Origin of the sequence: Clostridium psychrophilum (assembly GCF_018861705.1) — a bacterium.
Classification (GTDB): Bacteria; Bacillota; Clostridia; order Clostridiales; family Clostridiaceae; genus Clostridium_AD; species Clostridium_AD psychrophilum.
Genome location: NZ_JAHLEC010000014.1, coordinates 1 through 57400, shown reverse-complemented (window position 1 = coordinate 57400; position 57400 = coordinate 1). Strand labels below are relative to the sequence as shown.

The window sequence follows — 57400 nt, the reverse complement described above, 5'->3', positions numbered from 1 at the left end:
ATTTTGTTAGAAGAATAGCAAAAATAAACGTTTTTTTATTGAAAAACTTTTTCAACTCTTTTTACGGTGGAAGTTAACTCTGCAAAGTGGAAGTTACTTTTTCAATTCACCAAATAATTTCTCAACCTTTAAACATAACTTTGTATAATACTTGTTTTATACAAAATTGCTCTTAATTTATTAGTATATAAAAAATAACTAGTATATAATCTAGTTATCTTTTAAGTCATTCTATATCTTTAGTTTTATCAATAATCACTTACTCATTAAGCATAATTTGCTTTTGGAATAAACCACCTTGCTTAACATAATGCAAAATGTATTCATTCTCATAAACATTATGTATTTCTAATTTTCTAATACCTTTTGTTTTTAAAACTAATTTTATTTTATTAAACTCATCAAGTTCAGCTTTATCAGTTAGCATAGTATGCATAAGCTTTTGTGAATACTTAGACCAATCCTTTAAAAGTCCATCAAGTGGTGTGTTAACATCTATATCCATTTATCTTCCTCCTTGTATAATATAATTAAGATTCTATATTCTTGTATAGATTTTTACGTTGTACACTCTATTATATATAATTAATTATATATAATCAACTTACAATACAAATACAATTTATATATTGTACTCTATTTTTATTATATATTAATTTATACACATATTATAGTCCCTTATAATTATTACCTCTTTATACAAATTAAAACAATTATTATCTATATTGCTTTAAAAATAATATCTAATACCCTTTAGATATTATTTAATGCAGTATTATACAAAACATAAATAAATATACAAATCTTATATAAGATTTGTATATTTTAACAATGCCCCCTAGCCTAGTTATTTTAGCATAGTTGTACCTATTTATCGTTGAATTCATAATTTCTATATGGTAATATTATATATACCTTGTTATGTTTTAAGTTACATAATTTAGTTATGAAATTAGACATAATAACTTAGAGGATGTGATGATTTTATGAGAAAATACATATATATTGCTATAGGTGGAATGCTGGGCGCAGTACTCAGATATATAATTAAAAATATACATATTATTAATTATAAAGAAATTATACCGATAAATACTTTGTTTGTTAATATTTCAGGAAGCTTACTTTTAGCACTTACACTAACTATTGCCTTCGAAGTATTTACTTTTGATGCTGATATAAGACTAGGAATTGCTACTGGATTTTTGGGAGCTTTCACAACTTTCTCAACTCTTTGCAAAGAAACCGTAAATCTTATGAGACAAGGTGACTATTATTCTTCTATATCTTATATTGGATTTTCAGTAATGCTTGGACTTTGTGCCTCTTACTTTGGAGTCGTAATCGCAAGGGAAGTGATTGTAAGATTCAAAAATCAGCAAGACATCTCTTAAATCATTAAATTATGAAATTAAAAGACAAATTGGAGGTTAAACAATGACATATATGCTTGTTGCGGTTGGTGGTGCCGCCGGAAGTTTGGTTCGCTATAGCCTTGGTAAATTTATAAGTGAAAAGTCTAAGACTACTTTCCCAATAGGAACTTTTATTATAAATATTACAGGTGCTCTTTTACTTGGTATTGTGAGTACTATTGGAGTTAGTACTAGTATGATGTTACTACTCGGTGATGGCTTTCTCGGCGCATATACGACGTTTTCGACCTTTATGTATGAGGGTTTTAATCTATTTCAAGAAAAAGAAAAACTAAATGCCTTTATATATATATTATCTTCAGTAATACTCGGTTTAATAGGATATTTTATAGGAAGTAAAATAGGGAATTTATAAAAAGGAGGATAAAAATGAAACCAAGTGATAATTGCAAAGTTCTAAAAATCTATGTTAGCGAAGATTCTAAGTATAAGGGTCATAATTTATACCATGCATTAGTTATAAAGTTAAAAGAACTAGGAATGGCGGGAGTAACTGTAACGCGAGGTCTTGAGAGTTATGGTAAATCAAGGGCAATCCATAATATGAAAATACTTGATTTAAGCTCAAGCCTTCCTATAATTGTTGAAGTAATTGATAAATCAGAAATGGTTGAAAAAGCATTGCCAATAATTAATGAAATGGTAAAAGAAGGGCTTGTTTTAACTTCTGATGTTAATGTTATAAAATATGGTAAGGGATAAAAATAAAAGCCCTGAATTTAGCATGTATTAGCTAAATTCAGGGCTTGTCCGTCATCTATTCTTTCCAAACTTTATTTCAAGTTTTTAAAAGTTAATTATAAGATGTGGATTTTTATTATTGGTAAGCAAAATAATTTTATTTGTTCATTGCTTCTTCCACTGCAACAGCAACTGCAACAGTAGCGCCGACCATAGGATTATTTCCCATACCTATTAGTCCCATCATTTCAACATGAGCTGGAACAGAAGACGAACCTGCGAATTGTGCATCTGAATGCATTCTTCCCATTGTATCAGTCATTCCGTATGAAGCAGGACCGGCTGCCATGTTATCTGGATGAAGTGTTCTTCCTGTACCACCACCTGATGCTACTGAGAAGAATTTCTTACCTGCTGCTAATCTTTCTTTTTTATAAATACCAGCAACTGGATGTTGGAATCTTGTTGGGTTTGTAGAGTTTCCTGTAATTGATACATCTACATCCTCTGAGTGCATTATTGCAACACCTTCACGAACATCATCTGCTCCATAACATCTAACATCAGCTTTTTGTCCATCTGAAAATGCTGTTTCTTTAACTGTAGTTAATTTGCTAGTATAATAATCAAATTGTGTTTGAACATAAGTAAATCCATTAACTCTTGATATTATATATGCTGCATCTTTTCCAAGACCGTTTAATATTACTCTTAATGGTTTAGTTCTTACTTTATTAGCGGCTCTTGCAAGACCAATTGCTCCTTCAGCAGCTGCAAAAGATTCATGTCCAGCTAAAAATGCAAAGCATTTAGTTTCTTCGCGAAGTAATCTAGCTGCTAAGTTACCATGTCCAAGTCCAACTTTTCTGTCGTCAGCAACAGAACCTGGTATACAAAATGATTGAAGTCCTTCGCCAAGATATATTGCAGCATCTGCTGCTTTGTTGCTACCATTTTTAATTGCGATGGCTGCTCCAACTGTATATGCCCAACAAGCATTTTCAAATGCTATTGGTTGAATTCCTTTAACTATTGCAAAAACGTCGATACCTTTATCTTCACAAATTTTTCTTGCTTCTTCTAGTGAATTTATTCCGTGCTTACTTAGTACGGGTAGTATCTGATCTATTCTTCTTTCATAACTCTCAAATAAAGCCATTTAATTATTCCTCCTTTTTATATTATTCTTGTCTTGGGTCGATTACTTTTACTGCTTCGTCAAATCTACCATAAGTTCCAGTAGCTTTTTCCATAGCTTCATTAGCATCTATACCTTTTTTAACCATATCCATCATTTTTCCTAGTTGAATAAATTTATATCCTATTATTTCACTATTTTTATCAAGTGCAATTTTAGATACATAACCTTCAGCCATTTCTAAGTATCTTGAACCCTTAGCTAGTGTTCCATACATTGTACCAACTTGACTTCTAAGGCCTTTGCCTAAGTCTTCAAGTCCAGCACCTATAGGTAATCCACCTTCTGAAAATGCAGTTTGAGTTCTTCCGTAAACAATTTGAAGGAATAACTCTCTCATAGCTGTGTTTATTGCATCACAAACTAAATCTGTATTTAATGCTTCTAAAATAGTTTTTCCTGGAAGTATTTCAGATGCCATTGCAGCTGAATGAGTACTACCTGAGCATCCTATTACCTCAACTAATGCTTCTTGTATTATTCCTGCTTTTACGTTTAATGTAAGCTTACATGCACCTTGTTGAGGAGCACACCAGCCAATCCCGTGTGTTAAACCTGAGATATCTTTAATCTCTTTACTTTGTACCCATTTTCCTTCTTCAGGAATTGGTGCTGAACCATGATTAGGTCCTTTAGCAACACAAATCATATCTGAAACTTCTGTTGAATAAATCATAATATTATCTCCTTTCTTATGTAGATGGTAATTTTATAAACATTATACCTAGTGGGTATTAATATGTCCCGCTGGGTCAATAATTGATATGTCTTCAATCTATTTTAACAAATATTATACAACTTATCAATAGTATTACATGATACAATGTCATATGATAGATGTTTATTCTTATATTATACTTTATTTTAAGCTATTGTTGATGGTAAAGCCTCAAGTATATTAAAAGAAAAATAAATTAATTATTATATCAGGATGTAAAATATAGTATAATAGTTATAGGAAGAAAACTAAAAGCCAATATTTTATACCATATGATGTATAAATTTTATATAGAAAGGATATTACTATGGAAAATGAAGATAATACTGAAAATGATAATGATAGTTCGGACTCTGAGAAACTCGTACGAGAGATAATTGACCAAGGGGAAAGTTTTAACTCTATTGAAGAAGATTTATTACATGAATTAATGGGTAATAGGATATCTGCAGATGTTACAATTGAAACTTCCCAATCTCGTAAATTCGGAAATAAGATGGCTGATAGCATAGCAGCTTCAGTCGGAAGTTGGGCTTTTATAATAATTGCATTGGCAACTATTGCAATATGGATAATATCTAATACTATTTTCAAAAATTTATTTGATCCAGCTCCATTTATATTACTTAATCTAGTTCTATCTTGCACTGCAGCTATACAAGCTCCTGTAATAATGATGAGCCAGAATAGACAAGAAGAAAAAGATAGAATAAAATCAAAGAATGATTATAAGATAAATTTTAAATCAGAGTTAATCACTCAAGATTTACATAAGAAAATGGATATATTAATAGATAATCAAAAAATATTAGTTAAAACCCAAGCTAAAATAGTAGAATATATTGATAAACTGCAAGCACAAAAATAGTTAATTATAAACAAATTAAAGGCCTTATTTTTACATAACATTAATTTTAAATGGGGGCAAAATATGAATAGCTACGAAGACAATGCACTTAAAGAAATGTTTATCTGGCAAAAAAAAATGTTAAAGAAACCGTCTTTTTCAAGTAACATGGCTAAAGAATTACAAACCAAGATGAACAACTTAATTCCAAGTAAAGTTCAGAATGTTATTAATTCTTCTATTGAGAATATGGCAAAACTAGTTCTTGCTGGTTCTAAATTTACATCAAAACCCCCACTAACAAATATGTCCCTTGAAGAACGTGAAATTCTTGCAAAAAATAAAATTGATTTTTATAGAAGTACCGCTACTGTAAGTGGCGCTGGAACAGGATACGCCGGAATTTTAGTTGGGCTTTCCGATTTCCCTATTCTTTTAAGTTTGAAAGTTAAATTTTTATTTGAAATGGCTAGTATTTATGGTTTTGATACACATAATTATAAAGAAAGGCTATATATTCTATATGTATTTCAATTAGCTTTTTCAAGTGATAAAAGAAGGCTTGAAATCTATTCACAAGTATCAAACTGGGAAACTTACGTAGAAGATTTGCCTACAGATATAAATTCCTTTGATTGGACAACCTTTCAACAAGAATATCGAGATTATATAGATTTAGCAAAAATGTTGCAACTTGTTCCAGGTATTGGAGCAGCAGTTGGTGGATATGCTAATTATAAATTAATGACTAAACTTTATGATACAGCCCTTAATGCTTATAGATTAAGGATTTTCAAATAGTAACTTTGCTTAATTATTTCTCATAGAGCATAAAATAACCCCCAATATACTTTTGTAAATTGGGGGTTATTTTTATCCTTTATTGGGAATTATCAGTTAATACCTCAAAATAGCCTTGAGGATGTAAACACATTGGACAAACCTTAGGAGCATCTTGTCCCTCATAAATATAACCACAGTTATTACATTTCCAGTAAACTTTCTCATCTCTATGATATATAGTATTGTTTTCTAATGTAGTTAATAACTCTTGAAATCTCTGTGCATGATGTTTTTCTACCTTAGTAACTGTCTTGAATGCATTAACAATCTCAGTAAAACCTTCTTGCTCTGCAACTTTTTCAAATGTTGGATAAACTTTTGTCCACTCCTCTGTTTCGCCATTTACCGCCGATAATAAATTTGCCTTAGTATCTCCAATTCCTACAGGGTATGATGCATTAATTTCTACAATTCCACCATTAAATTCGTTGTTTAATAAATTAAAAAATCTTTTAGCATGCGCTAACTCATTTTCTGCTGTTTCATTAAAAATTTTAGATATTTGTATGTAACCTTCCTTTTTTGCTACAACTGCATAATAAGTATATCTATTTCTAGCTTGCGCTTCACCTGCATGTCCTCTCATAAGATTTTCTGCAGTTTCTGTACCCTTTAAACTTTTCATAAATTGCCTCCTTGTTTTTCACTGTTGATAAAATAGCTATACTTAGTATTATTACCAATATGACCTGATTTATTTATACTAAATGCTATAATTATTATTCAAATAAATGTTCATGTAAAACTTAAATAAGAGATGCCCTAACTTTAATTTAACTAAAGTTAGGGCATCTCATTTCATACAAATAATTAGATTGTTTTAAAATTTTTCAGAAAATAATTGGAAATATCCTTGTGGATGTTCACAAGCTGGGCATAATTTAGGAGCACTTTTTCCTTCATATAAATAACCACAGTTACTACATTTCCACATAACTACTTCATCTTTGTTGAACACTTTATTGTTTTCTATATTGCTTAATAATCGTCTATATCTTTCTTCGTGATGTTTTTCAACCTTAGCAATATTTCTAAAAAGTAACGCAATTTCTGTAAAGCCTTCTTTTTGCGCTACTTCTGCAAATGATGGATAAAGATCTGACCATTCTTCATTTTCTCCATTTGCTCCCGATAATAAATTTGCTTTAGTATCCCCAAGTTGTACAGGATAAGTTGCATTAATTTCAACTACTTCTCCACATAAATCTTTATTTGCAAATTTAAAAAATCTTTCAGCATGCTCTTTCTCATTACCTGCTGTTTCTGTAAATACATTAGATATTTGAATATAACCCTCTTTTTTTGCTACAGACGAATAAAAAGTATATCTGTTTCTAGCTTGTGATTCACCTGCAAATGACTTCATAAGATTTTCAGCTGTTTTTGTACCTTTTAATGTTTTCATAAAATACCTCCTAGTTTTTCTTTAAAAAGAAAATAATTATATGTTCTGTATACATTATATATTCTATAAATACTATATATTACCTCTTTTAAAATAAATTATCAGCATCCATTAAATTTTATCCTTTACTAATAAACTAATAAAATCACCTTGTCTTCGGCTGTTAAATCGAAATCAAGGTGATTTTATAATTTTTAATACTAATTGTTCTTTAAAATGCTGGAATTACAGCACCTTTATATTTTTCTAAAATAAATTTTTTAACTTCTGGTGAAGTTAAAGCCTTTGATAATGCTTTAATATAAGGTTTATTTTTATCTTCTGTTCTAACAGCAAGTACATTTGCATAAGGTGAATCCTTTGCTTCAACTACTAATGAATCTGTGAGCTTCAATTTCGCTTCCATTGCATAATTAGAGTTTATAACTGCTGCATCCATATCTTTTAATATTCTTGGAAGTTGAGGAGCGTCTAATTCAGTTATTTTTAAATTTTTCCGATTTGATGTTATATCAACTTTTGATATAAGCTCTCCACTTTTAAGTTTTAATAAACCAGCTTTCTCAAGTACCCTAAGAGCTCTTGCTCCATTTGTAGGATCATTGGGAATAGCAATACTTGCTCCATTTTTTAAATCACTGAGCTTTTTGTATTTATTAGAGTATAAAGCCATAGGTTCAATTTCAACTTTTACAGTATAGGTAAGATCTAGTCCTTTTTCTTTAGAAAATTCCTTTAAATAAGGTGTATGTTGAAAGAAATTAGCATCTAATTGTTTTTCAGCAAGTGCTGTGTTTGGTGTTACATAATCCGTAAATTCCACTATTTTAAGAGTATATCCTGCTTTTGCTAAAACAGGTTTAGCAGCCTCTAATATTTCTTTATGAGGTATTGGTGAAGCCCCTACTGTAATAACTTTTTTATCAGTTACAACCGCCGCTTTTTTTGATCCACAACCGCCTAATGCGAAAATCACAACTATTGATAATAATACACTTAATACTTTTTTCATTTTAAATCCCCCTTTTAATCTCTTTGAGTCTTTACTAGTTAGGACTATTAACCTTGTGCATTTTTCTTTAGAAAATAACAATTGTTATTGTATCCCTGATTTTTGTAATACTTTTATAATTCCAAATCTACTTTATCATTTTACTGTAAAGTAAATTCCCTAAGGCTTGAATTATTTGTACTATCGCAATTAATATTATTACAGTATATATCATTACATCTGACTGAAATCTATAATATCCATATTTTACAGCTACATCACCAAGCCCACCACCACCAATTGTTCCGGCCATAGCTGAGTATCCTATAATATTTATTATGGTTAAAGTAATTCCAAGAACTATAGATGGCATAGCCTCTTTTAACATAACATTCAATATAATTTGATAGTTTTTTGCACCAAAGGATTTAGCCGCCTCAATAATGCCATAATCAACCTCTAAAAATGCGGATTCTATTATTCTTGCAGCAAAAGGAGCTGCCCCAAGAGTTAATGGAACTATCGCTGCATTGGTGCCGATTGTTGTTCCCGTAATAAGTTTCGTTAAAGGAAATATAGATATCATTAATATAATGAATGGAAAAGAACGTAGTATATTGACTACTAAATTTAAGCTTTTATAAATTAAAGCATTTGGTTTTAACCCCTTAGGTCCAGTTATAATTAATCCAACGGCTGCAATAAATCCTAATATTACTGTAAACATCGTGGATACTATTACCATGTATAATGTTTCTAAAAGTGCAGGTAATAAAACATCACTAAATAGCATTTATGCTTCCCCCTTTTTGTTCATCATTATTATCATTTTGTATAGAGTCATTATCAATTTCCCACTCTATAGATTTTTCATCTAGATAATTTGTTATTTTTTCCTTATTTTCTTTGGTTGTGTTTATTATGAGACTGCCCATTACATTATCTCGAAATTTTTCAAGCCTTCCCCATACTATTGAGAAATCAATATCTAATTTCCTTGCTAATGACGTTATAAGACAACTCTGAGTAATTTCCTTTGTAAAAAATATTTTAATGTTATAACCCACGCTAGGCAATAATTCTTCCTCACCAATTAATATTTTCATTTCTTTAGTTGGCTTAATAAATAATTCATCAGTAAATCCACGACTTTTAATCTTGCCGCCTTCTAAAAGTATAAATTTATTACAAATTTCTTTTACCACTTCCATCTGATGAGTAACTACAACAATTGTTATGTTAAATTTATTATTAATATCTCTTAAAAGCTGCAATATGGATTTTGTGGTTTTAGGATCTAGTGCAGAAGTAGCTTCATCGCAAAGTAATATCTTAGGATTAAGTGCCAATGCTCTTGCAATTCCAACTCTTTGTTTTTGACCTCCACTAAGCTGTTTTACGTTGGTGCTAACTTTTTCCTTAAGTCCTACAAGCTCAATTAAACTATCTACCCTTTTCTTAATAAAGCTTTTATCCTTCCCCCATACTTCTAATGGGAAAGCTATATTTTGAAATACGTTTTTGCTGTTAATAAGATTAAAACTTTGAAATATAACTCCCACATCTTTTCTAAATTCTCGAAGCTCTTTCAAACTTAGATCTTTTACCACTTTTCCCATTATGTTAATAGAACCTGTATCGTAAGTTTCAAGTCCATTAAAGCATCTAAGCAAAGTAGATTTTCCAGCTCCACTGTGACCAATAACCCCAAATATATCGCCTTTCTCAACTGTAAAAGAAATATCACTTAATACCTTCACCTCTGAGAAACTTTTACCTACACCGTTGACTTTGATCATGATATCATTTCTCCTTTTCAATACTAATTATTGATCTTTAATTTTAAATTTCAATTTTAATAATTCATCTCTAATTTTTTAATATTACATAAAAATTCATATAGGTAACAACATTCGTACATATAAAAAATAGAACCCAAGAATAAACTTGGGCTCTACTGCCAAACTTATTCTTATCTTGCAGCAACTTGCAAAGCGCTACAGGATTTAACACCATGCATCATTAAATGATGTTGGTTGTCGGGTTTCATTGGGCCATTCCCTCCACCTCTCTTGATAAGACAATATTAAGTTTTAATTTAAATATATAACTAAACAAAAAGCCTCTTTCACCAAAGTATAATGATGAAAGAGGTATAAATATTCAAAGGCACCTCTCTCATCTTCCGTTAAATTAGAATAAACTTAACGCAGGAATTAGCACCTATCCAAACAAATAATGTCTGATGGTTGCCGAGGTTTCATCGGGCCGGTCCCTCTACCTCTCTTGATGAGAATTACTAGTTTTTAATTTAGGTTAATGATATCACTATATTACTGCTATGTAAAGTATGATATTAAAATCAATAAAAATAATATTCTACCCTCTTGGAGCATACATAATAATCAATGCTCCTATTACAGCTATTATACCACCAATTAGATCAAATTTATCTGGAATTATATTATCAACTTTCCATCCCCATAGCACTGATAATATGATAAATATTCCACCATAGGTTGCATATACTCTTCCAAAATTAGCATTTTGAGGTTGAAGAGTTGGAATTACGCCATATAAAATTAGTGCTATCGCTCCAATAACTGCACATATAATGCTTTTACCCTCACGCAACCATATCCATATAAGGTATCCCCCTCCTATCTCAAATAGTCCCGCTAATATAAAATAAAATATTGACTTGATTATTCCCATATGTATTTCTCCTTATAAAAAACAGCATTAAAATTTTTCAACTATTTTTAATACAACTTACTATATCATAAATGAGTATCAATATCAATATCAATTGATATCTATACTCAAAGTACATTTATCACACACATTAAATTTTAAAAGTCAGAAAAAACTAATCATTATCTTATTAATAACCTCTGACTTTTAAAATTTATTTACATTAATTATATAGCCTTTTGATTATACTTTTTCAAATTCCGACTTTGGCGCCTCACATATTGGACAAACCCAGTCTTCTGGAATATCCTCAAATCTGGTTCCTGGTTTTATTCCACCATCCTCATCTCCTACTTCTGGATCATATACGTAACCACATACTGAACAAACATACTTACTCATAAAAAACATCTCCTCTTAATTTAATTAATATTCTAAATTGTATTATAATCACTCTTTTACTTATTTAAATATTTATAAATTTCTCTCATCCCATTTCATCATAATATATGTGGCAAACAACATCATTATTCCCCTTTTCAATCAACTAAAGATTGGATATGCTTTTTTTAGAGTTTCATTAGTAAATAAAGGATTTTATTCTTTAATTATTAATGAAACCGATAAAACTATATCGTCTACATTTATTTTCCAACTTTTTATGAATATTTAATATAACACTAAACTTTTATGTTACAATATACTAGACTAATTTAGTGTATAAGTTTTATAATGAAATTGTATGTAATTATAGATGTATTAGATTCATTTAATTAATGTGGAAAAAGGTGTGAATTTGAGTATTGGTAAATATAAAAGGGAACCCACTTCCTACTTTAGATTGTGTTATTTTTAGAATAATTAGCAACTATAATACATAAAACTTATAAATAGTATTATTGACAAAAATGTAAAATAATCATATTATTAATGAACATACTAATTACATTTTTTAGTAATTCAACAAATTTACTAGACCCTTGGGATTGTAATAACGCTCAAATAAACTAGCAATAAAACACAGTATAAAAATAGAAATATAATACCTATAAGCAACTAGGCATTAACTGCTGAATAAACAATTAGCGCCCTTTGCTGGTATATAAAACATAGTAGTCCAAGCCTGCTTTGGACAATTTCTTTTTTATTATAAAAAAGGAGGAGATATTAATGGATGATACAGAAGTAAAAGAAGTAATAAAAACGCCAAAAATCAAGAAGAAATTATGGAAAACAATCGTTAAGTATTTATTAATATTTTTAGCAATAATGATATTACTCGGCACACTTACTTTAGGATATGTTTACATAAAATATGGTTCTAAAATAAAGTCAACTATAAATAATGGTAACACTATAGCACAATCAATAAATGAAACTGATTTTAATACTAGAAAACCAACACAATTTTATGATAATACTGGTAAATTAATAAAAGAATTTAAAACAGTAACATATTATTACACAAAAGAAGCAGACTTAAACCCATATGTAGGTCAAGCTGTTACTTCAATAGAAGACCAACGTTTTTATAAACATAACGGAATAGATTTTAAAGGTATAGGAAGATCTATTTGGGTATATATAAAATCTAAAGGAACTATTATGCAAGGTGGCTCTACAATAACTCAGCAACTTGCAAGAAATGTGTTTCTTACATTCGACGTAACTTTGTGGAGGAAACTCGAAGAATGCGTTGTAGCAAAAGATTTGGAACAGAAATATACTAAATCACAAATACTAGAGTTTTATGTAAACAACGTTAACTTCGGCAATGGTTGTTATAGTATTGAAAGTGCTTCAAAATTTTACTTTCAAAAAACCAACAAAAATTTGGATATCTCTCAAATAGCTATGCTTGCTGGGTTACCTAACAATCCGTCTTATAATAACCCTATTAAACACATGGACAGAGCAATAAAGAGAAGAAATTTAGTTCTAGATAAAATGTTAAGCCTAAAGAAAATTACGCAAAGTCAATATGATAAAGCAACTGCTGAGGTTATAACATTAAATGTAGCAACTCCTGCAAAATCAGAACCTATGGATTCTAGTGTACAATATGCTGTTCATAATGCAACTTTGGAATTAATGAAAAAGGATGGCTTTATTTCTAGATATTCTTTTAGTAATGATAAAGATAGGAAAGCATATTTCACTAAGTATAATGATGCATATGCTGAAAAAGAAAAACAGCTTCTTGCTGGTAGATATAGAATAGATACTTCTATTGATACTCTAAAACAGAAAAAATTGCAGAGTGTAGTAGATAATAAATTACAACAATATGCACAAACAGATAGCAAAACAGGATTGTATGAAAAACAAGGTGCTAGCGTCACAATAGACAATACTACAGGTGAAGTAGTGGCTATAGTTGGTGGAAGAAGTCAAGATGGTAACACATTCAACAGAGCCATCTTAGGGGTAAGACAACCGGGTTCTTCTATAAAGCCACTAATAGCATATACACCCGCTTTTGAAAAAGGATACATTCCTTCAAGCCAATATGTTGATGCACCAATACCTAATGGACCATCTAATGATGATCATGCATACCGTGGGTCAGTAGCATTAAAATATGCAGTTGATATATCTATAAATACTATTCCAGTTAGATTAGTAGGAAATATGGGAGTGAAGACGTCATTAAAATACCTTCAAAATATGGAGTTTAAGTATATAACTCCTGAAGATGATTCTTCAATAGTGGGTATAGGAGGTTTTACAAAAGGTGTTACTCCAGTAGAAATGGCTTCAGGTTACTCAACACTTTCAAGAAATGGCACATTTATAGAACCAACTAACGTGCGCAAAATAACAAATACTGTAATTAATGAAGTATTATATGAAAATCAAAGCAAGAAAACTAAAGTATATGACAGCGGTGCTTCTTACCTTATGACTGATACTTTAAAAAGTGTACTAACCGAAAATTATTCAACAGGAAGGGGTTTATCTCTAAGTAATTATCCTTATGCTGCTGGTAAAACAGGAACTACTGATCAATCTAAAGACTGTTGGTTTATAGGATATACTCCTTATTACACAACATCTGTATGGGTGGGAAATGATACCCCTGCAGCTCAAAATATGGCTGGTGCTAACGAGCCTGGACATATATGGAAGGAATATATGGAATATTTACACCAAGGTCTAGTACAAAAGGATTTTGTTTGCCCTAATACAGTAGTTACTAGAAACGGTGTTTTAATGAATACACTCTATATTCAGCTAAAACCAAATGGAAGCAAAATAAAAAGTGTAAAAACTGATAAGTCAAAAACAACAGATGCCTCAGCTGCTACTTCAGCTAAAGATGCCGCAGCTAAAGATGCATTAATTAAATCTCAACAAGAAACAGCTAAAAATTCAGCTGCAAATGCAGCCGTTGGTGCACTTGAAGGTTTTTCGTTAACAGATAAATCTCAACTTGCTCAATATAATCAGTTAGTTCAAAATGCCTCAGCTGCTTTGCAGAATGTTACAGATAAAAGCACTTATTCACAACTTCAAACTAGAATGCAACATATGATAAGCGTATTTAGCAATGCAAAAACCACTATGGAAAATGCATCAAAAACACAAACAACTACAAAAACACCGGCAACAACTACTAAGACGCCTACAACAACTACTAAGACGCCTACAACAACTACGGATACAACAACAAAAACACCAACAAAGACTCCAACAAAGACGCCTACAAAGACACCAACAAAGACTCCAACAAAGACGCCTACAAAAACACCAACAACACCAACAAAAACACCAACAACACCAACAACACCAACAACACCAACAAAAGTACCTCCAACAGGGACTACCGACACTGATACTAACACAACAACCGGTACTAAATGATAGTAATTTAGCAAAAGAAAAGACAAATGTTTAATTTTAATTAAACATTTGTCTTTTCTTATTAATCAGCTCTGAAAGAGATACATCAGCTCCTCTAAGTCACTGCAACTACTTCAGGCTTTAACTTCTAGCATTCTTGTCCACCTAAATCGTTATATACTATAATTTTATTTTGCTTTAGGCTTTCACTAACTGCTATAATTCTTTGATTCTTTGAACCACTTAAATATTGAGTAATATCTTTAAGCTCTTCTATGAATTCACCATCTCTTAGCATATCTATATAATGCAAAAATTCTAACCTAATAGGATCTTCAATAAGGTCTTCAAATTTATATCCGCTCCAACAAAATATAGTTTTTTGCGGGAACATTTTTTTTATTGTTTTTACTAAATTGATTAAAGTCCCATCTTCCAGATTATCCATTGGCTCTCCCCCTAATATTGATAATCCTTTTACATATGGCTTTTTTAGACTTTCTATAATAGAGTTTTTATTGTCTTTAGTAAATATTACACCATAATCGAATTGTCTTGCCTGAGGGCTCCAGCATCCTTTACAAGGAGGAATCTTTGCGCATCCACTTACAAACAAGGATGTTCTAAAGCCTATTCCATTTACAGTATCATCAAAGAATATGCTAGCATAATTCATTTTAATTACATCCTTTATTATTCTTTCTGCTTTTAATCTCCTTCATTTTTCCATCAACTACAGGTCTTTCAAATATACTCCCAAGATAACCACAAAGCTTTCTAATTATACTTAATAACATTTTATCATCATTTTTGCATACAGGGCACTCAAACTCTGTATCACTATTTTCTTTTGTAAACATTTCTCCTGTATATCCACATTTTAAACATTTATCACTTATTGAAGATATTCCAAGAAAATGAGTTTTGTCATATGAATATCTTATAATATCCTCAAGCGCCACTAAATTTTTAGTCATATCTCCAAGTTCTACAAATGATATTGCACCACCTGATGATAATGAAGATGAAACAGATTCTAGATCTAATTTTTCAAAAGGTGATATTAATTCATTTGATGGATAATGAAATGAGTTTTCATAATATCCATTGTCATTTACTCCATCTATAACTCCGAAGTCTAATACATCCTCAACACAAAATTTAGTTGCGAGTGTTTCTGCTGGTGATCCATATAAACTAAATCCTATTTTTGTTTTTTCCTTTTGCTCATCACAATAATCTCTAAGATATTTCATGATTTTAGTTGCTCTTTTAGATGTTTTTTCCGTTCTATCATTAAGTCCCTTACCATATAGCGCAGTTAAACAATTATGTAACCCTACATATCCAATAGACGCTGAGGCATATCCATTATTAAGTAATGGCTCTATTGTATCCTCTGCACCCAGTTTAGCAATTGCTCCACTCATATACAATATAGGAGCTTGTTTCGCTTTAACATTTTTGAGTATATCATATCTTATCATAAGTAAATCTTTGCAATCATCTAATGCTTCATGTAAAGATTTAAAAAACATATCTTCATTACCTTTTGCCTCAATTGCAAGTCTTACAAGATTAATAGATATTACTCCAAAGTTAAATCTTCCAGCAGTTTTGTAATTACCTGCTTCATCTAAATAACTTCCGAGGAATGATCTGCACCCCATACATTCCTTGTAATCACCAGTAACTTCAATTGCCTTATCAGTATTAATGTAATCAGGATATTGACGATGTGCACTACATATAACTGCTAATTTGAATAAATCATAGTATTTATCTCCTGGATTAAGATTGTTCCCTTTTGTATTTTGGTATACTAGTTTAGGAAACACAGGAGTTACACCACCAGTCAATCCTTTAATTCTTTGATTTAATATAGCCTCTGTTATCATCTTTTGAATTTTTTGATCTTCATCACTAGCACTTAAATCTACATTATTTATTCCAAGTGTTAAAAATGGAGTCTCCGCACGACTTGTCATTAGTGTTTGCACTTCATATTCAAGTGATTGCATACTATCTTCTATTTCTTTAGCCAATCTATCCCAGGCATATTCTTCTACTTTAATTTTATCTTCAATCCATTTACTACCTACTACTCTATGTTTATTTAAACTTTTAACAGCATAAGGGGTAAGACCCGTTATTAAAGATGGAAATGTAGTTCCACCATATGTATTACTAGATATGTGACTTGCTACTTGAGACAATACATTAACTGCAGTCTCAATTGAATTTGGAGTTCCTATAAGCGTTGTACCTAAATCAAAGCCATTTTCAAACATACTAATCCAATCTACAAGGCAGCAGTTGAAAAGAGGCAATCCAAAGTAAGTCTCATCATGTATATATATACTTTTTTTATGTTTTTTTAAATATTTTTTAGGTATTTTATGCCTTTGGCTATAGTTGCTACCTACAACATTTGAAATTAATGCCCTTATAGTTTGTATCTTACTACCATCAAGATTTCCATTAGAATTAGTCTGCTCTGAAACTGCATTAATTATATTATCTATTTCTTTATCTAATTCACCTTTTTTATCTCTTTCAAAAGTCCTCTCTTGTCTATAATTTATGTAAGCTAGAGCTACAGTCTTATCTAATGATTTTATTTCATCAACAATAATATCCTGTATTTCTTCTATTGGAATTAATGTTTCTCCAGTTTGTTTAAGATCCTCCATTACTCTATTTAAAACAGTATTATTAAATTCTTTATTTTCCTTACCATATACTTCTACAAAAGCTTTCCCAGCTGCTGTTGATATCCTCTCTGGTATAAATTCCTTTTTTCTTGAATCTCTTTTTATTACTTGCATATACTACCTCCATATATTTACTCTCAAGACTCTAACTTGATTTTTTATTATCTTTCTTTAATATAAGAAAGCACCTTATATTTTTCCCATTGTTCTTATCTCAATGGCAATAATTTAATAATATTTACTATTTAACATTTAATAAATAGCAATAAATAGCAATAAGTACAAACCCTTTTAATTTCATCTTAACTTAAGCAAAACGCTAAAAAGTCTCCTAACTATTAAGTTAAGAGACTTAAAAATCATCGCAATTAAAAAAAGACATTGCAGACACCTCTCTATCTCTCGTAGAGTTATTGTGTGTAATTATAGAGAGGTATTCTGGCTTAAGTATCATTGCCCTTACAACCTTCCCAGTTTCCCAGTGGTATTTCTTATAAGAACTCCTCTTTTACAGCGGCGGGACCGCGTAGGATTTTCACCTATCTTCCCTTTTAAACTAAAGAACTTTATACTTTAGTATCTATAATTATAATATTAAATTCAATTATATTTTATATCATTTTATCAATAAAATCAATATTTTATTATAATAATTCACTCATAAAAATACAATGATGAAATTTTCCATGTACTATTGTTGCCAGAACAAAATGCGCCAAATTTGCCTGGTATTTTTATATACCTTACATCATTATTTTTATTATTTATATATTTACTTTATTAAGTTCTTATACCTAATCTTGCCTGTAATCCATTGAAGTAATGACAATATTAGTCCAAAATTAAAGCCCTGTAACAAAGCCACCGACATTGTTTCGCTTTGGTCATATTCATATATACTATTCTTGTTCAATAGATAAATTATGCCTATTATACCCATAATAACAATTGTAAAAAGGACACTTTTAAATATACGTATCATCTTGCCTTTCTCTTGTGCTTTTTCCCAAAATTTGATGAAACTTTCATCATTATCATAAAACAATCTTGATATTTTACTTTTCTTTATTTTATTTGTATTAATGAGATATTCAAAAATCAGACCTATAACCACGTATACAACAACAATGGTAATTCCTATTTTAACTATATACGTAATAGTACCTCCTTATACTTAATGCTTCGTAAAACTTACCTAATATGAAATAATTCAATTTCTTATATTTTAAATTCGTATGATTATGCCTAATTATAGTTAGAAAAGTCAAATATTATTATATGATAATATTATATCAGAATTTCCTAAATAATAGATATACAATTTCCTATTTAATTAAGAACTCATTAATAATCGTAATGCATGTACAAATTACAATTATCATTTTTATGCTTTTCACCTTTAATCTAAACCATCATAAATATAACTTGTTTTTCTTATTTTAAAAAATATCTTAAAGTTATACAACTCAAACATAGGATTTCAACATTCTATATGATTAGGTTACACATATACGGCGTTTATTACGTTGATTTTAAGCCTTTTGCTTTCAGACATATGATTTATCGTTTATGACTTGTTTTATGTTATATAGCTTTTAAACGCCTTTTTAGTAGACCGATTTATTTCCATTTATATTCAATATTCTTCTGTATTTTTCAGTATGTAAGACAACAATCAAAATCAGCAATGAATTTCAAACGTTCTGGTTACTATTAATTCAATCCTTTTAATTCCTTGTGGATAAGTTGCATTAAAATAAATATTTATCCACAGTTTACTCATATATTTCGGGTATAATGTGGACAATTTCGTTAATAACGCTGTTATTTACTCATGAATTATCATTCCTTTATTCATATATTCTTGGTATGAACCTTCAATTTTCAGGTGAGACAAAAAAATGAAGGAAATGCGAGTTGGAGCACCTGCATTTCCTTCATTTTTGGTAACAATATTTGTTGTTTGAGTACATTCATTATTCTTATACTATTTATCTTATTCTACTGTAACTGATTTTGCGAGATTTCTTGGCTTATCCACATCGCAACCCTTTTGTACTGCCATATAATAAGCTAATAATTGTAGTGGAATTACTGCAATTACTGGTGCTAATATATCCATTACTTTTGATATATAAGTTACAGAAAAAACTGATTTTTCTATTTCAGTATGACCAGCTGGTGCGAAAGCATATACTTTTGCTCCTCTAGTTGAAAGTTCACGTATATTACTTATCATTTTACCAAATAGCGCTTCTTGAGTGGCCATTGCTATAACGATAGTTCCTTCTTCCATAAGTGCTATTGCCCCATGTTTGAGCTCTCCTGCGGCATATGCATCAGAATGGATATATGATACTTCTTTAAGTTTTAATGAACCCTCAAGTGATACTGCATAGTCAAGTCCACGTCCTATGAAGAACATATCTTTGTGCATATAAGTTTTAGCCGTAAAATCCTTCAATGTTTGTTTGTCTTTTAACATTTCCTCTGCTTTCTCTGGAAGTTCTAGCATTGCTGCTTTAATTTCTTCAATTTTATCCATGCTCATAGTTTCTTTATTCTGAGCAAAGAACAAAGCGATTATATACATTGCTATAAGTTGAGTCGCATAAGCTTTAGTAGATGCAACTGCTATTTCTGGTCCTGCCCAAGTATATAGTACATCATCTGCTTCTCTTGAAGCGGCACTACCTACAACGTTAGTTACAGCTATTACCCTTGCCCCTTTTTCTTTTGCAAGTCTTAATGCAGACATTGTATCCGCAGTTTCTCCTGATTGACTGATAACTATCATCAATGTGTTTTTATCAATTATTGGATCTCTATATTTAAACTCTGATGCTATATCTAGTTCTACTGGTATTCTTGCAAGTTTTTCTATAACATATTTACCTACAACTCCTGCATGATAAGCAGTTCCGCAAGCTACAATATATATTTTATCTAAATTGTTAATTTGTTCTTTAGTTATATTTATATCATCAAGTGTTATCGGCTGACCTAAAACTATTCTTGAATTCATCGTATCTCTGATTGCTTTTGGCTGTTCATGAATTTCTTTTAACATAAAGTGCTCATATCCACCTTTTTCAGCAGCAGCTGCATCCCAAGTTACGTGGAAAACTTCCTTGTCTATAATGTTACCTTCAATATCTTCAAGCTTTATTCCATCACTAGAGATAACAACAAATTCATTGTCTTCCAATAAATATATCTCTCTTGTATGATTGAGCACTGCTGGTATATCAGATGCTACATAAAATTCATTTTTTCCAAGTCCCACTATTAATGGGCTATCTTTTCTTACTGCAATTAATTTATCTGGTTCATCACTGCATACTACTGCTATTGCATAACTACCTTCCATTTTAGTAGTAGCCTTCTTTACAGCTTCAACAATGTTTCCTTTGTAATAAAAATCTATAAGGTGTGGTATAACCTCTGTATCAGTTTCAGACACAAATTTATATCCTTTCTCTGTTAACCATTCTCTTAAGTGAATGTAATTCTCGATAATTCCATTATGAACTACAGCAATTGTTCCTTTTTCATTAGTATGTGGATGAGAATTTTCATCAGATGGTTTACCATGAGTAGCCCACCTTGTGTGCCCTATACCAACATGACCTTTAAGTGAAGTTTTTGCAAGTTCTGCTTCTAAATTTGCAAGTCTTCCTTTGCATTTAGTTACATTTAAAACTCCATTATCTATAATTGCGACTCCTGCTGAGTCATATCCTCTATATTCTAATTTTCTAAGACCTTCTACCAATATTGGCTGAGCCTCTTTACTTCCAAAATATCCAACTATTCCGCACATATTTATCTTCCCCTCAAATTTAAATTTTTAATATATTTGTAAGGTTTTAACACCAAATTGATATTGTCACGAAAATCACTTCTCGCTTTTATCAATTATTAACGGTAGTGCGCTACCGTGGGGCATCCGCCGAAGATTCGATACTCCCCATCCTCGTCAACTCACAATGCATCATAACACTATCGATGCTTAGAAATGAGTTCTGGCGCTTTTAAATCATTTGATTCTCTCTATCCTCCTTTATTAAATTACTGAGCATACTACTCATAATTCATATGCCAATCTGTTTATAAAATAAATAGACTATAAGCTTATAAACCTTACCCATAAGCTTACAGTCTATTATATTCATTTTATGGTCATTACGTCAATACTTTTAGTAATAAGTTTATTAAACATTAACTAATTTTGTATTTTATGTTAAAAATCTTATTAATAAATTAACGTAGGTAGGTTCTATTACGCATTTGCTTTTTTTTCAATTAATTTCGCAAGAGAATGTGCCATTACGTCTAATTCACTTTGTACTTTACCTTCAAGCATTACTCTAACTAATGGTTCTGTACCCGATGGCCTAATAAGCACTCTACCACAACCATCTAATTTTTCTTCCATTTTTTTAATTTCTGCCATTATTTCCTTATCTGTTTCATGAATGTTCTTTTTATCGTTAGGAACTGTTGCATTAACCAATACTTGTGGAAGATCTGTCATCATTGCTGCAAGCTGCGATAATTGTTTTCCAGATTCTTTAATTACAGTAGCTAGCTGAAGTCCTGATACAAGTCCATCCCCTGTAGTATTAAAATCTAGGAATATTATATGACCAGATTGTTCTCCACCAAGACTATATCCTTCTTCTTGCATTTTCTCAAGAACATATCTATCTCCTACTTTTGTTTTCACAGTTATTATGCCTTCTTGCTTCATGGCAATATCAAGACCTAAATTACTCATAACTGTTACAACTACTGTATTTTCAGTTAATTTCCCAATGTTTTTTAAATGCTTTGCACAAATGGCAATCATAAAGTCTCCGCTTATTAAATTTCCTTTTTCATCCACTGCTAAACATCTATCTGCATCACCATCAAAAGCTAATCCTAAATCGCAATGATTTTCTTTAACAAAGGCCATCAAATGCTCAGGATGAGTAGATCCACATTCTTTATTTATATTTATGCCATCTGGATCATTGTTAATAACTAAAACCTCTGCTCCAAGCGCTCTTACAGCTTTTACTGATGTAATATATGAAGCGCCGTTAGCACAATCTAACGCTATTTTAAGTCCTTTTAGGTCACCTGAAATAGTAGATTTAGCGAATTCCATATAATCCTCTACTGCATCTTCCTTAACTATTTTTTTACCTAAATCTCCAGCTATTGGTGATGGTACATCTTTAAAATCACCTTCTATAACTGCTTGTATTGTATCTTCTAATTCATCAGATAACTTAAACCCTTTATTGTCGAAAAATTTTATTCCGTTATACTCTACTGGGTTGTGTGAAGCTGAAATAACGATTCCTGCATCTGCTCCATATTTTCTAGTAAGGTATGCTACAGCAGGAGTTGGAATCACCCCAAGACACACCGCCTCCGCTCCTACTGATAAAATTCCTGCAACTAAAGCTGATTCTAACATATCGCCTGAAACCCTTGTATCCATTCCTACTATGATCTTAGGTTTATGAGCTCCATCTGTTAATACAAAAGCTCCTGATCTCCCTAATTTATATGCAATATCACTTGTTAATTCTGTATTTGCTATACCACGTACTCCATCTGTACCAAACATTCTACTCATATTTTTCTCCTCTTTCCAAATATTATATAGGTTTATTACAGGACACCCAAAATTAAACCACTAAGTAGTATACTAGTGTTTTAATTTTGGTACCTACCTTCATATTATTTTTATACATATTTTTAAACCATATTTGCCAAAACTACTTTCTAAATAAATAATAATTATTGATTATTTTTATAGAACTTAAAAACCAATTATATTATAGCTCGTATTATACTACAATAATAAACGATTGTAAAAAAGTTCTAGTATATTACATTTTCACTTGTTTGCCTATAACTAAAAAGGCTACTGAAATTCAGTAGCTTTTAACTTTATTTAATTAAACTATTAGTAATTTTACATCTAAACGTTTACTTAATTTCGATAAACTTTAAAAGCAATCTTATCAGGTAATATATGTACGCCAGATATTTCTCTGCAATTGCCGTCTAGCTTTCAATTTTCACATTTGCTAAAAACGGTAATTACATGAGATATATCTAATCCTTTTGTAAAAACCTATATAAACAATAAATCATTATTATATTCTTTTACCTTTTCTTCTCCGTTTAATACTCTTAACCCACCTTGAGCTAATGCTAATAATTCATCTTCACCTGGATAAACTACAACATTTGCTATAAACTTTACTCTATCCGTTATATATTCAACTATAAACTTACCATAAGCTACTCCGCCAGTTAAGATAATAGCATCTACTTTTCCTGATAAAGCTACAGCACAACTCCCAATTTCTTTAGCTACCTGATATCCCATAGCTTCAAGCATTAATGTGCTATATTTATCGCCAGCTTCTACTTGTTTTATTACATCACGAGCATCATTTGTATTAAGGTATGCTACGAAACCACCTTTTCCATTTATCTTTTTAAGTATCTCATCCAAAGTATATTTTCCATTAAAACACAATCTAGCTAAATCACCTGATGGTAATCCTCCAGCTCTTTCTGGTGAAAATGGTCCTTCACCATCTAGTCCGTTATTAACATCAATAACTCTTCCATTTTTATGAGCTCCTACTGAAATTCCTCCGCCCATATGTGCTACTATCACACTAATCTCTTCATATTTTTTGCCCTGCTCTTTAGCATATCTTTTAGCTACTGCTTTTTGATTTAAAGCATGAAAAATACTTCTTCTATCTATTTCAGGTATACCTGATATTCTAGCTACATCATCCATTTCATCCACAACTACTGGATCAACAATAAATGCTGGGATATCTAAAGGTTGTGCTATCTCACTTGCAATTATTCCACCTAAATTAGAAGCATGTTGACCTTGTATTCCAACTTTCAAATCATGAAGCATAAGTTCATCTACATTATAAGTACCGCCTTCAATAGCTTTTAAAAGTCCACCTCTACCTACTATAGCATCCAAAGTCTTTATATCAAATTTTTCCTTTTTAAGTATCTCTAGTATATGATCTTTTCTGAAATTTATCTGGTCAGGTATGCTTTTAAATTTGCCTATTTCTGCTGATGTATGCCTTAATGTTTCCTCTAAAATCTCTTTTTCATCTTCGTACACACCTATTTTAGTAGAAGTTGAGCCTGGGTTAATTACTAATAGTTTATATGACATATAGTTCCTCCCTTATGTTATAAAACACATTTAAATAAATAACAAGTTGACATACCAGCAAATTAAATATGCTGTCTAATTGAATGTAATTTAAAAATAATAAGTGATTCTAGCATTTAAATAATTTTATTTATTATATTCAGCAACTAATGCGGCAAGAGCTATAGAATGTAATTTTGTTTCAGGTGAGTCCGCTCTAGAAGTTAATATAACTGGAGCTGAAGTACCTACAAGTAATCCACCATTTTTAGCACTAGTACCATAAGTTAATGTTTTGTACATGATATTCGCTGCTTCAATATTAGGCAATACAAGAATATCAGCTTTTCCAGCTACTGGGCTTTGTACATTTTTATGCTTTCTAGCTTCTTCTGATATTGCAATATCTAATGCTAAAGGACCATCAACTATACAACCCTTTATCTGTCCTCTATCATTCATTTTTGAAAGTAATGCTGCATCTAGTGTTGCTTGCATATTAGGATTTACTACTTCTACTGCACAAACTATTGCAACTTTAGGAAGATCAACACCACAAGCTTTTGCCACTGCCACTGAATTTTTTACTATAGCTACTTTTTCTTTTAATTCTGGATACATATTAAAAGCAGCATCTGTTAAAAATATTAACCTATCATAACCTGGTATTTCAAATACTGCCACATGTGACATTTGCTTTCCAGTTCGTAGACCTACTTCTTTATTTAATACTGCTCTTAAAAACATAGATGTCTCTACTAGACCTTTCATAAGCATGTCAGCTTTTCCTGAAGACACAAGCTGAACTGCAGCTATTGATGCTTTGTCAGGATTTTTTTCATCAATAATTTCAAACTCTGTTGCATCCATTCCTATGTTTTTAGCAATGAAAATTATTTTTTCTTTATCCCCTACTAGTATTGCATTTGCTATACCCTTTTTCTTAGCATCACGTATAGCTTCAAGTACAGGTTCGTCTTGTGCTACAGCTACTGCGACCGTTTTCATTCCTTGCGCTTTGGCGGTGTCTAATATTTTATCAAAAGTTCTACTCATTAATTTACACTCCTTCTACTTTCTATTTTTTCTCACCTTTTGAATATTTTAAGCTTTTGCCGTCCAGTTGCTGTTCTAAGCACTTCTTCTATTATCTGTATCTTATTTGATTTTTATGATTTTTATTTAATTAATTTTATTGCAATATCATTTTAACAAATTCATAAATAAATAACAAGCCTTAACATAAATCATTATACATGTTTCCATTTTCTCATTATCATTTCCGCAATTTTTAATCCATCAACCGCCGCAGAAATTATTCCCCCTGCATATCCCGCCCCTTCTCCAGCAGGATATAAACCTTCTAGCGATACACTTTGATACTCATCATTTCTGTCTATCCTTACCGGCGCAGATGTTCTTGTTTCAATACCTGTCATAATTGCATCTGGTCTTGCAAATCCATTTATTTTGTGATCAAACATAGGTAAAGCTTCTTTAATAGCATCTGTTACATAACTAGGCAAACAGTTATTAAGATTGGTTAATCCATATCCCGGTATAATACTAGGCTTTACACTGCCTAATTTACTCGATGCAATTCCCTTAATAAAATCTCCAACTAGCTGTACTGGTGCATTATAGTTCGAGCCCCCTAGTTTATAAGCTAAAGTTTCATAATGCCTTTGGAACTCAATGCCAGCAAGTGGACTATCTGATGGGAAATCTTTAGGTCCTACAGATACCACAATGGCTGAATTTGCATTTTTTTTATCTCTTGCGTATTCACTCATACCATTTATTACGAGTCTTCCTTGTTCTGACGCAGCACCTACTACCGCTCCACCTGGGCACATACAAAAACTATATACCGATCTTCCCAATTTTCTACTTGTATAGGTAAGCTTGTAATCTGCTGCTTTCAGCCTTGGATGATTTGCATATTTCCCATATTGATTTTCATTAATCATATCCTGTGGATGCTCTATTCTTGCTCCCACTGCAAAAGACTTACTTGTCATAAATACGCCTTTTTTATACAACATTTCGTAAGTATCACGAGAACTATGACCTAATGCTAGTATTAAATTATCACAAGGCAATTCTTCGCCATTTACTATTATACTTTTCACTTTTTTGCCACTTATAATTATATCTTCAAGCTTACTGTTAAATCTTATTTCTCCACCTAGCTTTATAATTGCTTCTCTAATGTTTTTTACAACTTCTTTTAGTATATCCGTGCCTATATGAGGCTTACCAATATATAATATTTCTTCAGGTGCACCTGCTTTCACAAATTCTTCTAAAATGTAATCGCATCTGGTATCTTTAATTCTTGTAGTTAACTTTCCATCTGAGAATGTACCTGCTCCACCTTCACCAAATTGCACATTAGATTCTGTATTTAGTTCTCCAGTTGACCAAAACTTATCTATAGTTTTAGTCCTGAATTCTACCTTTTCTCCTCTTTCAATAATTAACGGCTTATAGCCCTTTTGAGCCATAAGAATACCAGCAAACATTCCTGCTGGTCCCATTCCTACTATTATTGGTCTATGATTCATCTGTTTAGTTCCAAATTCGAACTCAGCATCATACTTAACTTTTTCAAGTTTTACATCCTTATTATTTGATTTAGCCACAATTTTTGCTTCATTATCCATTTCAATAAGAACAGCATAATTAAATTTAATATTATTTTTCTTTCTAGCATCTATAGATTCTTTTGCTATTTTAAATTTTTTTATCTCGTCAATTTCCACTCTCATTCTTTTTGCTGCCTTTATTTTTATATCGTCTATAGTCTCATCTATATCTAACCCTATGTTATTTACTCTTATTGTCATTGCTAGTAGTTACCTCCGTTTAATTCTTAGTTATTGTTACCGATACTTTATCTAAAGTTTCTGATACCAAATTCACTCCTTGTGGCAATGATACCTTTACTGGAACAGTATATGACCCTTCTACTAAATTAGATAAATCCAATTCTGAGTTTATTTTTGTTAAATCCAAAGAATCAATAACTTCCTTCGTTCCTGAAACAACTAGCGATATTTTTTCATTATCCAACTTTGCTCCATATTTCTTGTCTAAATTAATATATTTAATGTTTTGACTTATAGTTTTTTCAGATAAGTTACCCACATTCTTTTGTATTACTTCAGTTGTATTGCTTTTTTCCGCCTTAGCTAATTTAAATTGTACTTGTGCTTTAGCATTACCACCAGCTAAAGTTAATCCATTAGGAATTAATACATTAACATTCATTGTAGTATCCTTAACTATCTTGCTTAAATCTATGTTTTCTGTATTTAAGCTTTTCACTGAACTAAGGGCTGCATTACTTCCAATTACATTGAATTTTTCAGGTATTACCTTTGTGCTTGTTAACGTAAAGTTGGAATTCAATGTCCCTATAGTCTTTACATTAACTCCTAAAGCTTTAGTCTTGCTTACAGGAATTTTTACATCTACTTGAGCTGGATTAACGTAAACATCCTTTACTTCTTCGCCTGCTTCATTTACTGGTTTAATCTTAAATGTTTTTGCAACATCAGATTCCACCCCTTGTATATTTTCTTCTATCACTATGTTTTTTACTATATCCACAAACCTTGATCCTCCAACTACCGTAGCAAAATCTTGTGATAATTTTGGCATGGATGCGAAAAATCCTTCCGCTGCCTTGCCGCTTATGTTTACAGTTATAGGTAGTTTGCTTTGTTTAAGATTATCTAAGTTTATCTTTATAAACAGACTGTCACTATTAACTACATTTATATTATCAGGGCTTTTCCTTATTTCAATAGGTATATTTTGTTCCCCACTTTTAAGGGCATATGCACTTAAATCTGCAACTACTTTAAAATCATCTGCTTTAGTATTTAAAAGTATACTAGTATTTGCTCCTTTGATATTTAAGGATATAGTTAAGTCTTGATTTGGTATTAACGCAAGATTTGACTTTGTTACTTTATCCGTATTTAATAGTTGCACGGGTACACTTTTAACTTTGTAAGTAGTCATTGGATTTTCTGTGCTTGTTATAAACAGCCATAAGGCAAACGCAGCTATTACGCAGCAAACTTTAATTATAAACTGTTGTTTTCTGGCTTTATCCATGACTTTACTCTCCCCTTTAAAGTTGTTTTTTTACTTTGTCTCCTTTTAATTATTTGTACAAGTATTTTTTTAAGCTTTTCTTTATCATAATTTCTTATCAATCTACCATTCATTGCAAGTGATATAGTTCCAGTCTCTTCTGATACTATTATTGTTAAAGCATCTGAGGTTTCTGTTATTCCTATGGCCGCTCTATGCCGAGTTCCAAGTTTTTTGCTTATTACATCATTATTTGTTAAAGGTAGAAAACATCCTGCCGCTATTATTCTATCATTTCTAATAACTGTAGCACCATCATGAAGTGGAGTATTTACAACAAATATATTTTCGAGCAATGCTGATGATATTACAGAATCCAGTGTGGTTCCCGTTTTAATTATTTCTCCAATACCAGTCCTTTGCTCTATAACTATTAGTGCTCCTGTTTTACTTTTTGATAAAGTATCCACTGCATTAACAATTTCAGTTATTGATTTTTCCATTATCTGTTCATTTTCAAAAATATGTTTATCCACAAAAGCTGTTCTTCCGAGGTGCTCTAATGCCTTTCTTATTTCTGGTTGAAAGATTATAACAATAGTTAAAACGCCAATTGTTATTGTCTTACTCAAAATCCAATTAAACACTGTCAAATTAAGTAATTGACTTATTGGAATAAGAATAAAAATAAGAACTATTCCTTTTAATAACTGTATCGCTCTTGTTTCTTTCATCAGCATGTAACCTTTATAGAATATAAAAGCCACCACTAGTATATCCAAAATTGAAAATATACTTATATTTTTGATTGTGCTTAACATTAACTTAAATACTTCCAAAAAAGCTCACACCCCTCCACTAAAACTACTATCTATAATTATACACCATCACTTACTTTATTAGTATATATTATAAGTTAATTTTATTATAACAATTAGTCTCATTTTACAACTTGTTTCTATAAAATATATGAAATTTTAATGTATTAATGGGTATAATTCTATAATTTAACTCGAATAATATATATATTATCAATATATGAATACAAGACAAATAATAAGGAGTGAGTTTTGTTGAATCATAAAAAAGATATTATAGATACTAATGATAATAATAAAAAATGGACCAAAACTATACTTATTCTATCTATTGTCCTAATATCAATATGTATTTTTTTAGCTACCTACTATTCATCTGTAAATAAGGTATATCATTCCTATAAAACTACCTTAATGACTAACGTTAACGGTATTAATGAAATCAACCAAAATATATCACAATTTAACGCTAACCAAACAATAGATGTTAACTCCGCAAGAAAACAATTACCAAATGTTATTAAAAATTTGTCAAAGTTAAAAGATAATATATCAAATTCCGAACCTACCTCCAAGTATAAGAAAGATAATGAAAATCTTATATCAGGACTTAATAAAAATCTATTAATATACAGACAAACACTTGCAATAATAAATAATCCTTCTGGCAAAGATGTAAAAAAGTTCTCAGAAAATCTTAAGACTCTTAGAAATGATTGTATGAATTTTTATTCCATAGTAGATATTAAAGACATTGAAATAGCACTACCAAAAACATCATTGGTCTTTATTGACAATGTACTTAATTACAGTGATAGTGCTGTAATGATAAGAAAAGAAACAGATATTAAGTCACAACAAAATCAAGAATTTATCACTAATACTAATGAATTATCAACCAATTTTTTAAATGCCAGAACTAATTTATACTTAGTTGTACTAAAGGTAAGAAATAACGAATTATCATATGATGATCTATTGTCATTAGTCGATGCTGAAGTCGCTAAATTAGGAATAATTCAAAATAATTTCAACAATTTGTCTGTACCTCCCTCTGCTATTCCTACTTACCAAGCTTTCAAACCATTACTTGACACACAAGATAGTTATTTAAGAGATTTTAAACTTGCTCTTACAAGTGAAAAAGTTCAAGCCCTAAATGAAGTTGTCGGGTTATCTAAATTAGATGCTTTGTATACTTCTTCTAATTTACTATATGTTGATGTTCAGTCATCCTACATTAATTTTATTAAAGTATATACTGCCCTAAAAAACAAGGAATAAATAAATATTGAATATTATACTTTCAATACTTTTTATAATAATCCTAAAAAATAATGTATTTATTTTAAACTCTAGGTCACACTACTATTAGCCTAAGTAAAAAAACACGGAGAAACCAAGCATTTGGGGTGAATCACAAATTGTGTAGGTTAAACCTTTTCCGAACCCGTCAGCTAACTCCGTAGGCATAAGGAGAAGATAATATGAGAAAGTTTGCTTTTTTGTCTTGTATACTAATATTATTCTTAGTATTACCTACTTTAAGAGTAAATGGACAACATTTATATTCATTTAATTCAGAATCTAAAGATTTATATAATGAACAAGTAGAAGCAATTGCTGTATTTAAACGATCAAATAACTCAATTTACATTTCTGATAATGATATTTACTTAATGTCACAAGTTGTATATGCTGAGAGCTGTGGTGAATCTGATAGTGGCAAACTTGCAGTGGCTTCTGTGATACTAAACCGTGCAAGTGATAGTCATTTTCCAAAATCTATTTCTGGTGTAATTAAACAAAGGAATGCCTTTTCTTGTGTTAGAAATGGAAAGGTAGTTCATAATGGTAAAACAAATGTTATTCCTGATTCAGCTTGTTATAATGCTGTGATCGATGCGTTAAAAGGAAAAGACCCTACATACGACGCAGTTTTCTATTATAACCCTGAAATATCCACTTCTCAATGGATGAAGGGTATAAAAAAAGACAACCTAAAAACTATAGGTAATCATGTTTTCTTTGTTGTAAAATAAAATTTGTAATGATTTAGTTACAACTTAGGCAGTTAATTTTAATTAGTTCTAACTTGAGTTAGATTCAATTAAATTTAGCTGCCTGATTTGTTTATTAGCTCGTTAATTAAAGTACTTTTTAAAGTAAAAATGTACTTTCTAACTTATTTAATTTCATTCATCTTATCCAAATAGGAAGCTGCAGATAATGCTGCCACTAATCCCTCTCCAGCCGATTTCATATATTGATATGGCTTGCCTGTACAATCTCCAGCTGCATAACATCCTTCTATATTTGTCTTCATATCTCTGCCAACTTTTATATGCCCCTGCTCTATTTGAAGACCAGGCACTAATTGAGCGGGAGATACACTATCTCTTAACATGAAAACTCCGTCTGTTATTAATTCACCTTCATCTAATATAACCTTAGTTACTACATCATTACCAACTATCTCCATTATCTTATGGTTTATTATTTCAACATTAGGACTTAACTTATATTCTCCTTTATACATGGGAATAAAATATGTTTTACCACTCAATTCACTTACATAATTAGTTTCCTCGATGCTTTCTTTATTGTATCCAACTATAACAACTGTCTTACCTTTATATAGTGGAGCATCACAAGTAGCACAATATCCTACTCCCTTTCCTAAAAATTCTTCTTCCCCTTTGATTGGTTTTGTGTATTCTATTCCTGTAGCTAAAATTATCGTTTTTGCCTCATATATTTTTTCATTTACCATCAAAGCGAAATAATCTCCCATAGCATAAACATTATTTATTTTTTCATTTATAATGCCTATTCCCATAGCTGCAATATGTGCTGCAAACTGATTTTTAAGATCTACTCCTGTAGCATTATAAAACCCTAAATAATTATTAACCTTTGACGCTTTTACTAATTTAGGACTTAGTTCCTTGTTGCCAAAAATGATTATATTTTTATTTCTAATTTTAGCATTAATAGCTGCTTCTAGACCTGCTGGGCCTGTTCCGATTATTGCTATATCATATCTCTCACTCATACTTTTCCTCCTTAATAATTATAAAATAAGTAATTATATCTATTAATAAAATGGAGATAAATATTTAATTTATGAAAACTTAAATATTTATCTCCAAACACTTATATTTTCATTCTATTCATTGCTTATAATTATCATTTAAAATAATTTGATTATAATAAACTTGTTTTATAAGTTTTTCTCAATTAATTTCTTTAAATCCGCTTTAGGTCTAAATCCTACCAAACTTTCTTTTACTGTTTCTTTGCTAAGTACCATAACTGTTGGAATACTTGAAATTTTATACTTTGATGATATTATTGGACTTTCATCTACGTTAACCTTTGCAAACTTAACTTTTGTTCCCATTTCTTTTGCCAATTCTTCTATTACTGGACTTAACATTTTACAAGGTCCACACCATGGTGCCCAAAAATCAACTACAACTATGTTTTCTGAATTTGCAATTTCCTCATTAAAATTGTTGTCATTAACTTCTTTAATCATATTATTACCTCCATTTATTATACCCCTACAGGGTATCTTTTATTACCATTGTATACCTTATAATATTACTAGTCAATTGTATTTTCATTTGATATAAAATAGAAATAGGTTCTCCATATATCTATTAGATAATCGGTATTTTTCTCATTCATATCAAAATTAGTATGCCCAAACCAAACTCAATAATGTTCATCCTGCAATTTAATTCTTGCTTATTTTTAATAATTCAATATTTCTTTAACTATTAGATTATTATATTGAGAACTCGGAAACTGCTTTACTAGTTTTTGTGCATAAATTTTTGATTTAGTTATATCTAATTCCTTATTTATAATAATTAAATTATATAAAACTTCTTCGCAATAAGTTCCTCTAGGATATTGTTTTAAATTAAGTTCATAATATTCAAGTGCATTTTGAAAATCTGAAGTAGACTTATAACTCACAGCTAACATATAAATTATATGTTCCTTCAAATAGCTACCACTCGAATATGGTAACGCATATAAAAAATATTTCTTAGCCTCAGAAAACTTCTTGTTGTTCATGCTTGTTGTACCTTTTTTATAAAAAAATTGTATCCCATTACTCTTAATAATATCTTCTGCTTTTACTAAAAGTAACCTATCATTTATGTTTATGTTTAGATTAATATCTTTCCATGTAGTTACATAACCAACTATTTGCTCAAAATTATTGTTTTTTATGCTTTCAGTTAATTGTTCCCTTGGAAAACTGTTCATCTCTTGATTATTATTTTTAACGGCTTTATCTTCTTGATTATGTATTGGCACTAAATTTTTAGTTTTAATATTAACTTTTTTACTATTTAATGATGTTTCTTTTTGAAACTTTTTTACCCCAAATATTGAAAAACTTTTATTATACATGAACATTTTCGCCATAAAGAACAATGAAATAATTAAGATTATAATAAAAATTCCTATAACTATTTTTTTATAATTTATTTTTCTTTTTAAAGTTCCAAACTCCATCAATGTTTTCTTATTAATTATAGCTTGTGTGTTATTTTTATCTACCTTTAAAACTTTTTTTATATATTGTAATGCTTTAACATACTCTCCCTGTTTTATATAACAAAGAGTAATATTATTATTTACATTTATAAAATTAAAATCACTATTTTCGCACTTGTTTAAAAGTTTTAAAGCTCCATTTATATTATATTTCTTAACTAATTCCAATGCTCTAACATACAAATGTAGTTTTTCTTTATCATGCACACTATCGTCTAAATACTTTTTAGATACCTTATCATTATTCCTTTTATAATTTATATTCCACATGTTTTTAGCTTTGTCTAAATCACCCTCTAAATAATATAAAATCCCCTTTAAATTTAGAGCTGCGGCATTTCTATTATTTAAAGAAATACTTTTTTCACAAAGTGATATCGCTTTTTTTATATATCCATCATTATATTTATTCATAGCTTTTACATATACTTTGCCTGACTTGTCCATATTTTCACCTTTTATTTCTGATACTTAAACTCACTCTAATTATATCATAGGATTTATTGTTTTAACATTTATGCCTAAGGTCTTTTTTAATTATCTCCTAGGTCGCTGTAACATCTCTGAAAGAGATGCATCATCTCCTCTAGGAGCTGCAACCACATCAAAAGGAGATTTAAACTCTTACTAAAGTTTTATTTTGCTAGGCTAGTTAAACTTTCTAAATAACAATTTTGTCCCTGTTTATATAAATTGTTGCCTTTACTATCTATTACTGCATTTTCACGCTATATTATTAATTCAAATTAGCTTACTTTCTTATAACTACATGTTATGGAATCTATATCCTTTTGTCAATGTAATATATTAATATTAAAGATATTATTAAAAAGATAACCGTTATTATTTTGCTAATATTTAATCTTATTCTAATTGCTTTAACTATATTGATTACTATTTCTAACTTAATTTTATGTTTAATATGCTTTATAAATAAATTTAACTATATTTAAACAATTCGTGGTTATAATTTATAAATAATATTATTAAAATAGTATATAGATACTAAGGGGGCCCTCATGGTAAATAAAAATTTTTCTGTTCTTATGTGTTTTTTAAGTGCTATTTTGGTATTAGTCCTTTCATTTTTTATATATAGAATTGTTACACACCTGTATTACGTTAATTCACACGTTAACCTGGGTATCTCGCAATATGCTAGCAAGTACACTACTAATAAAAATAGTGGCACTCTGTCAAAGGTAACTACTTTTAGCAATACTAATAACAAAACACCCATTACAGGATTTAATAAGTAATATCTAATTTAATTAAACCTAAAAAGACATATTCAAAAATAACATGCCTTTTTAAGTTTAATATTATTATAGTTTAAATTTATTTAACTATTTGTGGTAATTATCTACTCGGACTATTAGTAAAATACTCGCTTATTGATTTACTTATAGAACTTGATATTTTTTCTTGGTACTCACTAGACTTTAATTTTTGTTCCTCATCAAAATTTGATAAAAATCCACATTCTATAATAACACTTGGCATATCATCATTTTCTCTCAATATCTTATAAGATGTTTTAGCTGCCTTTGGAACTCTCTTATTGCTCACGTCTAAATCCGTCCGAAAATTTTTCTGCAGAATGCTTGCAAATGCAGCACTGTCCTTATAACTTGAGTACCATACTTGTGCTCCATAATATTTGCTCTCGGTAAAATAATTTAAATGTATACTAACAAACAAATCACAGTTACTAGATTCTTTTAAGTTACATCTATTTTTTAAATCTTCGCGGTACCTCTCCCTTATAGTTCCCTTCGTTGAATATAGCCCTGTATCATCCTCTCTTGTCATAACTACCTGATATCCTGATTTTTGTAAACTTGCTTTAAGTTTCTTTGCTACACTAATATTGATATCTTTTTCTACAGTCCCACTTTTTGAACTAGTTCCCCCATCCATACCTCCATGACCTGAGTCAATAAGTATTTTTTTACTGCTTATTGGATTAGTATTCATAGTTTCTTTTGCGAGTCCTAAATTTACGCCTATAAAACTTACCATTCCTAGCGCAATTACAATAACAATAGCTATTAATTTATTATTTCTGTACTTCAATTCACCCATCCCTTAATTTATTGCTATGTGTTATTTTATTCAACTTGCAACCAATTTATTATTTATGTGATAAATTTATATTCCTTTATAATCATTTTTATAAACTACCATTATTATACATACTATACCTCATTGATTTATAAATTATATAATTGTAATTTTGATTTTATACATTTGTGTAACCTTATATAATAAATAAATTCATATATTTGATTTCTGAACATATTATAATTTATATAACTATAATATTTATAGAGGTGATTTAATGTATGATTTAAAGCCCAATACCTTTGACTTTGAATCGGTAGAAGGTATTTCTAAGAAACAACTAGATGCGCATTACAAATTGTATGAAGGCTATGTAGCTAAGTTAAATGAAATTTGGAACACTCCCTATATACCTAGCGATTATACTGAAAGCAATGCTACTTTTTCCAAGATGCGTAGTTTAAAACTAGGTGAAACATATTCTCTAGATGGTGTAAAACTTCACAACCTTTATTTTGAAAACATTACCGGAAGCAGCAATATTCCTTACGGTCCATTATATAATGCTATAATAAATCAATTTTCAACATACGATAATTTTATCTCCTATCTTACAAATGTAGGATTATCAATGAGAGGTTGGGCAGTTCTTACCCTTGATTTGCTTGATAATAAGTTACACATAATTGGAAGTGATGCCCACGATGTTGGTGCCGTATGGCTTTCTTGTCCAATCCTTGTAATGGATGTTTACGAGCATGCGTATTTTATGGATTTTGGTACAGATAGGAAAAAATATATTTCTATATTTATTAAAAATATAAACTGGAGAGTTTTAAATGAGAGATTTGAAAAATATGTTTCTCCAATAAAATATATGGATATGAATCAACATAGATATTGCCGATATAATCTTCTTAATGAATAAATACTAACTGCTTATCATATATAATCTAGTTCAAATATTTTTATATTTCATTACAAAATAAAAATCCCCCAACATAAATGTTTGAGGGATTTTAATATCATAAAAACTATCTCTTTGAGAACTGAGAAGCCTTTCTTGCTTTTTTAAGACCATATTTCTTTCTTTCTGTCATTCTTGGATCTCTTGTTAAAAAACCTGCTTTTTTAAGTTCTGGTCTTAAAGTTTCATCAGCTTTTAATAACGATCTAGAAATACCATGTCTTATTGCTCCAGCTTGACCTGTATATCCACCACCATTTACATTAACTAAAATATCAAATTTTTCTTTAGTTCCAGTTAATACTAATGGTTGGTTAACTATTAGTATTAAAGTTTCTAATCCAAAATAATTTTCAATTTTTCTCTTGTTTATAGTAATGTTACCTTCACCAGGTACAAGTCTTACTCTTGCAACTGATTTCTTTCTTCTTCCTGTTGCCATATATTGAACCTTTGCCATAATATATCCTCCCTCCGAGTTAAATTAGTATTTAAGTACTAGTGTTTCTGGATTTTGTGCTTCATGCTTATGTTCTGGTCCTCTATAAACAGTTAATTTTCTAAGTGTTTGACGAGCTAATGGTCCCGTTGGAAGCATTCTTCTTACTGCCTCTCGAAAAATAAACTCAGGCTTTTTAACCATTGCTATTCTATATGGAACTTCTTTTAATCCACCTGGATAAAAAGAATGATGTCTTAACATTTTTTGGTCTAATTTCTTACCAGTTAAAACTATCTTATCAGCGTTGATGACAATTACAAAGTCACCTGTATCAACGTTTGGTGTAAATGTTGGTTTATGTTTTCCTCTAAGTATTGCTGCTATTTGACTAGCTGCTCTTCCTAAAACTTTACCCTCTACATCTACAACGAACCATTTTCTTTCTATTTCTAGTGGTTTTGCTAAATATGATTTCATTATTTTCCCTCCCTGAACTTTTAACAATTAAAACTCTATGCTAAAGATCCGGGGCTAGTGGATCTTATACACGATATTTTATACAAACATTAATAATTATAATACATCCCACCGGGTGTGTCAATACTTTTATGTAGGATATTCAATGCTTTATTCCTTTTGTTTTAATAAAAAACTTCTTCCAAACATAATCCGCAAGCTGGAACAGCTTTTCCTGCTTGTGAACGCTCTCTTGACTCAATTATATTTTTTATCTCACTCGGTTTGATTTTTCCTTCTCCAACCCTTATAAGTGCGCCAACTATTATTCTAACCATATTATATAAAAAACCATCGGCAGCAATATATATCTTTATGATATCTTCATTCTTCATGATATCAAGTTTAGTTATAGTTCTTATAGAAGTTTTTACTGAACTGCCTAAATTTTTAAATGAAGAAAAATTATGAGTGCCTATAAAATATAGTGCACCTAACTTCATGTTCTCTACATCTAATATTCTTTGATGATGATATATGTAATTACGCCCTACTGCAATAGCTTCACGTCTATTAATTATAGTATAACTATACATCTTGCCTATACAATTATATCTTGAGTGAAACTCATCAGGAACATCACTAGCCTTAAGAATTACAATATCCCTGGGAAGCTTACTATTGATAGCACCTGTAAATTTTTCTATGGGGATAATACTTTTAGTATAAAAGTTACATGTGTATCCTTTTGCATGGACTCCTGCATCTGTTCTACTAGAACCAGTTATTTGAGTTACTTCCCCTGTGATTTTCTCAATAGCCTTTTCTATCTCTTCCTGAATAGTCATAACATCATTTTGCCTTTGCCATCCACAGTAATTCGTTCCATCATACTCTATTATAAGCTTTATGTTTCTCACAACACCACATCCTCTTTTATTATACCTAGGATATATAATCCTTTGCATCATAACAAAATGTTATGTTCTACTAGCAATAGTAATAACCAATAGCAACAAAAAAGCGAAACTTGCAATATAATCTTTATTAGTTATCTTTAATTGTTTCATTCTAGTTCTTCCTTCTCCACCCTTATAGCATCTTGATTCCATAGCCATTGCTAATTCATCTGCACGTCTAAAGGAACTAATAAATAAAGGTACTAAAATAGGAACTAAACTTTTAGCTCTGCTTATTAAGTTTCCAGATTCAAAATCAGCACCTCTTGCCATTTGTGCTTTCATTATTTTATCAGTCTCATCCATAAGAGTCGGAATAAACCTTAATGCAATGGTCATCATCATTGCCAATTCATGAGCTGGTATTCCTATTTTTTTAAATGGATTCAATAGGTTTTCTATTCCATCAGTCAGCTCTATGGGTGAGGTTGTCAGTGTTAGTATTGATGTTCCCATAATTAAAAACACTAGTCTAATAATCATAAATGCTGCAATTATTAAACCTTCTTTATAGATACTTATAAACCCATAGTGAAAAAGTAACCCTGCCTTACTTCCACTAGTCATAAAAATATTTAGTACTGCTGTAATAAGTAATAAGACTAAAATAGGTTTTAACCCATTGTAAATATACTTAACAGATAGCTTTGATATTAGTATTGTGGCTAAAATAAATATAAATATATATAAATAACCTTTAAAATTATTTACCAAAAATAGGTCAACAATAAATAATATAGATATTATTATCTTAAATCTAGGATCCATTTTATGTATAAAGGAGTCCCCTGGTATATATTGACCTATTGTAATATCCTTAATCATACAAATTCCTCCAATGTGTTGTAAAAAGCACATATTACTGTTTTATATATGATGCCTTATTCAGACATAAGATTCTTACTAATTACTTTTTAATATTTTAAGTAACTCCTGCTTAGCTTTGTCTATAGTAAATATATCTTGAGATAAGTCAAATCCTTTATTACGCAAATCTCTAATTAAATATGTCATCTGTGGAACTGCAAGCCCTACACTTTCTAGTGTATCTATTTCCCTAAATATTATTTCAGGTGTTCCATCTAGAATACATTTGCCATTATCCATTACTAAAATTCTTTTTGCAACCTTAGCAACATCTTCCATACTATGTGAGACTAAAATTATTGTAATATTGTTTTCTTTGTATAACTCAACAATTTGGTTTAAGATATCATCTCTACCCTTTGGATCAAGGCCTGCAGTTGGTTCATCTAGTATTAAAATTTGTGGCTCCATAGCCACTACGCCAGCTATTGCAACTCTTCTCTTTTGTCCACCACTGACCTCAAAAGGTGATTTATCCTTATACGCGTCATAATCAAGTCCAACAATTTTCATAGCCCTCTGAACCCTTTTATTTATTTCATCATTGTCTAACCCTAAGTTTTTTGGTCCAAAAGCAATGTCTTTTTCAATAGTTTCTTCAAAAAGCTGATATTCAGGATACTGAAACACTAGTCCAACCTTTTTTCTTATGTTTGTAAGTTTCACATTCTTCTTAGTTATATCTATGTCATCAATTAATAATCTACCTGATGTTGGTTTTAAAAGTCCATTTATATGCTGAATTAGAGTGGATTTACCAGATCCTGTATGTCCAATGAGTGCAACAAATTCTCCTTGATTTATTTCTACAGAAACATCGTCTATAGCTTTTTTTTCAAAAGGAGTCTTTGGCATATATATATATGTTAAATTTTCTATTTTAATTGACATAATGCGTTCACCATCTCATCTATAGTTAATATATCTGATGCTATATTAATACCATTTTGCCTAAGTTCATATGCTAGTTCTGTTACCTGTGGAACATCTAATCCTATTTTTTTCATAACGGCCACATTACTAAATATTTCTTTAGGTTTTCCATTCATTACAATTTTGCCACTGTCCATAACTACGATTCTATCGGCTTCTACTGCTTCTTCCATATTATGAGTTATTAATATTATTGTTATACCATATTTTTTATTTATTTCCCTTATAGTTCGCATAACTTCTTTTCTGCCAAATGGATCTAACATCGCTGTTGGTTCATCAAAAACAATACATTTTGGCATCATTGCTAAAATACCAGCTATAGCAACTCTTTGTTTTTGGCCACCTGAAAGTAGGTGTGGAGCATGTTTCCTATATTCATACATTTGCACACTTTTTAGTGCATTATCAACCCTTATTCTAATCTCTTTAGGATCTATGCCTAAGTTTTCTGGACCAAATGCCACATCTTCTTCTACAATTGTTGCAACAATTTGATTATCTGGATTTTGAAATACCATACCAGCTACATTTCTAATTTTCCATAGATTTAGTTCTACAGAAGTTCGTAATCCATCTACATACATTTCTCCTTGTGTAGGAATTAATAGTGCATTTATATGTTTAGCAAATGTTGATTTTCCAGAGCCATTATGCCCAAGTATCACTAAAAACTCACCCTTGTCAACCTCTAAATCTACCCCGTCTATTGCTACCTTAGATGGTTCATCTTCATTTTGAGGGTACTTATAAACAAGTTTATTACATATAACCATTTTCTCACCCATAAATGTCACTCCCAACGTCAATAAATATTAATATGTAAAGTTTAAAAATTTAGTAAATCTCATAAATCATTTAAATTATTAACCTCAATAGAAAATGTTCTTTCTAAATTAGCTTAATTGTAAATAATAAAATGGGGATTAAGTTTGTTCTCACTTAATCCCCTTTGCTCAAACTATACTAATTCTATTATACTCATTTCTGCTGCGTCGCCTCTTCTTGGACCCATTTTCATAATTCTAGTATAACCGCCATTTCTTTCAGCATACTTGGGTGCAATATTATCAAATAAATCTTTAACAACGCTTTCTTCAGTAATAAATGAAAGTGCTTGTCTTCTAGCATGAAGATCTCCTCTTTTACCAAGAGTTATCATTCTTTCAGCAAACTTTCTAGTTTCTTTTGCTCTAGTTACTGTAGTTTCAATTTTACCATACTTCAACAAATTAGTTGCAAGACTTCTAAACATTGCAATTCTTTGATCAGTGGAACGGCCTAATTTACGATACATTGCCATGTATTTCCCTCCTTACTCTTCAGTTAGTTTTAAGTTCAAACTCAAAGCTTGAAGTTTCTGTTCAACTTCTTCAAGTGATTTCTTACCTAAATTTCTAACCTTCATCATATCATCCATTGATCTTTCTGTTAGTTCCTGAACTGTATTAATTCCAGCTCTCTTCAAGCAATTATAACTTCTAACTGAAAGATCGAGTTCCTCAATAGTCATCTCAAGAACTTTTTCTTTCTTATCTTCTTCTTTTTCAACCATTATTTCAACATTATCAGCATGATCTGTTAATGTCATAAATAACTTAAAGTGTTCGATAAGTATTTTAGCTGATAAACCAATAGCTTCATCTGGCCTAATTGTTCCATTAGTCCAAATTTCAATAGTTAATTTATCATAATCAGTAATCTGGCCTACTCTAGTGTTTTCCACAGCAAAATTTACTCTTTTAACTGGAGTGTAAATTGAATCTACTGGTATTGTGGCTATAGGTAGTTCTTCTGTCTTATTTTTAGCCATAGAAACATATCCTCTACCTCTGTTAACCGTTAGTTCCATATATAGTTTAGCATCATCATCTAATGTAGCTATATGTAAATCACCATTAACAACTTCTATATCACCATCAGTATTAATATCTGCTCCAGTTACTACTCCAGGTCCTTTAGCATCAATATAAATTGTTTTAGGACCTTCTCCAGTCATTTTTAATGCTAATGCTTTGATGTTCAAAATTAATTCTGTAACATCTTCTTTAACACCCTTAACTGTTGAAAATTCATGAAGTACTGTGTCAATTTTAACTGCAGTTGTAGCAACTCCAGGCAATGAAGAAAGAAGAATTCTTCTTAATGCATTACCTAAAGTTATACCATAACCTCTTTCTAATGGTTCAATCACAAATTTAGCATAAGAACCATCTTCTGCTGTTTCTACACATTCTATTTTTGGCTTTTCTATCTCTAACATAATAAACCCTCCTCTTTTTTAATTGGCAACCTATTATGAGGGCAACTGATTCTATATCAATGACTATTTGCTGTACAACTCGACGATTAAAGTCTCATTAACAGGAACATCTATATCTTCCCTAGTTGGTTGTGCTAAAACTTTTCCTTCAAATTTCTCTACGTTAGCTTCTAACCAATTTGGTAAAGTTTTAGGATTTTCAAGGAAAACCTTAAACTTCTCAGTAGCTCTGCTCTTTTCACATGCAGATACCACTTCATTTGCTGTTAAACTGTAAGAAGGAATATCTACCTTTTTACCATTAACTAAGAAATGTCCGTGAGTTACTAGTTGCCTAGCTTCTTGTCTTGAATTTCCGTAACCTAATCTGTAGACTACATTATCAAGTCTCACTTCTAAAAGTTTTAATAGATTTTCACCTGTTATACCTCTTAACTTATCAGCCTTTTCATAGTATCTTCTAAATTGGCTTTCAAGTACTCCGTATATTCTCTTAGCCTTTTGTTTCTCTCTTAATTGTAATCCATAATTGGACATTTTCTTCTTACTCTGTCCGTGCTGTCCTGGTGCATAGCCTCTTCTGGCAAATGCACATTTATCTGTAAAGCATCTATCACCCTTAAGGTTAAGCTTCATACCTTCTCGTCTGCAAAGTCTACAAGTAGCTCCAGTATATCTTGCCATTCAAATTACACCTCCTATTTACTATAGTATTAAATTAATCATACTCTTCTTCTCTTTGGTGGTCTGCATCCATTATGTGGGATTGGTGTAACGTCTTTGATTAATGTAATTTCTAATCCAGCAGCTTGAAGTGATCTAATAGCCGCTTCTCTACCTGCTCCTGGTCCTTTTACAAATACATCAACACTTTTCAATCCGTGTTCCATAGCTGCTTTTGTAGCAGCTTCTGCTGCCATTTGAGCTGCAAATGGAGTACTTTTTCTTGATCCTCTGAAACCTAATCCACCTGCACTAGCCCAAGATAAAGCATTACCAGCTACATCTGTAAGTGTAACGATGGAATTATTGAAAGTAGACTTTATGTGTGCACAACCATGCTCAACATTTTTTCTTTCTTTTTTTCTTCTACTTCTTTTAACTTTTTGAGCCATTTTATTCCCTCCTTACTATTTCTTCTTACCCATCATTGTTCTCTTAGGGCCTTTTCTTGTTCTTGCATTAGTTTTAGTTTTTTGTCCTCTTACTGGTAGACCTTTTCTATGTCTTATACCTCTATAACATCCAACTTCCATTAACCTTTTAATATCTAAAGCAACTCTTCTTCTTAAGTCACCTTCAATCATAAAGTTTTTTTGAATATATGTTCTTAATTCATTAACTTCTTCTTCAGTTAAGTCCTTAACTCTTGTATCAGCATTTACACCTGTTGATTTAAGGATTCCCTGTGATTTCGATAAACCTATTCCGAATATATATGTTAAACCTATTTCAACTCTTTTTTCCCTTGGTAGGTCAATACCTGCTATTCTTGCCATTTACTGTTTACACCTCCCATGTAATTATTGTTATAATCTTATCACATCTATTCCTAATAAAACGATGCAATAGCAATATATTATTAATATATTAATTTTTACAAATAACATTTACCTTAATATTGTTTGTAAATAAAACCAATCAACCTTGTTTTTGCTTATGCTTAGGATTTTCACAGATAACCATTACTCTTCCTTTTCTTTTTATAACTTTACATTTTTCACACATAGGTTTAACTGATGGTCTTACTTTCATAGCTAACCCTCCTTATTATTTATCTCTCCAAGTTATTCTCCCACGAGTCAAATCATATGGGGAAAGTTCTACTGTAACTTTATCACCTGGTAGTATTCTTATAAAATTCATTCTTAATTTTCCTGAAATATGAGCTAATATTTTTTGCCCACTCTCAAGCTCAACTTGAAATATTGCATTGGGTAAAGTTTCTACTACCACACCTTGCATTTCAATTATATCATCTTTTGACATAAGGTAATCAAACCTCCTTACCAATATCTGCAGAATGCAAAAATATTTTAATTTTAGAATTAGTAACCTGTTTTTTAGATAAAATTATATCTCTAATTTCTTCAGCTACTGTGTCAGTAAATTTCAGATGTTTAACCTTCTTCTTTTTAGGTTTCTCTATCCTTCTTAACTCTCCATCAGAAATATACACATACTCTTTATTCAGTATACCTACTACAATAAAATCTTTATGCATATCTCTTCCCGCTTTAGAATGTACTACCTTACCTACAAGGCTATTTTTCTCCAAATTATTCACCTCAAAGTTAATATTTCAGGACCACAATCTATGCTAATTATGTCTCCTTCAAGTAAAATCCGGTTATTTGGAATTCCATGAACCACTTCTTCATTAACAAATGTGCATATGGAAGCTGGAAATCCATAATAACCCTTAAAAGATGGTTTATCACCCTGTTTTATTATGAACTCTTCAGCTAATTTATCTAGTTCTGCAGTGGTTATTCCAGGTTTTATTCCCCGCTCAATTATTGCAAGAGCTTCTACAACCACATTACCCACATTTCTCATATATTAAATTTCCATATCTATTTTATGTTAACTATTTTTTTATTGATTCTAAGATACCACAGATACTTTCAAATACTTCATTAATTTCGAGTGTCCCATCAACTGCTGATAATAAGTTTTTGTCATCATAGTACTTTATCAATGGTTGTGTTTGAGCTTCATAGACATCTATTCGTTCATTAACAGTGTCTTCAGTGTCATCAGCTCTTTGCACAAGATCACATCCACACACATCACATTTTCCTTCAACTTTTGAAGGATTAAATGTAATATGATAGCTAGCACCACATGAAAGACAAACTCTTCTACCAGTCATTCTGTTTAGAATGAATTTTCTAGGAACTTTAATTAATAATGCTATATCAAGGCTATTGCCATCTTCTTCTAACAAAGCTTTTAACGCTTCACCTTGATTAACAGTTCTAGGATAACCATCTAATAAAAATCCGTTTTTGCAATCTTCATTATTTAACCTATCCTTAATTATATCTATAGTCAATTTATCAGGTACTAAATGACCTTTATCAATATGTTTCTTAGCTTCAATTCCAAGAGGGGTTTTTTCTGAAATATTCTTTCTGAATATATCCCCTGTTGATATATGTGGTATGGAAAACTTATTGCTTATGGATTTTGCTTGCGTTCCTTTTCCGGCTCCCGGGGGACCTAACAAGATCATTCTCATAGTACCATCTCCTGGTAATAATTTATTTAAGGAATCCTTTATAATGACGCATTACTAACTGTGACTCAAGTTGTCTTAAAGTTTCAAGAGCAACATTTACCATAATAAGCAACATTGTGCCACCAAAGTATATCCCTTTAAATTGAGTATATCCCTCTACAATTATAGGAAATAGAGCAATAACAGCTGCAAAACATCCTCCAATTATTGAAATCTTAGTAAGCACATTATCGATGTAACTTGCAGTATTCTCACCTGGCCTAATACCTGGTATAAATCCTGATGATTTAGACATATTTTCAGCCATTTCATCTGGTTTAAAAGTTACCTGAGTATAAAACCATGTAAAAAATACTATCAATATTGCATACACAACTGAGTATTTCCAACTATTTGTCTCAAATATGCTCCACGGACTTCCAGTAATGAATTTTGCAATTGCAGATGTCGGTTTAAGTTGTGCTATTGTTGCTGGGAATGTCATTACTGACATTGCAAAAATTATACCGATAACTCCAGATCCATTTACATTGATTGGAATATGTGTTGATTGTCCTTTAAAAACTTTGTCGCCGATAGCTTTACCAGCATATTGAACTGGAATTCTTCTTTCGCTTAAACTTGCTATTACTACTGATACTAGTAAAGCCATAGCAACTACGATAAACATTATAACCTCTACAAAATTTACAGTGCCTGCCTTTTGAAGCCCAGCAATTTTATATGCTGTTGAAGGTAATGCAGATATAATATTAATAAAGATTATTAATGATACACCATTACCAATACCTTTACCTGTGATTTGATCACCTATCCAAACCAAAAATGTTGATGCAGTGGTCATTGTTAATACCACTAAAAATATGGTTAGACTTGATTTATCTGAAAATGCTCCTGTACCTGCAATAATTGCATACATACCAAATGCTTGTAACACACCAAGTACTATTGAAGCATATCTAGTATAATCCTGTATTTTCTTACGTCCTTCAAGTCCTTCTTTAGAAAGTTGCTCTAAATATGGGATTGCAATTACTAGTAACTGCATTATAATTGATGCATTTATGTATGGACCAACACCCATAGCAAATATACTAAACTTACTAAATGCACCACCTGAAAGCATGTCATAAAAACTAAATAATGTACCTCCATTGCTAGTTAAACTTACTAACTTACTAGCATCCACACCGGGAACAGGAATGAAAATACCTACTCTAACAATTACAACCATAAGTAGTGTGAAAATCATACGTTTTTTTAAATCAGGAATTTTCCAGGAATTACGTAGGGTTGATAACAATTATATCACCTCAATTTTTCCTCCAGCTGCTTCAATCTTTTCAGCTGCTCCCTTAGATATGTTAGATACCTTTACGATTAAGTTCTTTTCTAACTTACCATTTCCAAGTATCTTAATTCCGTCGTTTAATTTTCTTACGACTCTTCTCTCTAGTAATAATTCTGGTGTAATTTCAGTACCATTATCGAATATATTAAGTCTATCTACATTTATACAAGAATATTTTTTCGCAAAAATATTAGTAAACCCTCTTTTAGGTAATCTTCTGTATAAAGGCATCTGACCTCCTTCGAATCCTGGTCTTGTTCCACCACCTGATCTAGAGTTTTGTCCATCTTGACCTCTTCCTGCAGTTTTTCCCTGTCCAGTAGCAGTACCTCTACCGAGCCTCTTACGAGATTTTTTAGAACCTTCCGCAGGTCTTAACTCATGAAGTTTCATGTCAACACCTCCTCATTTTATACTTGTTCTACTTTAACTAAATAACTAACTTTATTAATCATACCTTTGATCTGAGGAGTTTCCTCGTGCTCAACACATTTTCTTATTTTTCTTAATCCTAAAGCATTAACAGTAGCGATATGTGCTTTCTTTCTACCTATTAAGCTCTTAACCAATGTAACTTTAACTTTAGCCAAGGTTTTCCCCTCCTATCTTAAAATTTCTTCTACAGTTTTTCCTCTTAATTTAGCAACGTCTTCTACTGTTCTTAAACCTGCTAAACCTTCTATAGTAGCGTTAACTACATTTCTTGCATTACTAGAGCCTAAAGACTTAGCTCTAACATCTTTCAATCCTGCTAATTCAAGAACGGCTCTAACTGGTCCTCCAGCTAGAATTCCTGTACCTTCAGCACCAGGCATTATGTGTATAACCGAAGTACCAAACTTACCATCAATAATATGTGGAACGGTTGTTCCAACCATTGCTACATTTATTAAATTCTTCTTAGCATCTTCGATTCCTTTTCTAATTGCTTCAGGAATTTCTACAGATTTACCCATTCCAACTCCAACATGTCCGTCTTCGTCTCCAACAACTACTAATGCGCTAAATCTGAAGTTTCTTCCACCTTTAACAACCTTAGCAACTCTGTTTATATTAACAACTTTTTCTTTAAGATCTAATGTGCTAGGATCAATTTTCATGTGTTTCCCTCCTTCTCTTAGAATTTAAGTCCAGCTTCTCTTGCTCCCTCAGCGAGGATTTGTACTCTACCGTGGTACACATATCCGCCTCTATCAAACACTACTTCTTCTATTCCTTTTTCAAGTGATCTCTGTGCAATCATCTTTCCTACTAGTTTTGCTGCTTCTTTATTACTTCCGACTTTTGGTTCGAAAGCTTTATCTATAGTTGAAGCAGAAACTAATGTGATTTTTGCAACATCATCGATAACTTGAGCATATATGTTCTTTTCACTTCTGTATACAGCTAATCTAGGTCTTTCTGCTGTACCAGAAATCTTGTTACGAACTCTAAGATGACGCTTAACTCTTGATTTTTGTCTATCGTCTTTCTTGAACACATCATTCACTCCTTCCTACTTATTTACCTGTTTTACCTTCCTTACGTCTAACAATTTCACCAGAATATCTGATTCCTTTGCCTTTGTAAGGTTCTGGTTTTCTCCAAGTTCTTATGTCTGCTGCAACAGCACCAACTAATTGTTTATCGATACCTTTAACTATTATCTTATTAGCATCAGGTAACTCAAATTTGATTCCTGCAACTTCATCTATTATAACCGGATGTGAATATCCAAGACTTAATGTTATTTTACTACCTTTTAATTGTGCTCTGTATCCAACACCAACTAATTCAAGTGTCTTTTGGTATCCTTCTGTTACGCCAATAACCATATTATTTATTAATGATCTTGTCAAACCATGAAGAGCTCTATGCTCTTTTACATCACTTGGTCTTGTAACTACCACAGTATTGTCTACCAAAGCTATAGCCATTTTGGCATTCATGCTTTGAGTTAACTCACCTTTTGGTCCTTTTACATTAACAACATTCAGTGGTGAAATTGTAACAGTTACTCCATTAGGTATAGCTACTGGAAGTCTTCCGATTCTTGACATACTTACACCTCCTGTATTCTTTTCAGGGCACATAACAATTATTAATTGCCATGCCTCATATCTTTATTTTAAGTACTACCCAATTATTAATTGTTTAGTCTCTATATTAACCTTAAGCACATAACAATTTTATTTTCTGTAAATTATCTATTATTACTATGTACATAACAAACAACACAGTTATGTCTTAGAATTGTTATACTACCATATATAACAAATAACTTCTCCGCCTAAGCCTAATTTTCTAGCTTCTTTATCTGCTACTAATCCTTTTGAAGTTGATATTATAGCAACTCCGAGTCCATTTAGTACTTTTGGAATATCTTCATTTTTTGAGTATACTCTCAAACCAGGTTTTGATATTCTCTTAAGTCCAGTGATAACTCTTTCTTTGTTTTGACCATATTTTAATGCAAGTCTCATCATAGGAACGACACCATCATTATATTCTTCAATATTTTTAATGTATCCTTCTTGAAGCAAGATATTTGCAATTTCTTTCTTTATAGTTGATGAAGGTATTTCTACTATTTCATGTCTAACAACATTTGCATTTCTTATACGTGTTAGCAAATCTGCGATTGGGTCAGTCATAACCATTTTTCGTGCCTCCTTTCATTAGAATGTTCTAATTACCAACTTGCTTTTCTGCAACCAGGAATTTCTCCCTTGTGTGCAAGTTCTCTAAAACAGATACGACATATACCAAATTTTTGTAATACAGAATGTGGTCTTCCACATAATCTACATCTTGTATAAGCTCTAGATGAATATTTAGGTTCTTTTTTCCATTTTTCTATTAAAGCCTTACGTGCCATATGTTTACCTCCTAATTATTGAGCAAATGGCATTCCAAGGAATCTTAATAACTCTCTTGCTTCCTCGTCTGTCTTTGCTGTAGTAACAAATATTATATCCATTCCTCTTATTTTATCCACTTTATCATATTCTATTTCAGGAAATATAAGTTGTTCTTTAATGCCGATAGCATAATTTCCTCTACCATCAAATGCTTTAGAAGAAGCTCCTCTAAAATCTCTAACTCTAGGTAATGCAACGTTCATTAGTTTATCAGCAAATTCGAACATTTGAGCCTTTCTTAACGTAACTTTACAACCAATTGGAGTATTTTCTCTTAGCTTAAAGTTAGCTATAGATTTCTTTGCTCTTGTTACAATTGGTTTTTGGCCTGCTATGATTTGCATATCACTAAGGGCTGCATCTAAAACTTTAGAATTATCTTTAGCTTCTCCAACTCCCATATTTAAAACTATCTTTTCAAGCTTAGGGACTTCCATTATATTTTTATAACCGAATTTTTCCATTAAAGCTTGAACTACTTCTTTTTCATATTTTTCTTGTAGCCTTGAACTCATATGTTAAACCTCCTTTCAGAAATTAAAATGTTTCTCCACATTTCTTACAAACTCTTACTTTAGTTCCATCGTCTAAAATTTTGCTGTTTATTCTTGTTACATTTTTGCACTTTGTACAATATAGCATAACCTTAGAACTATTTATAGGTGCTTCTCTGTGAGTTATTCCACCTTGCATATTTTGTTTGCTTGGTTTCTGATGTTTTGTAACTACACTAACATCTTTCACTAAAACTCTACCTTTTTTAGGATATACAGCTAAAACTTCGCCGATTTTTCCTTTGTCTTTACCTGAAATAACCATTACTGAATCATTTTTTCTTACGTGCACTTTTATAACTGCCATATTAGACACCTCCTATCTTATAGAACTTCAGGTGCTAGTGATAAGATTTTACTGAAGTCTTTATCTCTTAATTCTCTTGCAACAGGTCCGAATATACGAGTTCCTCTTGGGGTTTTGTCGTCCTTTATGAGAACAGCTGCATTATCATCAAATTTAACGTATGAACCATCTGCTCTTCTTAATCCTTTTACTGATCTAACGATAACTGCCTTTACAACTTCACCTTTTTTAACAACTCCACCTGGTGTTGCACTTTTAACGCTGGCAACTACTGTGTCACTAATGTTTCCCCATTTTCTATGAGAACCACCTAATACTCTAATACACATAATTTCTTTTGCACCAGAATTATCTGCAACCTTTAATTTTGATTGCTGTTGTATCATATCGAATACCCTCCTTTCAGTCGGTTAAACTGAAATATTATTTAGCTTTTTCAACTATGCTAGTAACTCTCCATCTTTTATCTTTAGATAATGGTCTAGTTTCCATAATTGAAACATAATCATTAACTTTTGCCTCATTATTCTCATCATGAGCCTTAAATTTTGTTGTTTTATTAATTATCTTTCCGTATAACGGATGACGTACTTTAGTTTCTATTGCAACAACTACTGTTTTATCCATTTTGTCAGAAACTACTTTACCTGTTCTTGTTTTCCTGTTATTTCTTTCCACAAGAGCAACCTCCTTTCAGTTTTACTGTTCTAAAGCCTTTATCTCTTCTTGCCTAAGGATGGTCTTAATTTGGGCTATAGATTTTTTTACTTGCTTAATTCTCATAGGATTTTCTAGTTGCCCTGTAGCTAACTGAAATCTAAGGTTAAATAATTCTGCCTTCAAATCAGACATTTTTACTAGCAAATCTTGAGGATTACTTTGTCTCAATTCATTTAATTCATTAGCCTTCAACGACTTCACCACCCATTTCCTCAAAGTCTTTTCTAGATACAAACTTAGTTTTTATTGGAAGTTTGTGTGAAGCAAGTCTCATTGCCTCTCTAGCTGCTTCTTCTGTTACTCCAGCAATCTCGAATAAGACTCTACCTGGTTTAACTACTGCTACCCAATATTCTACTGAACCTTTACCGGAACCCATACGAGTCTCAGCTGGTTTTTCAGTTACTGGCTTATCTGGGAAGATTTTAATCCAAACCTTTCCGCCTCTTTTTATATATCTATTGATAGCAACTCTGGCAGCTTCTATTTGATTACTTTTTACCCAACCACATTCCAAAGCTTGTAATGCATAATCTCCATATGCAATAAAGTTTCCTCTTGTAGCTTTTCCTCTCATCCTACCACGTTGAACCTTACGATGTTTAGATCTCTTAGGCATTAACATGTCTTATTCCTCCTTCCTTACACTTCTACGCTTTTACTTCTTCCTTAACGGTTTTCTTTGTAGGAAGAACTTCTCCTCTGTATACCCAAACCTTAACGCCAATCTTTCCATATACAGTATTTGCTTCTGCAAATCCATAATCTATATCAGCTCTTAATGTTTGACAAGGTATTGTACCTTCATGGTAATTTTCAGTTCTAGCTATTTCTGCTCCGCCAAGTCTTCCTGCACAAGCAATTTTGACTCCTTTTACTCCTGATCTCATAGCTCTTTGAATTGTTTGTTTCATTGCTCTTCTAAAAGAAATTCTCTTTTCTAATTGAGAACCAACATTTTCTGCCATTAATTGAGCATTGTTTTCAGCTTGTTTAACTTCAACTATGTTAATTAAAACATTTTTATCTGTAACAATTTTTTTCATATCAAGTTTTATAACTTCAATTCCAGAGCCGCCTCTTCCAATAACCATTCCTGGTTTAGCAGTGTGTATGTTGATTTTAACCCTTTTAGCAGCTCTTTCAATTTCAATTTTAGAAATACCAGCTGTATAAAGTTTGCTCTTTAAGAACTTTCTAATCTTAAAATCTTCAACAAGATTGTCTGAAAAATTCTTCTTATCTGCATACCACTTAGAACTCCAGTCATTTATTACACCAACTCTAAAACCATGTGGATGTACTTTTTGTCCCATGCTATACCCCTCCTTTTATTTTCTTTCTGCAACTATTATAGTTACATGGCTAGATCTTTTTCTAATTCTATAAGCTCTACCTTGTGCACGCGGTCTGAATCTTTTAAGTGTTGGACCTTGGCCTGCATAGGCTTCTGCTACATATAATCTATTTATATCTAGGTTTAAATTATTTTCTGCATTTGCAACCGCTGATTTAAGTACTTTAATTATTACTTCAGCTGCATTTTTTGGAGTGAATTGTAATATAGGAAAAGCTTCATTTACACTCTTTCCTCTTATTAAATCAAGAACAATCCCCATCTTCATTGAGGACGTTCTCACATATTTAGCTATTGCTTTAGCCTCCATTGATTGTTTCCTCCTTCCACACTATTTAACTTTGGTAGTTTTTTCTCTGTCCAAATGCCCTCTAAATGTTCTAGTTAAGGCGAATTCTCCTAATTTATGTCCTACCATATCTTCTAAAACATAAACTGGTACATGTTTTCTTCCATCATGCACTGCGATAGTATGCCCTATCATTTGCGGAAAAATAGTAGAACTTCTTGACCAAGTCTTTATTACTTTTTTCTCGCCATTTTTGTTCATTTCATTTATTCTTTTTAACAGAACTTCTTGCACATAAGGTCCTTTTTTTACTGATCTACTCACTTTTATGGCCTCCCTTCACACACAATAACCATAGTTTTGAAGAGAATAATTTCTCTTCAAACTATTTTCTATTTTTTCCTTTGACAATAAATTTGTCAGAGTATTTTTTAGTTTTTCTTGTTTTATATCCTAAACTTGGTTTACCCCAAGGAGTCATCGGACTAGCGTGACCAACTGGTGCTTTACCTTCTCCACCACCATGTGGATGATCGTTTGGATTCATTGCTGCTCCTCTGACCGAAGGTCTAAATCCTAAATGTCTTTTTCTTCCTGCTTTACCTATGTTAACAATGTCATGAGTTAAATTTGAAACTGTTCCTATAGTAGCTCTACAGCTTACTCTAACATATCTCACTTCACCACTTGGGAGTCTTACTTGTGCATACTCTCCTTCTTTAGCCATAAGTTGCGCTGAAGAACCTGCTGATCTTACAAGTTGAGCACCTTTTCCTACTTGAAGTTCTATATTATGAATTGTAGAACCTATTGGTATGTTGATTATAGGAAGTGTATTTCCAACCTTGATATCAGCCTTTTCACCTGATTCAATTACATCTCCAACTTTTAATCCAACTGGAGCAATTATATATTTCTTTTCACCATCAGCATATACAACAAGAGCTATGTAAGCAGATCTATTTGGATCATACTCAATTGTAGACACTTTTGCTGGGATACCATCTTTAGTTCTCTTAAAATCTATTATTCTGTAGCTTTGTTTTGCTCCACCACCTCTGTGACGAACGCTTATCTTACCTTGGTTATTTCTACCACCTTGTCGTTTTGTACTTACAAGAAGTGATTTTAAAGGCTTATCTGTTGTTATTTCTTCAAAATCAGACATAGTCATATTTCTTCTTGAAGGTGTGGTGGGTCTAAATTTCTTAATCGCCATCTAATTTCCCTCCTTATTTTCGCTTATCTGGCCTCTGCCAATACATGCTTAATAATTACATTCCGTCAAAAAACTCAATTGTTTTGCTTTCTGTTGTTAAAGTAACAATAGCTTTTTTGAAGTCTGCTCTTTTTCCAATGTGAACTCCAACTCTTTTAGTTTTACCTATATTCTTTAGTGTTCTTACATTTTCAACTTTAACTCCAAATACATCTTCTACTGCTCTTTTAACTTGAGTTTTATTTGCATGAATATCAACTATAAAGGTGTACTTTTTAAGAGCCATTGCAGCCATACTTTTTTCAGTAACAATCGGTTTTCTTATAATATCATGGCTAGTTAGCTTCATTATATATACACCTCCTGGATTTTAGATACAGCATCCTTTGTAACTATAAACTTTTCATACTTAAGTATGTCATAAACATTCAAATTATTTACTGGGGTTACATGAACACCAGGTATGTTTCTTGCTGATTTATAAACAATTTCGTCAGACTTTTCAACAACTATTAGAGTTTTTTTAGCATCAAAAGCTTTTAACACCTCTAACATTGCTTTAGTTTTTGGTGAATCAAATTCTAAACTATCGATTACTATCATTTCATTTTCAGCTACTTTAGCTGATAAAGCTGACTTGAAAGCAACTCTTCTCATTGTCTTTGGTACTGATACGCGATAATCTCTTGGCTTTGGAGCAAACACTATACCACCATGTATCCATTGTGGTGATCTAATAGAACCTTGTCTTGCTCTACCAGTTCCTTTTTGTCTCCAAGGCTTTATTCCACCGCCTCGTACTTCTCCTCTAGTTAAAGCTGATTGAGTTCCTTGTCTTTTATTTGCAAGTTGTGCTACTACAACTTGGTGCATAGCATTAGTGTTAATTTCAACTGCAAATATATTTTCATTTAGCTCAATATCTCCAACTTTTTGTGCTTGTTTATTAAATAAATCTAATTTAAGCATTCTGCATCCTCCTTTCTTTTAGAATTACGCTTTAACAGCATTTCTTATTACAACTGTGCCTTTGTTTGGTCCTGGAATACCACCTTTAATTAATATAATGTTCTTTTCAGACATTACTTTAACTACTACAAGGTTCATTACTGTTCTACTAACATTACCCATATGACCTGGCATACGTTTGTTTTTGAACGTTCTTCCTGGATCTGAACATGCACCACTTGCTCCAACAGCTCTATGGAACTTAGATCCATGACTCATTGGGCCTGTGTGTTGATTCCATCTTTTAATACAGCCTTGGAATCCTTTTCCCTTTGAAATTCCTGATACATCAATTAAATCTCCAGCAGCAAATATATCTGCCTTAAACTCTTGACCAATTTCATAAGCACTTGTATCTTCCATTCTAAATTCTTTTACGAATCTTTTTAAAGATGTGCCTGCTTTAGCAAATTGTCCTTGCATTGGCTTGTTAACTAATTTTTCTCTTATTTCACCAAAACCAACTTTTATTGCACTGTAACCATCATTTTCAACAGTTTTCTTCTGAACAACAACGCATGGACCTGCTTCAACAACTGTTACTGGAACAACTCTTTTATTTTCATCAAATATTTGAGTCATACCAAGTTTTTTACCCATTATTCCTTTTTTCATGAAAATACACCTCCTACTTATTAGCGGACCACAATAGTGATCATAATAGTTAGTAATAGTAATCTATTACTTATGCATAATTAATTACACATATACGCTTCACCGCACTTCTATGTACGCCTATAGTTTAATTTCGATATCTACACCAGCTGGTAAGTCGAGTCTCATTAGAGCATCAACAGTTTTAGGTGATGGACTAATGATATCTATTAGTCTCTTATGAGTTCTTATTTCAAACTGTTCTCTTGAATCTTTATATTTATGTGGAGCCCTTAATACTGTAATTACATCTTTTTCTGTAGGTAGTGGTACTGGACCAGCTACTTTAGCTCCTGTGCTTTTAGCAGTTTGAACAATTTTCTCAGCTGATTGATCTAATATATTATGATCAAAAGCCTTTAATCTAATTCTGATTTTTTGTTTTATCATTATTATTTCCTCCTTTTCATCGCACGCTTTACTTCTTACGTGCAACAGCGGATGTTCTGTAAACTGTTCCGGGTGTTTCATACAATAAAATTAAAGAACAAACTCACGAACCCCGTCGCCCGATTCAAGATCAGGACATGCTCAGTGAAGAATTACCCGGAAGTCCGGCAACTTCTTACCTCATCGCTGTTACCACAATACAACTTCTAAAGTATACAACATTTCGTTTGCTTTGACAAGTTTTTTTTAATTTTATTTTATTTATTTTATATTCCTCAATTGCAAAAGTAAATTCCACCCCAATACATAAAACAGTGGAAGTTAGTCTTACAAATTAAAAGGTAGATTTTACCTTTACAAATTATTATAATAATATTAG

General features: G+C 31.2%; 70 protein-coding genes, 1 pseudogene and 4 riboswitches. Of the genes and pseudogenes, 9 read left to right on the top strand and 62 right to left on the bottom strand.

Translation table 11 applies throughout. The features are described from left to right. Positions 1 to 259 precede the first annotated feature (259 nt). Complete coding sequence (locus tag KPL38_RS05305; protein WP_216287894.1) at positions 260 to 505, bottom strand: hypothetical protein; 246 nt, start codon at positions 503 to 505, stop codon at positions 260 to 262. A gap of 481 nt (positions 506 to 986) precedes the next feature. On the opposite strand from KPL38_RS05305, the gene crcB (KPL38_RS05300) reads away from it, so the two are divergent. From crcB (KPL38_RS05300) to KPL38_RS05290, 3 genes are read left to right on the top strand one after another with little or no spacing between them, the layout of a single operon-like run. Next, complete coding sequence (gene crcB / locus KPL38_RS05300; protein ID WP_216287892.1) at positions 987 to 1394, top strand: fluoride efflux transporter CrcB; 408 nt, start codon at positions 987 to 989, stop codon at positions 1392 to 1394. Between the two features lie 43 nt (positions 1395 to 1437). Beyond that, positions 1438 to 1791, top strand: coding sequence for a fluoride efflux transporter CrcB (crcB, locus tag KPL38_RS05295; RefSeq protein WP_216287887.1), 354 nt, complete (start codon positions 1438 to 1440; stop codon positions 1789 to 1791). 14 nt (positions 1792 to 1805) lie between these two features. Next, on the top strand, positions 1806 to 2138 hold the full coding sequence (locus KPL38_RS05290; protein ID WP_216287886.1) for a DUF190 domain-containing protein: 333 nt from the start codon (positions 1806 to 1808) through the stop codon (positions 2136 to 2138). Between the two features lie 136 nt (positions 2139 to 2274). On the opposite strand, the gene KPL38_RS05285 is transcribed toward KPL38_RS05290, so the two are convergent. Further along, positions 2275 to 3276, bottom strand: coding sequence for a GGGtGRT protein (locus KPL38_RS05285; protein WP_216287885.1), 1002 nt, complete (start codon positions 3274 to 3276; stop codon positions 2275 to 2277). Between the two features lie 22 nt (positions 3277 to 3298). After that, entirely contained in the window at positions 3299 to 3991 is a 693-nt protein-coding gene (locus KPL38_RS05280; RefSeq protein ID WP_216287884.1) for an iron-sulfur cluster assembly scaffold protein, read from the bottom strand. Positions 3992 to 4340: 349 nt separating this feature from the next. Here KPL38_RS05280 and KPL38_RS05275 point away from each other — a divergent pair, with 349 nt between their 5' ends. Both KPL38_RS05275 and KPL38_RS05270 read left to right on the top strand, forming a co-directional pair. Continuing rightward, positions 4341 to 4901: a DUF1003 domain-containing protein gene (locus KPL38_RS05275; RefSeq protein ID WP_216287883.1), complete on the top strand. Its 561-nt coding sequence runs from the start codon at positions 4341 to 4343 to the stop codon at positions 4899 to 4901. Between the two features lie 63 nt (positions 4902 to 4964). Continuing rightward, positions 4965 to 5681 (top strand): EcsC family protein, encoded by a 717-nt coding sequence (locus tag KPL38_RS05270; protein ID WP_216287875.1) that lies wholly within the window; start codon positions 4965 to 4967, stop codon positions 5679 to 5681. A 79-nt stretch (positions 5682 to 5760) separates the two neighbouring features. Here KPL38_RS05270 and rbr (KPL38_RS05265) read toward each other — a convergent pair whose 3' ends face one another. The 7 genes from rbr (KPL38_RS05265) to rd form a co-directional block, all read right to left on the bottom strand. Further along, on the bottom strand, positions 5761 to 6348 hold the full coding sequence (rbr, locus tag KPL38_RS05265) for a rubrerythrin (protein ID WP_216287868.1): 588 nt from the start codon (positions 6346 to 6348) through the stop codon (positions 5761 to 5763). Positions 6349 to 6543: 195 nt separating this feature from the next. Further along, positions 6544 to 7128 (bottom strand): rubrerythrin, encoded by a 585-nt coding sequence (rbr, locus tag KPL38_RS05260; protein WP_216287866.1) that lies wholly within the window; start codon positions 7126 to 7128, stop codon positions 6544 to 6546. Between the two features lie 211 nt (positions 7129 to 7339). Then, on the bottom strand, positions 7340 to 8140 hold the full coding sequence (locus KPL38_RS05255; protein ID WP_216287865.1) for a MetQ/NlpA family ABC transporter substrate-binding protein: 801 nt from the start codon (positions 8138 to 8140) through the stop codon (positions 7340 to 7342). A 127-nt stretch (positions 8141 to 8267) separates the two neighbouring features. Next, entirely contained in the window at positions 8268 to 8912 is a 645-nt protein-coding gene (locus KPL38_RS05250) for a methionine ABC transporter permease (RefSeq protein WP_216287864.1), read from the bottom strand. Continuing rightward, entirely contained in the window at positions 8902 to 9918 is a 1017-nt protein-coding gene (locus KPL38_RS05245) for a methionine ABC transporter ATP-binding protein (protein ID WP_216287863.1), read from the bottom strand. The genes KPL38_RS05250 and KPL38_RS05245 overlap by 11 nt, the downstream gene beginning before the upstream one ends. A 170-nt stretch (positions 9919 to 10088) precedes the next feature. Continuing rightward, positions 10089 to 10201: riboswitch (SAM riboswitch) on the bottom strand. A 93-nt stretch (positions 10202 to 10294) separates the two neighbouring features. Continuing rightward, positions 10295 to 10415: riboswitch (SAM riboswitch) on the bottom strand. Positions 10416 to 10498: 83 nt separating this feature from the next. Beyond that, positions 10499 to 10834 (bottom strand): YnfA family protein, encoded by a 336-nt coding sequence (locus KPL38_RS05240; protein ID WP_216287862.1) that lies wholly within the window; start codon positions 10832 to 10834, stop codon positions 10499 to 10501. Positions 10835 to 11056: 222 nt separating this feature from the next. Beyond that, positions 11057 to 11215: a rubredoxin gene (gene rd, locus KPL38_RS05235; RefSeq protein WP_216287861.1), complete on the bottom strand. Its 159-nt coding sequence runs from the start codon at positions 11213 to 11215 to the stop codon at positions 11057 to 11059. 768 nt (positions 11216 to 11983) lie between these two features. On the opposite strand from rd, the gene KPL38_RS05230 reads away from it, so the two are divergent. Beyond that, complete coding sequence (locus KPL38_RS05230; RefSeq protein WP_216287856.1) at positions 11984 to 14677, top strand: transglycosylase domain-containing protein; 2694 nt, start codon at positions 11984 to 11986, stop codon at positions 14675 to 14677. A gap of 127 nt (positions 14678 to 14804) precedes the next feature. On the opposite strand, the gene nrdG is transcribed toward KPL38_RS05230, so the two are convergent. From nrdG to cdaA, 10 genes are all read right to left on the bottom strand, one after another. After that, complete coding sequence (nrdG, locus tag KPL38_RS05225; RefSeq protein ID WP_216287854.1) at positions 14805 to 15332, bottom strand: anaerobic ribonucleoside-triphosphate reductase activating protein; 528 nt, start codon at positions 15330 to 15332, stop codon at positions 14805 to 14807. Position 15333: 1 nt separating this feature from the next. After that, positions 15334 to 17484 carry an anaerobic ribonucleoside-triphosphate reductase gene (gene nrdD, locus KPL38_RS05220; RefSeq protein WP_216287852.1) on the bottom strand — a complete coding sequence of 717 codons (2151 nt, stop codon included), beginning with the start codon at positions 17482 to 17484 and terminating at the stop codon, positions 15334 to 15336. Positions 17485 to 17781: 297 nt separating this feature from the next. Then, positions 17782 to 17969, bottom strand: a riboswitch (cobalamin riboswitch). Between the two features lie 173 nt (positions 17970 to 18142). Beyond that, on the bottom strand, positions 18143 to 18484 hold the full coding sequence (locus tag KPL38_RS05215) for a hypothetical protein (RefSeq protein WP_216287850.1): 342 nt from the start codon (positions 18482 to 18484) through the stop codon (positions 18143 to 18145). Between the two features lie 882 nt (positions 18485 to 19366). Beyond that, on the bottom strand, positions 19367 to 21193 hold the full coding sequence (gene glmS / locus KPL38_RS05210; protein WP_216287848.1) for a glutamine--fructose-6-phosphate transaminase (isomerizing): 1827 nt from the start codon (positions 21191 to 21193) through the stop codon (positions 19367 to 19369). Positions 21194 to 21652: 459 nt separating this feature from the next. Beyond that, positions 21653 to 23002, bottom strand: coding sequence for a phosphoglucosamine mutase (gene glmM / locus KPL38_RS05205; RefSeq protein WP_216287846.1), 1350 nt, complete (start codon positions 23000 to 23002; stop codon positions 21653 to 21655). A gap of 504 nt (positions 23003 to 23506) precedes the next feature. Beyond that, positions 23507 to 24595, bottom strand: a complete 1089-nt coding sequence (gene buk, locus KPL38_RS05200; protein ID WP_216287845.1) for a butyrate kinase — start codon at positions 24593 to 24595, stop codon at positions 23507 to 23509. Between the two features lie 126 nt (positions 24596 to 24721). Beyond that, on the bottom strand, positions 24722 to 25630 hold the full coding sequence (gene ptb, locus KPL38_RS05195) for a phosphate butyryltransferase (protein ID WP_216287844.1): 909 nt from the start codon (positions 25628 to 25630) through the stop codon (positions 24722 to 24724). Positions 25631 to 25824: 194 nt separating this feature from the next. After that, positions 25825 to 27423, bottom strand: a complete 1599-nt coding sequence (locus KPL38_RS05190; RefSeq protein ID WP_216287843.1) for an NAD(P)/FAD-dependent oxidoreductase — start codon at positions 27421 to 27423, stop codon at positions 25825 to 25827. Positions 27424 to 27442: 19 nt separating this feature from the next. Beyond that, a complete protein-coding gene (locus KPL38_RS05185) occupies positions 27443 to 28702 on the bottom strand; it encodes a CdaR family protein (RefSeq protein ID WP_216287842.1) in 1260 nt (419 codons plus the stop codon). Then, positions 28672 to 29520, bottom strand: a complete 849-nt coding sequence (gene cdaA, locus KPL38_RS05180) for a diadenylate cyclase CdaA (protein WP_216287841.1) — start codon at positions 29518 to 29520, stop codon at positions 28672 to 28674. The genes KPL38_RS05185 and cdaA overlap by 31 nt, the downstream gene beginning before the upstream one ends. A gap of 234 nt (positions 29521 to 29754) precedes the next feature. On the opposite strand from cdaA, the gene KPL38_RS05175 reads away from it, so the two are divergent. Both KPL38_RS05175 and KPL38_RS05170 read left to right on the top strand, forming a co-directional pair. Further along, a complete protein-coding gene (locus tag KPL38_RS05175) occupies positions 29755 to 30783 on the top strand; it encodes a hypothetical protein (RefSeq protein WP_216287840.1) in 1029 nt (342 codons plus the stop codon). A gap of 79 nt (positions 30784 to 30862) precedes the next feature. Then, positions 30863 to 30985, top strand: a riboswitch (cyclic di-AMP (ydaO/yuaA leader). A 1-nt stretch (position 30986) separates the two neighbouring features. After that, positions 30987 to 31541: a cell wall hydrolase gene (locus KPL38_RS05170; protein ID WP_216287839.1), complete on the top strand. Its 555-nt coding sequence runs from the start codon at positions 30987 to 30989 to the stop codon at positions 31539 to 31541. 143 nt (positions 31542 to 31684) lie between these two features. Here the strand turns inward: KPL38_RS05170 and KPL38_RS05165 are convergent, their stop codons facing one another. From KPL38_RS05165 to cwlD, 4 genes are all read right to left on the bottom strand, one after another. Then, entirely contained in the window at positions 31685 to 32554 is an 870-nt protein-coding gene (locus tag KPL38_RS05165) for an NAD(P)/FAD-dependent oxidoreductase (protein WP_216287837.1), read from the bottom strand. Between the two features lie 168 nt (positions 32555 to 32722). After that, positions 32723 to 33040 carry a thioredoxin gene (gene trxA / locus KPL38_RS05160; RefSeq protein WP_216287836.1) on the bottom strand — a complete coding sequence of 106 codons (318 nt, stop codon included), beginning with the start codon at positions 33038 to 33040 and terminating at the stop codon, positions 32723 to 32725. A 218-nt stretch (positions 33041 to 33258) separates the two neighbouring features. Then, complete coding sequence (locus KPL38_RS05155; protein ID WP_216287835.1) at positions 33259 to 34524, bottom strand: tetratricopeptide repeat protein; 1266 nt, start codon at positions 34522 to 34524, stop codon at positions 33259 to 33261. A gap of 912 nt (positions 34525 to 35436) precedes the next feature. Further along, on the bottom strand, positions 35437 to 36153 hold the full coding sequence (cwlD, locus tag KPL38_RS05150) for an N-acetylmuramoyl-L-alanine amidase CwlD (RefSeq protein ID WP_376769017.1): 717 nt from the start codon (positions 36151 to 36153) through the stop codon (positions 35437 to 35439). 265 nt (positions 36154 to 36418) lie between these two features. On the opposite strand from cwlD, the gene KPL38_RS05145 reads away from it, so the two are divergent. Next, on the top strand, positions 36419 to 37069 hold the full coding sequence (locus tag KPL38_RS05145; protein ID WP_216287833.1) for a superoxide dismutase: 651 nt from the start codon (positions 36419 to 36421) through the stop codon (positions 37067 to 37069). 106 nt (positions 37070 to 37175) lie between these two features. Here KPL38_RS05145 and rpsI read toward each other — a convergent pair whose 3' ends face one another. The 38 genes and pseudogenes from rpsI to rpsJ form a co-directional block, all read right to left on the bottom strand. Next, on the bottom strand, positions 37176 to 37568 hold the full coding sequence (gene rpsI / locus KPL38_RS05140) for a 30S ribosomal protein S9 (RefSeq protein WP_216287832.1): 393 nt from the start codon (positions 37566 to 37568) through the stop codon (positions 37176 to 37178). A gap of 24 nt (positions 37569 to 37592) precedes the next feature. Further along, a complete protein-coding gene (gene rplM / locus KPL38_RS05135; RefSeq protein WP_216287831.1) occupies positions 37593 to 38027 on the bottom strand; it encodes a 50S ribosomal protein L13 in 435 nt (144 codons plus the stop codon). 164 nt (positions 38028 to 38191) lie between these two features. Beyond that, positions 38192 to 38926, bottom strand: coding sequence for a tRNA pseudouridine(38-40) synthase TruA (gene truA, locus KPL38_RS05130; RefSeq protein WP_216287830.1), 735 nt, complete (start codon positions 38924 to 38926; stop codon positions 38192 to 38194). 60 nt (positions 38927 to 38986) lie between these two features. Then, entirely contained in the window at positions 38987 to 39790 is an 804-nt protein-coding gene (locus KPL38_RS05125; protein WP_216287824.1) for an energy-coupling factor transporter transmembrane component T family protein, read from the bottom strand. Between the two features lie 78 nt (positions 39791 to 39868). After that, positions 39869 to 40723 carry an energy-coupling factor transporter ATPase gene (locus KPL38_RS05120; protein ID WP_216287821.1) on the bottom strand — a complete coding sequence of 285 codons (855 nt, stop codon included), beginning with the start codon at positions 40721 to 40723 and terminating at the stop codon, positions 39869 to 39871. After that, positions 40708 to 41553, bottom strand: coding sequence for an energy-coupling factor transporter ATPase (locus KPL38_RS05115; protein WP_216287819.1), 846 nt, complete (start codon positions 41551 to 41553; stop codon positions 40708 to 40710). The genes KPL38_RS05120 and KPL38_RS05115 overlap by 16 nt, the downstream gene beginning before the upstream one ends. 173 nt (positions 41554 to 41726) lie before the next feature. Next, a complete protein-coding gene (rplQ, locus tag KPL38_RS05110) occupies positions 41727 to 42068 on the bottom strand; it encodes a 50S ribosomal protein L17 (protein ID WP_216157237.1) in 342 nt (113 codons plus the stop codon). A 12-nt stretch (positions 42069 to 42080) separates the two neighbouring features. Beyond that, entirely contained in the window at positions 42081 to 43028 is a 948-nt protein-coding gene (locus KPL38_RS05105; protein ID WP_216287818.1) for a DNA-directed RNA polymerase subunit alpha, read from the bottom strand. A 63-nt stretch (positions 43029 to 43091) separates the two neighbouring features. After that, positions 43092 to 43712, bottom strand: a complete 621-nt coding sequence (gene rpsD, locus KPL38_RS05100) for a 30S ribosomal protein S4 (RefSeq protein WP_216287817.1) — start codon at positions 43710 to 43712, stop codon at positions 43092 to 43094. A 38-nt stretch (positions 43713 to 43750) separates the two neighbouring features. Beyond that, positions 43751 to 44143 carry a 30S ribosomal protein S11 gene (rpsK, locus tag KPL38_RS05095; RefSeq protein ID WP_216287815.1) on the bottom strand — a complete coding sequence of 131 codons (393 nt, stop codon included), beginning with the start codon at positions 44141 to 44143 and terminating at the stop codon, positions 43751 to 43753. 15 nt (positions 44144 to 44158) lie between these two features. Beyond that, entirely contained in the window at positions 44159 to 44527 is a 369-nt protein-coding gene (gene rpsM / locus KPL38_RS05090; RefSeq protein WP_216287814.1) for a 30S ribosomal protein S13, read from the bottom strand. A 142-nt stretch (positions 44528 to 44669) separates the two neighbouring features. Then, entirely contained in the window at positions 44670 to 44783 is a 114-nt protein-coding gene (gene rpmJ, locus KPL38_RS05085; protein ID WP_021122033.1) for a 50S ribosomal protein L36, read from the bottom strand. Between the two features lie 15 nt (positions 44784 to 44798). Then, complete coding sequence (gene infA, locus KPL38_RS05080; RefSeq protein ID WP_216287813.1) at positions 44799 to 45017, bottom strand: translation initiation factor IF-1; 219 nt, start codon at positions 45015 to 45017, stop codon at positions 44799 to 44801. 7 nt (positions 45018 to 45024) lie between these two features. Beyond that, positions 45025 to 45315 (bottom strand): RNA-binding protein, encoded by a 291-nt coding sequence (locus KPL38_RS05075; RefSeq protein WP_312884158.1) that lies wholly within the window; start codon positions 45313 to 45315, stop codon positions 45025 to 45027. Between the two features lie 20 nt (positions 45316 to 45335). After that, a pseudogene (locus tag KPL38_RS05070) lies at positions 45336 to 45587 on the bottom strand (M24 family metallopeptidase); the annotation flags it as partial. 31 nt (positions 45588 to 45618) lie between these two features. Beyond that, positions 45619 to 46272 (bottom strand): adenylate kinase, encoded by a 654-nt coding sequence (locus KPL38_RS05065; protein ID WP_216287810.1) that lies wholly within the window; start codon positions 46270 to 46272, stop codon positions 45619 to 45621. A 22-nt stretch (positions 46273 to 46294) separates the two neighbouring features. Next, positions 46295 to 47575 carry a preprotein translocase subunit SecY gene (gene secY / locus KPL38_RS05060; protein WP_216287809.1) on the bottom strand — a complete coding sequence of 427 codons (1281 nt, stop codon included), beginning with the start codon at positions 47573 to 47575 and terminating at the stop codon, positions 46295 to 46297. Further along, positions 47576 to 48016, bottom strand: a complete 441-nt coding sequence (rplO, locus tag KPL38_RS05055) for a 50S ribosomal protein L15 (RefSeq protein ID WP_216287808.1) — start codon at positions 48014 to 48016, stop codon at positions 47576 to 47578. It lies immediately after the preceding gene. 17 nt (positions 48017 to 48033) lie between these two features. Further along, entirely contained in the window at positions 48034 to 48213 is a 180-nt protein-coding gene (gene rpmD / locus KPL38_RS05050; protein ID WP_216287806.1) for a 50S ribosomal protein L30, read from the bottom strand. Positions 48214 to 48225: 12 nt separating this feature from the next. Further along, a complete protein-coding gene (gene rpsE, locus KPL38_RS05045) occupies positions 48226 to 48723 on the bottom strand; it encodes a 30S ribosomal protein S5 (RefSeq protein WP_216287804.1) in 498 nt (165 codons plus the stop codon). A gap of 17 nt (positions 48724 to 48740) precedes the next feature. Then, entirely contained in the window at positions 48741 to 49103 is a 363-nt protein-coding gene (gene rplR / locus KPL38_RS05040; RefSeq protein WP_216287802.1) for a 50S ribosomal protein L18, read from the bottom strand. A gap of 19 nt (positions 49104 to 49122) precedes the next feature. Further along, positions 49123 to 49662, bottom strand: a complete 540-nt coding sequence (rplF, locus tag KPL38_RS05035; protein ID WP_216287800.1) for a 50S ribosomal protein L6 — start codon at positions 49660 to 49662, stop codon at positions 49123 to 49125. A gap of 201 nt (positions 49663 to 49863) precedes the next feature. Further along, positions 49864 to 50262 carry a 30S ribosomal protein S8 gene (gene rpsH / locus KPL38_RS05030; protein ID WP_216287799.1) on the bottom strand — a complete coding sequence of 133 codons (399 nt, stop codon included), beginning with the start codon at positions 50260 to 50262 and terminating at the stop codon, positions 49864 to 49866. A gap of 32 nt (positions 50263 to 50294) precedes the next feature. After that, positions 50295 to 50480, bottom strand: coding sequence for a type Z 30S ribosomal protein S14 (locus tag KPL38_RS05025; RefSeq protein ID WP_216287798.1), 186 nt, complete (start codon positions 50478 to 50480; stop codon positions 50295 to 50297). 15 nt (positions 50481 to 50495) lie between these two features. Continuing rightward, a complete protein-coding gene (gene rplE / locus KPL38_RS05020; protein ID WP_216287797.1) occupies positions 50496 to 51038 on the bottom strand; it encodes a 50S ribosomal protein L5 in 543 nt (180 codons plus the stop codon). A gap of 22 nt (positions 51039 to 51060) precedes the next feature. Beyond that, positions 51061 to 51384, bottom strand: a complete 324-nt coding sequence (gene rplX / locus KPL38_RS05015; protein WP_216287795.1) for a 50S ribosomal protein L24 — start codon at positions 51382 to 51384, stop codon at positions 51061 to 51063. A gap of 17 nt (positions 51385 to 51401) precedes the next feature. Then, positions 51402 to 51770, bottom strand: a complete 369-nt coding sequence (rplN, locus tag KPL38_RS05010; protein ID WP_216287793.1) for a 50S ribosomal protein L14 — start codon at positions 51768 to 51770, stop codon at positions 51402 to 51404. A gap of 37 nt (positions 51771 to 51807) precedes the next feature. Further along, positions 51808 to 52062 carry a 30S ribosomal protein S17 gene (gene rpsQ / locus KPL38_RS05005; RefSeq protein WP_216287792.1) on the bottom strand — a complete coding sequence of 85 codons (255 nt, stop codon included), beginning with the start codon at positions 52060 to 52062 and terminating at the stop codon, positions 51808 to 51810. 21 nt (positions 52063 to 52083) lie between these two features. After that, entirely contained in the window at positions 52084 to 52296 is a 213-nt protein-coding gene (gene rpmC / locus KPL38_RS05000) for a 50S ribosomal protein L29 (protein ID WP_216287788.1), read from the bottom strand. Then, a complete protein-coding gene (gene rplP, locus KPL38_RS04995; protein ID WP_216287786.1) occupies positions 52286 to 52729 on the bottom strand; it encodes a 50S ribosomal protein L16 in 444 nt (147 codons plus the stop codon). The genes rpmC and rplP overlap by 11 nt, the downstream gene beginning before the upstream one ends. Positions 52730 to 52754: 25 nt before the next feature. Next, a complete protein-coding gene (rpsC, locus tag KPL38_RS04990) occupies positions 52755 to 53420 on the bottom strand; it encodes a 30S ribosomal protein S3 (RefSeq protein ID WP_216287784.1) in 666 nt (221 codons plus the stop codon). Between the two features lie 15 nt (positions 53421 to 53435). Further along, positions 53436 to 53771, bottom strand: coding sequence for a 50S ribosomal protein L22 (gene rplV / locus KPL38_RS04985; protein WP_216287783.1), 336 nt, complete (start codon positions 53769 to 53771; stop codon positions 53436 to 53438). Positions 53772 to 53792: 21 nt separating this feature from the next. Then, on the bottom strand, positions 53793 to 54074 hold the full coding sequence (gene rpsS, locus KPL38_RS04980; protein WP_216287773.1) for a 30S ribosomal protein S19: 282 nt from the start codon (positions 54072 to 54074) through the stop codon (positions 53793 to 53795). Between the two features lie 61 nt (positions 54075 to 54135). Further along, the gene (rplB, locus tag KPL38_RS04975; protein WP_216287771.1) at positions 54136 to 54969 is read right to left on the bottom strand and encodes a 50S ribosomal protein L2; all 834 of its coding nucleotides are present in this window, start codon (positions 54967 to 54969) and stop codon (positions 54136 to 54138) included. 55 nt (positions 54970 to 55024) lie between these two features. Beyond that, a complete protein-coding gene (rplW, locus tag KPL38_RS04970; RefSeq protein WP_216287769.1) occupies positions 55025 to 55318 on the bottom strand; it encodes a 50S ribosomal protein L23 in 294 nt (97 codons plus the stop codon). Then, positions 55318 to 55938, bottom strand: a complete 621-nt coding sequence (gene rplD / locus KPL38_RS04965; protein ID WP_216287767.1) for a 50S ribosomal protein L4 — start codon at positions 55936 to 55938, stop codon at positions 55318 to 55320. Before rplD ends, rplW begins: the two co-directional genes overlap by 1 nt. Before the next feature lie 24 nt (positions 55939 to 55962). Continuing rightward, positions 55963 to 56592: a 50S ribosomal protein L3 gene (gene rplC, locus KPL38_RS04960; RefSeq protein ID WP_216287765.1), complete on the bottom strand. Its 630-nt coding sequence runs from the start codon at positions 56590 to 56592 to the stop codon at positions 55963 to 55965. 120 nt (positions 56593 to 56712) lie between these two features. After that, entirely contained in the window at positions 56713 to 57021 is a 309-nt protein-coding gene (rpsJ, locus tag KPL38_RS04955; protein ID WP_071614633.1) for a 30S ribosomal protein S10, read from the bottom strand. Positions 57022 to 57400: the final 379 nt, after the last annotated feature.

What these genes read in the sequence shown, in the direction of transcription:
- KPL38_RS05105 (WP_216287818.1), bottom strand. Translation starts at nt 43,028, where the DNA reads ATGTTAGAGATAGAAAAGCCAAAAATAGAATGTGTAGAAACAGCAGAA.
- rpsI (WP_216287832.1), bottom strand. Translation starts at nt 37,568, where the DNA reads ATGGCAAAGGTTCAATATATGGCAACAGGAAGAAGAAAGAAATCAGTT.
- rpsM (WP_216287814.1), bottom strand. Translation starts at nt 44,527, where the DNA reads ATGGCAAGAATAGCAGGTATTGACCTACCAAGGGAAAAAAGAGTTGAA.
- KPL38_RS05145 (WP_216287833.1), top strand. Translation starts at nt 36,419, where the DNA reads ATGTATGATTTAAAGCCCAATACCTTTGACTTTGAATCGGTAGAAGGT.
- crcB (WP_216287887.1), top strand. Translation starts at nt 1,438, where the DNA reads ATGACATATATGCTTGTTGCGGTTGGTGGTGCCGCCGGAAGTTTGGTT.
- rplM (WP_216287831.1), bottom strand. Translation starts at nt 38,027, where the DNA reads ATGAAATCATATTTAGCAAAACCACTAGAAATAGAAAGAAAATGGTTC.
- rplQ (WP_216157237.1), bottom strand. Translation starts at nt 42,068, where the DNA reads ATGGCAATGTATCGTAAATTAGGCCGTTCCACTGATCAAAGAATTGCA.
- KPL38_RS05170 (WP_216287839.1), top strand. Translation starts at nt 30,987, where the DNA reads ATGAGAAAGTTTGCTTTTTTGTCTTGTATACTAATATTATTCTTAGTA.
- trxA (WP_216287836.1), bottom strand. Translation starts at nt 33,040, where the DNA reads ATGATTAAAGAAGTTAATGACAACAATTTTAATGAGGAAATTGCAAAT.
- rpsC (WP_216287784.1), bottom strand. Translation starts at nt 53,420, where the DNA reads ATGGGACAAAAAGTACATCCACATGGTTTTAGAGTTGGTGTAATAAAT.
- rplE (WP_216287797.1), bottom strand. Translation starts at nt 51,038, where the DNA reads ATGAGTTCAAGGCTACAAGAAAAATATGAAAAAGAAGTAGTTCAAGCT.
- rpsK (WP_216287815.1), bottom strand. Translation starts at nt 44,143, where the DNA reads ATGGCTCAAAAAGTTAAAAGAAGTAGAAGAAAAAAAGAAAGAAAAAAT.
- infA (WP_216287813.1), bottom strand. Translation starts at nt 45,017, where the DNA reads ATGTCAAAAGATGATATAATTGAAATGCAAGGTGTGGTAGTAGAAACT.
- KPL38_RS05255 (WP_216287865.1), bottom strand. Translation starts at nt 8,140, where the DNA reads ATGAAAAAAGTATTAAGTGTATTATTATCAATAGTTGTGATTTTCGCA.
- nrdG (WP_216287854.1), bottom strand. Translation starts at nt 15,332, where the DNA reads ATGAATTATGCTAGCATATTCTTTGATGATACTGTAAATGGAATAGGC.
- rpsJ (WP_071614633.1), bottom strand. Translation starts at nt 57,021, where the DNA reads ATGATAAAACAAAAAATCAGAATTAGATTAAAGGCTTTTGATCATAAT.
- rplP (WP_216287786.1), bottom strand. Translation starts at nt 52,729, where the DNA reads ATGTTAATGCCTAAGAGATCTAAACATCGTAAGGTTCAACGTGGTAGG.
- rpmJ (WP_021122033.1), bottom strand. Translation starts at nt 44,783, where the DNA reads ATGAAAGTAAGACCATCAGTTAAACCTATGTGTGAAAAATGTAAAGTT.
- KPL38_RS05245 (WP_216287863.1), bottom strand. Translation starts at nt 9,918, where the DNA reads ATGATCAAAGTCAACGGTGTAGGTAAAAGTTTCTCAGAGGTGAAGGTA.
- glmS (WP_216287848.1), bottom strand. Translation starts at nt 21,193, where the DNA reads ATGTGCGGAATAGTTGGATATTTTGGAAGTAAAGAGGCTCAGCCAATA.
- rplX (WP_216287795.1), bottom strand. Translation starts at nt 51,384, where the DNA reads ATGGCAGTTATAAAAGTGCACGTAAGAAAAAATGATTCAGTAATGGTT.
- nrdD (WP_216287852.1), bottom strand. Translation starts at nt 17,484, where the DNA reads ATGCAAGTAATAAAAAGAGATTCAAGAAAAAAGGAATTTATACCAGAG.
- KPL38_RS05230 (WP_216287856.1), top strand. Translation starts at nt 11,984, where the DNA reads ATGGATGATACAGAAGTAAAAGAAGTAATAAAAACGCCAAAAATCAAG.
- rpsE (WP_216287804.1), bottom strand. Translation starts at nt 48,723, where the DNA reads ATGAAAATTGATCCTAGCACATTAGATCTTAAAGAAAAAGTTGTTAAT.
- KPL38_RS05240 (WP_216287862.1), bottom strand. Translation starts at nt 10,834, where the DNA reads ATGGGAATAATCAAGTCAATATTTTATTTTATATTAGCGGGACTATTT.
- rplV (WP_216287783.1), bottom strand. Translation starts at nt 53,771, where the DNA reads ATGGAGGCTAAAGCAATAGCTAAATATGTGAGAACGTCCTCAATGAAG.
- KPL38_RS05065 (WP_216287810.1), bottom strand. Translation starts at nt 46,272, where the DNA reads ATGAGAATGATCTTGTTAGGTCCCCCGGGAGCCGGAAAAGGAACGCAA.
- rpsD (WP_216287817.1), bottom strand. Translation starts at nt 43,712, where the DNA reads ATGGCAAGATATACTGGAGCTACTTGTAGACTTTGCAGACGAGAAGGT.
- rplF (WP_216287800.1), bottom strand. Translation starts at nt 49,662, where the DNA reads ATGTCAAGAATCGGAAGACTTCCAGTAGCTATACCTAATGGAGTAACT.
- rpsH (WP_216287799.1), bottom strand. Translation starts at nt 50,262, where the DNA reads ATGGTTATGACTGACCCAATCGCAGATTTGCTAACACGTATAAGAAAT.
- KPL38_RS05290 (WP_216287886.1), top strand. Translation starts at nt 1,806, where the DNA reads ATGAAACCAAGTGATAATTGCAAAGTTCTAAAAATCTATGTTAGCGAA.
- ptb (WP_216287844.1), bottom strand. Translation starts at nt 25,630, where the DNA reads ATGAGTAGAACTTTTGATAAAATATTAGACACCGCCAAAGCGCAAGGA.
- rplO (WP_216287808.1), bottom strand. Translation starts at nt 48,016, where the DNA reads ATGAAACTTCATGAGTTAAGACCTGCGGAAGGTTCTAAAAAATCTCGT.
- KPL38_RS05025 (WP_216287798.1), bottom strand. Translation starts at nt 50,480, where the DNA reads ATGGCACGTAAGGCTTTAATAGAAAAATGGAAAAAAGAACCTAAATAT.
- rplB (WP_216287771.1), bottom strand. Translation starts at nt 54,969, where the DNA reads ATGGCGATTAAGAAATTTAGACCCACCACACCTTCAAGAAGAAATATG.
- rplW (WP_216287769.1), bottom strand. Translation starts at nt 55,318, where the DNA reads ATGAAGCTAACTAGCCATGATATTATAAGAAAACCGATTGTTACTGAA.
- rbr (WP_216287866.1), bottom strand. Translation starts at nt 7,128, where the DNA reads ATGAAAACATTAAAAGGTACAAAAACAGCTGAAAATCTTATGAAGTCA.
- KPL38_RS05250 (WP_216287864.1), bottom strand. Translation starts at nt 8,912, where the DNA reads ATGCTATTTAGTGATGTTTTATTACCTGCACTTTTAGAAACATTATAC.
- glmM (WP_216287846.1), bottom strand. Translation starts at nt 23,002, where the DNA reads ATGAGTAGAATGTTTGGTACAGATGGAGTACGTGGTATAGCAAATACA.
- KPL38_RS05165 (WP_216287837.1), bottom strand. Translation starts at nt 32,554, where the DNA reads ATGAGTGAGAGATATGATATAGCAATAATCGGAACAGGCCCAGCAGGT.
- rbr (WP_216287868.1), bottom strand. Translation starts at nt 6,348, where the DNA reads ATGAAAAGTTTAAAGGGTACAGAAACTGCAGAAAATCTTATGAGAGGA.
- KPL38_RS05285 (WP_216287885.1), bottom strand. Translation starts at nt 3,276, where the DNA reads ATGGCTTTATTTGAGAGTTATGAAAGAAGAATAGATCAGATACTACCC.
- KPL38_RS05125 (WP_216287824.1), bottom strand. Translation starts at nt 39,790, where the DNA reads ATGATTAAGGATATTACAATAGGTCAATATATACCAGGGGACTCCTTT.
- KPL38_RS05190 (WP_216287843.1), bottom strand. Translation starts at nt 27,423, where the DNA reads ATGACAATAAGAGTAAATAACATAGGGTTAGATATAGATGAGACTATA.
- rplC (WP_216287765.1), bottom strand. Translation starts at nt 56,592, where the DNA reads ATGAAAAAAGGAATAATGGGTAAAAAACTTGGTATGACTCAAATATTT.
- rd (WP_216287861.1), bottom strand. Translation starts at nt 11,215, where the DNA reads ATGAGTAAGTATGTTTGTTCAGTATGTGGTTACGTATATGATCCAGAA.
- KPL38_RS05115 (WP_216287819.1), bottom strand. Translation starts at nt 41,553, where the DNA reads ATGGGTGAGAAAATGGTTATATGTAATAAACTTGTTTATAAGTACCCT.
- KPL38_RS05305 (WP_216287894.1), bottom strand. Translation starts at nt 505, where the DNA reads ATGGATATAGATGTTAACACACCACTTGATGGACTTTTAAAGGATTGG.
- KPL38_RS05155 (WP_216287835.1), bottom strand. Translation starts at nt 34,524, where the DNA reads ATGGACAAGTCAGGCAAAGTATATGTAAAAGCTATGAATAAATATAAT.
- KPL38_RS05120 (WP_216287821.1), bottom strand. Translation starts at nt 40,723, where the DNA reads ATGTCAATTAAAATAGAAAATTTAACATATATATATATGCCAAAGACT.
- rplN (WP_216287793.1), bottom strand. Translation starts at nt 51,770, where the DNA reads ATGATACAACAGCAATCAAAATTAAAGGTTGCAGATAATTCTGGTGCA.
- crcB (WP_216287892.1), top strand. Translation starts at nt 987, where the DNA reads ATGAGAAAATACATATATATTGCTATAGGTGGAATGCTGGGCGCAGTA.
- KPL38_RS05185 (WP_216287842.1), bottom strand. Translation starts at nt 28,702, where the DNA reads ATGGATAAAGCCAGAAAACAACAGTTTATAATTAAAGTTTGCTGCGTA.
- KPL38_RS05280 (WP_216287884.1), bottom strand. Translation starts at nt 3,991, where the DNA reads ATGATTTATTCAACAGAAGTTTCAGATATGATTTGTGTTGCTAAAGGA.
- KPL38_RS05270 (WP_216287875.1), top strand. Translation starts at nt 4,965, where the DNA reads ATGAATAGCTACGAAGACAATGCACTTAAAGAAATGTTTATCTGGCAA.
- rplD (WP_216287767.1), bottom strand. Translation starts at nt 55,938, where the DNA reads ATGCTTAAATTAGATTTATTTAATAAACAAGCACAAAAAGTTGGAGAT.
- KPL38_RS05275 (WP_216287883.1), top strand. Translation starts at nt 4,341, where the DNA reads ATGGAAAATGAAGATAATACTGAAAATGATAATGATAGTTCGGACTCT.
- buk (WP_216287845.1), bottom strand. Translation starts at nt 24,595, where the DNA reads ATGTCATATAAACTATTAGTAATTAACCCAGGCTCAACTTCTACTAAA.